At 42.2% G+C, this 57,671-nt stretch carries 54 protein-coding genes; 38 read left to right on the forward strand and 16 right to left on the reverse strand.

Translation table 11 applies throughout. The annotated features are described in order from the left end of the window. The coding region (locus F3J02_RS17560) for a YadA-like family protein (protein ID WP_171526175.1) at positions 1 to 2,516 on the forward strand (2,516 nt) is incomplete at its 5' end. 63 nt (positions 2,517 to 2,579) lie between these two features. Beyond that, on the forward strand, positions 2,580 to 3,380 hold the full coding sequence (gene tpgA, locus F3J02_RS17565) for a trimeric autotransporter adhesin/peptidogylcan-associated protein TpgA (protein WP_167251359.1): 801 nt from the start codon (positions 2,580 to 2,582) through the stop codon (positions 3,378 to 3,380). Between the two features lie 182 nt (positions 3,381 to 3,562). Here tpgA and pcaU read toward each other — a convergent pair whose 3' ends face one another. Next, complete coding sequence (gene pcaU / locus F3J02_RS17570) at positions 3,563 to 4,387, reverse strand: IclR family transcriptional regulator PcaU (RefSeq protein WP_005312897.1); 825 nt, start codon at positions 4,385 to 4,387, stop codon at positions 3,563 to 3,565. Between the two features lie 249 nt (positions 4,388 to 4,636). On the opposite strand from pcaU, the gene F3J02_RS17575 reads away from it, so the two are divergent. The 17 genes from F3J02_RS17575 to F3J02_RS17655 all read left to right on the forward strand — a co-directional run bounded on the left by F3J02_RS17575 (position 4,637) and on the right by F3J02_RS17655 (position 22,998). Then, positions 4,637 to 5,320, forward strand: a complete 684-nt coding sequence (locus tag F3J02_RS17575; protein ID WP_167251361.1) for a 3-oxoacid CoA-transferase subunit A — start codon at positions 4,637 to 4,639, stop codon at positions 5,318 to 5,320. A 2-nt stretch (positions 5,321 to 5,322) separates the two neighbouring features. Beyond that, positions 5,323 to 5,976, forward strand: a complete 654-nt coding sequence (locus tag F3J02_RS17580; RefSeq protein ID WP_167251363.1) for a 3-oxoacid CoA-transferase subunit B — start codon at positions 5,323 to 5,325, stop codon at positions 5,974 to 5,976. 267 nt (positions 5,977 to 6,243) lie between these two features. Then, a complete protein-coding gene (pcaF, locus tag F3J02_RS17585; RefSeq protein WP_167251365.1) occupies positions 6,244 to 7,452 on the forward strand; it encodes a 3-oxoadipyl-CoA thiolase in 1,209 nt (402 codons plus the stop codon). 8 nt (positions 7,453 to 7,460) lie between these two features. Further along, positions 7,461 to 8,810: a 3-carboxy-cis,cis-muconate cycloisomerase gene (pcaB, locus tag F3J02_RS17590; RefSeq protein ID WP_167251367.1), complete on the forward strand. Its 1,350-nt coding sequence runs from the start codon at positions 7,461 to 7,463 to the stop codon at positions 8,808 to 8,810. Positions 8,811 to 8,814: 4 nt separating this feature from the next. Next, a complete protein-coding gene (gene pcaD / locus F3J02_RS17595; RefSeq protein WP_167251369.1) occupies positions 8,815 to 9,600 on the forward strand; it encodes a 3-oxoadipate enol-lactonase in 786 nt (261 codons plus the stop codon). Positions 9,601 to 9,641: 41 nt separating this feature from the next. Beyond that, positions 9,642 to 10,994 (forward strand): MFS transporter, encoded by a 1,353-nt coding sequence (locus tag F3J02_RS17600; RefSeq protein WP_065342297.1) that lies wholly within the window; start codon positions 9,642 to 9,644, stop codon positions 10,992 to 10,994. A gap of 32 nt (positions 10,995 to 11,026) precedes the next feature. Continuing rightward, positions 11,027 to 11,440 carry a 4-carboxymuconolactone decarboxylase gene (gene pcaC, locus F3J02_RS17605; protein WP_004772813.1) on the forward strand — a complete coding sequence of 138 codons (414 nt, stop codon included), beginning with the start codon at positions 11,027 to 11,029 and terminating at the stop codon, positions 11,438 to 11,440. A gap of 10 nt (positions 11,441 to 11,450) precedes the next feature. Further along, on the forward strand, positions 11,451 to 12,176 hold the full coding sequence (pcaH, locus tag F3J02_RS17610) for a protocatechuate 3,4-dioxygenase subunit beta (RefSeq protein WP_167251371.1): 726 nt from the start codon (positions 11,451 to 11,453) through the stop codon (positions 12,174 to 12,176). Between the two features lie 12 nt (positions 12,177 to 12,188). Then, positions 12,189 to 12,818 carry a protocatechuate 3,4-dioxygenase subunit alpha gene (pcaG, locus tag F3J02_RS17615; RefSeq protein WP_167251373.1) on the forward strand — a complete coding sequence of 210 codons (630 nt, stop codon included), beginning with the start codon at positions 12,189 to 12,191 and terminating at the stop codon, positions 12,816 to 12,818. 167 nt (positions 12,819 to 12,985) lie between these two features. Further along, positions 12,986 to 13,825, forward strand: coding sequence for a type I 3-dehydroquinate dehydratase (aroD, locus tag F3J02_RS17620; RefSeq protein WP_167251375.1), 840 nt, complete (start codon positions 12,986 to 12,988; stop codon positions 13,823 to 13,825). Between the two features lie 21 nt (positions 13,826 to 13,846). Then, on the forward strand, positions 13,847 to 15,307 hold the full coding sequence (locus F3J02_RS17625; RefSeq protein WP_167251377.1) for a right-handed parallel beta-helix repeat-containing protein: 1,461 nt from the start codon (positions 13,847 to 13,849) through the stop codon (positions 15,305 to 15,307). Between the two features lie 18 nt (positions 15,308 to 15,325). Further along, positions 15,326 to 16,654, forward strand: a complete 1,329-nt coding sequence (locus F3J02_RS17630; RefSeq protein WP_167251379.1) for a carbohydrate porin — start codon at positions 15,326 to 15,328, stop codon at positions 16,652 to 16,654. A 16-nt stretch (positions 16,655 to 16,670) separates the two neighbouring features. After that, a complete protein-coding gene (locus tag F3J02_RS17635; RefSeq protein WP_167251381.1) occupies positions 16,671 to 19,094 on the forward strand; it encodes a glucose/quinate/shikimate family membrane-bound PQQ-dependent dehydrogenase in 2,424 nt (807 codons plus the stop codon). 177 nt (positions 19,095 to 19,271) lie between these two features. Continuing rightward, a complete protein-coding gene (gene uraD / locus F3J02_RS17640) occupies positions 19,272 to 19,772 on the forward strand; it encodes a 2-oxo-4-hydroxy-4-carboxy-5-ureidoimidazoline decarboxylase (protein WP_167251383.1) in 501 nt (166 codons plus the stop codon). Continuing rightward, positions 19,772 to 20,107: a hydroxyisourate hydrolase gene (gene uraH, locus F3J02_RS17645; protein WP_159883068.1), complete on the forward strand. Its 336-nt coding sequence runs from the start codon at positions 19,772 to 19,774 to the stop codon at positions 20,105 to 20,107. Before uraD ends, uraH begins: the two co-directional genes overlap by 1 nt. A gap of 46 nt (positions 20,108 to 20,153) precedes the next feature. Further along, positions 20,154 to 21,527 (forward strand): nucleobase:cation symporter-2 family protein, encoded by a 1,374-nt coding sequence (locus tag F3J02_RS17650; RefSeq protein WP_167251385.1) that lies wholly within the window; start codon positions 20,154 to 20,156, stop codon positions 21,525 to 21,527. A gap of 175 nt (positions 21,528 to 21,702) precedes the next feature. Beyond that, positions 21,703 to 22,998 carry an OprD family porin gene (locus F3J02_RS17655; RefSeq protein WP_167251387.1) on the forward strand — a complete coding sequence of 432 codons (1,296 nt, stop codon included), beginning with the start codon at positions 21,703 to 21,705 and terminating at the stop codon, positions 22,996 to 22,998. 111 nt (positions 22,999 to 23,109) lie between these two features. Here F3J02_RS17655 and hpxO read toward each other — a convergent pair whose 3' ends face one another. Together hpxO and F3J02_RS17665 are read right to left on the reverse strand one after the other, a co-directional pair. Then, the gene (hpxO, locus tag F3J02_RS17660; RefSeq protein WP_167251389.1) at positions 23,110 to 24,267 is read right to left on the reverse strand and encodes an FAD-dependent urate hydroxylase HpxO; all 1,158 of its coding nucleotides are present in this window, start codon (positions 24,265 to 24,267) and stop codon (positions 23,110 to 23,112) included. A gap of 444 nt (positions 24,268 to 24,711) precedes the next feature. After that, positions 24,712 to 25,425, reverse strand: coding sequence for a FadR/GntR family transcriptional regulator (locus tag F3J02_RS17665; protein ID WP_167251391.1), 714 nt, complete (start codon positions 25,423 to 25,425; stop codon positions 24,712 to 24,714). A gap of 164 nt (positions 25,426 to 25,589) precedes the next feature. Between F3J02_RS17665 and alc the strand changes: the two genes are divergently transcribed. The 3 genes from alc to F3J02_RS17680 all read left to right on the forward strand — a co-directional run bounded on the left by alc (position 25,590) and on the right by F3J02_RS17680 (position 27,880). Beyond that, positions 25,590 to 26,594 carry an allantoicase gene (gene alc, locus F3J02_RS17670; protein WP_167251393.1) on the forward strand — a complete coding sequence of 335 codons (1,005 nt, stop codon included), beginning with the start codon at positions 25,590 to 25,592 and terminating at the stop codon, positions 26,592 to 26,594. Between the two features lie 65 nt (positions 26,595 to 26,659). Continuing rightward, positions 26,660 to 27,166 (forward strand): ureidoglycolate lyase, encoded by a 507-nt coding sequence (locus F3J02_RS17675; protein WP_167251395.1) that lies wholly within the window; start codon positions 26,660 to 26,662, stop codon positions 27,164 to 27,166. A gap of 129 nt (positions 27,167 to 27,295) precedes the next feature. Then, positions 27,296 to 27,880, forward strand: coding sequence for a hypothetical protein (locus F3J02_RS17680; RefSeq protein ID WP_167251397.1), 585 nt, complete (start codon positions 27,296 to 27,298; stop codon positions 27,878 to 27,880). A 96-nt stretch (positions 27,881 to 27,976) separates the two neighbouring features. On the opposite strand, the gene F3J02_RS17685 is transcribed toward F3J02_RS17680, so the two are convergent. Further along, positions 27,977 to 28,990, reverse strand: coding sequence for an isopenicillin N synthase family dioxygenase (locus F3J02_RS17685; protein WP_167251399.1), 1,014 nt, complete (start codon positions 28,988 to 28,990; stop codon positions 27,977 to 27,979). A gap of 667 nt (positions 28,991 to 29,657) precedes the next feature. Here F3J02_RS17685 and F3J02_RS17690 point away from each other — a divergent pair. From F3J02_RS17690 to F3J02_RS17705, 4 genes are all read left to right on the forward strand, one after another. Further along, the gene (locus F3J02_RS17690) at positions 29,658 to 30,650 is read left to right on the forward strand and encodes an ABC transporter substrate-binding protein (protein WP_167251401.1); all 993 of its coding nucleotides are present in this window, start codon (positions 29,658 to 29,660) and stop codon (positions 30,648 to 30,650) included. A 64-nt stretch (positions 30,651 to 30,714) separates the two neighbouring features. Beyond that, positions 30,715 to 31,536: an ABC transporter ATP-binding protein gene (locus tag F3J02_RS17695; RefSeq protein ID WP_167251403.1), complete on the forward strand. Its 822-nt coding sequence runs from the start codon at positions 30,715 to 30,717 to the stop codon at positions 31,534 to 31,536. Then, positions 31,529 to 32,323, forward strand: coding sequence for an ABC transporter permease (locus F3J02_RS17700; protein WP_004806223.1), 795 nt, complete (start codon positions 31,529 to 31,531; stop codon positions 32,321 to 32,323). Before F3J02_RS17695 ends, F3J02_RS17700 begins: the two co-directional genes overlap by 8 nt. Beyond that, positions 32,320 to 33,774: an amidohydrolase family protein gene (locus F3J02_RS17705; RefSeq protein ID WP_167251405.1), complete on the forward strand. Its 1,455-nt coding sequence runs from the start codon at positions 32,320 to 32,322 to the stop codon at positions 33,772 to 33,774. The genes F3J02_RS17700 and F3J02_RS17705 overlap by 4 nt, the downstream gene beginning before the upstream one ends. An 81-nt stretch (positions 33,775 to 33,855) precedes the next feature. On the opposite strand, the gene F3J02_RS18515 is transcribed toward F3J02_RS17705, so the two are convergent. From F3J02_RS18515 to F3J02_RS17730, 6 genes are all read right to left on the reverse strand, one after another. Further along, positions 33,856 to 34,086 carry a hypothetical protein gene (locus tag F3J02_RS18515; RefSeq protein ID WP_216076289.1) on the reverse strand — a complete coding sequence of 77 codons (231 nt, stop codon included), beginning with the start codon at positions 34,084 to 34,086 and terminating at the stop codon, positions 33,856 to 33,858. Positions 34,087 to 34,167: 81 nt separating this feature from the next. Continuing rightward, positions 34,168 to 34,296 carry a hypothetical protein gene (locus F3J02_RS18685; RefSeq protein WP_266096177.1) on the reverse strand — a complete coding sequence of 43 codons (129 nt, stop codon included), beginning with the start codon at positions 34,294 to 34,296 and terminating at the stop codon, positions 34,168 to 34,170. Between the two features lie 96 nt (positions 34,297 to 34,392). Then, the gene (locus F3J02_RS17715) at positions 34,393 to 34,842 is read right to left on the reverse strand and encodes a hypothetical protein (RefSeq protein WP_167251407.1); all 450 of its coding nucleotides are present in this window, start codon (positions 34,840 to 34,842) and stop codon (positions 34,393 to 34,395) included. 276 nt (positions 34,843 to 35,118) lie between these two features. Next, a complete protein-coding gene (locus F3J02_RS17720; protein WP_167251409.1) occupies positions 35,119 to 35,679 on the reverse strand; it encodes a dihydrofolate reductase family protein in 561 nt (186 codons plus the stop codon). A 100-nt stretch (positions 35,680 to 35,779) separates the two neighbouring features. Next, the gene (puuE, locus tag F3J02_RS17725) at positions 35,780 to 36,730 is read right to left on the reverse strand and encodes an allantoinase PuuE (RefSeq protein WP_167251411.1); all 951 of its coding nucleotides are present in this window, start codon (positions 36,728 to 36,730) and stop codon (positions 35,780 to 35,782) included. A gap of 128 nt (positions 36,731 to 36,858) precedes the next feature. Next, positions 36,859 to 37,791, reverse strand: coding sequence for a LysR family transcriptional regulator (locus F3J02_RS17730; RefSeq protein WP_167251504.1), 933 nt, complete (start codon positions 37,789 to 37,791; stop codon positions 36,859 to 36,861). 164 nt (positions 37,792 to 37,955) lie between these two features. Between F3J02_RS17730 and F3J02_RS17735 the strand changes: the two genes are divergently transcribed. The 9 genes from F3J02_RS17735 to F3J02_RS17775 all read left to right on the forward strand — a co-directional run bounded on the left by F3J02_RS17735 (position 37,956) and on the right by F3J02_RS17775 (position 49,020). Next, positions 37,956 to 39,011 (forward strand): aromatic ring-hydroxylating oxygenase subunit alpha, encoded by a 1,056-nt coding sequence (locus F3J02_RS17735; protein WP_167251413.1) that lies wholly within the window; start codon positions 37,956 to 37,958, stop codon positions 39,009 to 39,011. A gap of 148 nt (positions 39,012 to 39,159) precedes the next feature. Further along, positions 39,160 to 39,912 (forward strand): histidine utilization repressor, encoded by a 753-nt coding sequence (gene hutC / locus F3J02_RS17740; RefSeq protein WP_004654214.1) that lies wholly within the window; start codon positions 39,160 to 39,162, stop codon positions 39,910 to 39,912. Next, positions 39,909 to 40,490, forward strand: coding sequence for a HutD family protein (locus F3J02_RS17745; protein ID WP_167251415.1), 582 nt, complete (start codon positions 39,909 to 39,911; stop codon positions 40,488 to 40,490). Before hutC ends, F3J02_RS17745 begins: the two co-directional genes overlap by 4 nt. A gap of 237 nt (positions 40,491 to 40,727) precedes the next feature. After that, complete coding sequence (gene hutU, locus F3J02_RS17750; RefSeq protein WP_004806244.1) at positions 40,728 to 42,404, forward strand: urocanate hydratase; 1,677 nt, start codon at positions 40,728 to 40,730, stop codon at positions 42,402 to 42,404. Positions 42,405 to 42,488: 84 nt separating this feature from the next. Then, positions 42,489 to 44,027 carry a histidine ammonia-lyase gene (gene hutH, locus F3J02_RS17755; protein WP_004806245.1) on the forward strand — a complete coding sequence of 513 codons (1,539 nt, stop codon included), beginning with the start codon at positions 42,489 to 42,491 and terminating at the stop codon, positions 44,025 to 44,027. A 64-nt stretch (positions 44,028 to 44,091) separates the two neighbouring features. Further along, positions 44,092 to 45,504: an amino acid permease gene (locus F3J02_RS17760; protein WP_167251417.1), complete on the forward strand. Its 1,413-nt coding sequence runs from the start codon at positions 44,092 to 44,094 to the stop codon at positions 45,502 to 45,504. Between the two features lie 51 nt (positions 45,505 to 45,555). Then, positions 45,556 to 46,761: an imidazolonepropionase gene (hutI, locus tag F3J02_RS17765; protein ID WP_167251419.1), complete on the forward strand. Its 1,206-nt coding sequence runs from the start codon at positions 45,556 to 45,558 to the stop codon at positions 46,759 to 46,761. A 34-nt stretch (positions 46,762 to 46,795) separates the two neighbouring features. Beyond that, positions 46,796 to 47,716: a formimidoylglutamase gene (gene hutG, locus F3J02_RS17770; protein ID WP_167251421.1), complete on the forward strand. Its 921-nt coding sequence runs from the start codon at positions 46,796 to 46,798 to the stop codon at positions 47,714 to 47,716. Between the two features lie 32 nt (positions 47,717 to 47,748). Next, positions 47,749 to 49,020 carry a Glu/Leu/Phe/Val family dehydrogenase gene (locus tag F3J02_RS17775; RefSeq protein WP_167251423.1) on the forward strand — a complete coding sequence of 424 codons (1,272 nt, stop codon included), beginning with the start codon at positions 47,749 to 47,751 and terminating at the stop codon, positions 49,018 to 49,020. A 64-nt stretch (positions 49,021 to 49,084) separates the two neighbouring features. On the opposite strand, the gene F3J02_RS17780 is transcribed toward F3J02_RS17775, so the two are convergent. Together F3J02_RS17780 and F3J02_RS17785 are read right to left on the reverse strand one after the other, a co-directional pair. Then, a complete protein-coding gene (locus F3J02_RS17780) occupies positions 49,085 to 49,912 on the reverse strand; it encodes an SDR family oxidoreductase (protein WP_167251425.1) in 828 nt (275 codons plus the stop codon). A 36-nt stretch (positions 49,913 to 49,948) separates the two neighbouring features. Then, complete coding sequence (locus F3J02_RS17785; RefSeq protein ID WP_167251427.1) at positions 49,949 to 50,665, reverse strand: enoyl-CoA hydratase/isomerase family protein; 717 nt, start codon at positions 50,663 to 50,665, stop codon at positions 49,949 to 49,951. A 118-nt stretch (positions 50,666 to 50,783) separates the two neighbouring features. On the opposite strand from F3J02_RS17785, the gene F3J02_RS17790 reads away from it, so the two are divergent. Next, positions 50,784 to 51,848 carry a helix-turn-helix transcriptional regulator gene (locus F3J02_RS17790; RefSeq protein ID WP_167251429.1) on the forward strand — a complete coding sequence of 355 codons (1,065 nt, stop codon included), beginning with the start codon at positions 50,784 to 50,786 and terminating at the stop codon, positions 51,846 to 51,848. A 286-nt stretch (positions 51,849 to 52,134) separates the two neighbouring features. On the opposite strand, the gene F3J02_RS17795 is transcribed toward F3J02_RS17790, so the two are convergent. The 4 genes from F3J02_RS17795 to F3J02_RS17805 are packed head-to-tail and all read right to left on the reverse strand — an operon-like array spanning position 52,135 to position 56,189. Further along, positions 52,135 to 53,550, reverse strand: a complete 1,416-nt coding sequence (locus F3J02_RS17795; protein WP_167251431.1) for a PLP-dependent aminotransferase family protein — start codon at positions 53,548 to 53,550, stop codon at positions 52,135 to 52,137. 60 nt (positions 53,551 to 53,610) lie between these two features. Continuing rightward, positions 53,611 to 53,733, reverse strand: coding sequence for a hypothetical protein (locus tag F3J02_RS18690; protein ID WP_266096178.1), 123 nt, complete (start codon positions 53,731 to 53,733; stop codon positions 53,611 to 53,613). 13 nt (positions 53,734 to 53,746) lie between these two features. After that, positions 53,747 to 54,751 carry a cytochrome d ubiquinol oxidase subunit II gene (gene cydB, locus F3J02_RS17800; RefSeq protein ID WP_167251433.1) on the reverse strand — a complete coding sequence of 335 codons (1,005 nt, stop codon included), beginning with the start codon at positions 54,749 to 54,751 and terminating at the stop codon, positions 53,747 to 53,749. After that, the gene (locus F3J02_RS17805) at positions 54,744 to 56,189 is read right to left on the reverse strand and encodes a cytochrome ubiquinol oxidase subunit I (RefSeq protein WP_167251435.1); all 1,446 of its coding nucleotides are present in this window, start codon (positions 56,187 to 56,189) and stop codon (positions 54,744 to 54,746) included. Before F3J02_RS17805 ends, cydB begins: the two co-directional genes overlap by 8 nt. A gap of 353 nt (positions 56,190 to 56,542) precedes the next feature. Between F3J02_RS17805 and F3J02_RS17810 the strand changes: the two genes are divergently transcribed. After that, a complete protein-coding gene (locus F3J02_RS17810; RefSeq protein WP_167251506.1) occupies positions 56,543 to 57,367 on the forward strand; it encodes a hypothetical protein in 825 nt (274 codons plus the stop codon). A 44-nt stretch (positions 57,368 to 57,411) separates the two neighbouring features. Continuing rightward, positions 57,412 to 57,585: a cbb3-type cytochrome oxidase assembly protein gene (locus F3J02_RS17815; RefSeq protein ID WP_167251438.1), complete on the forward strand. Its 174-nt coding sequence runs from the start codon at positions 57,412 to 57,414 to the stop codon at positions 57,583 to 57,585. Positions 57,586 to 57,671 lie beyond the last annotated feature (86 nt).

Raw genomic sequence — 57,671 nt, forward strand, 5'->3', positions numbered from 1 at the left:
GAATCAGTGCGGGCAATCAAAAGATCACCAATGTTGCCAAAGGTGATGTGAATGCGACATCAACCGATGCGGTGAATGGCAGTCAATTGAATGAAGTTCAGCAAATTGCCAATAAGGGTTGGAATCTAACCACCAATAACAATGCGGCAAGTAAGAGCAATGTTGCACCTGACGGCACTGTAGATATCTCCAATGCAGACAACAACCTTGTGATTAGCAATCAAGGCAATAATGTTGATATTCGTCTCGCCAATCAGGTCACGATTGGTTCAGGGACAGGCAGTAACCCTGTAACGGTGAATGGTGTAACAGGTCGAATCAATGGTTTGACCAACACCACATGGGACCCGAACGCAACTTATAATAATAAACAGGCGGCGACTGAGGAGCAGTTAAAATCAGTGAGTGATGTTGCACAGAATGCCAACAAGGGCTGGAATGTAAAATCAGACAGTAACCTAGCCGCAACGCAAGTGAAGCCAACGGATACGGTAGATATTGGCTTAGCCACAGGTGAAAGCAATCTTAAATCGACTGCGGTGAATGATGGTAAAGGCACGACTACAATTGACTTTAGCTTAAGCCGAGACCTGAATATTGATACGGTCACTGCGGGGACAGGAACAAATAAAACCGTGTTGCGTCAGGCGGGTGTGAATATTGAAAATGGAACGACTCAAACGCAGCTTGAAGCAGGTAAAGTGGTTGTTAAAAATACAGCGAATACTCTGACTTTAGATGCAGGCAAAGGCACACTTGAAGGTCTAAGCAATAAAGATATTAGTAGTGCCGACTTCGCCACTCAAGGTCGTGCAGCGACAGAGGAGCAATTGAAACAAATCCAGACGGGTTTGACGGATACTGGTTTTGGTTTAACTGCGGCAGATGGTAATTCAGTACAGAAGAAACTGGGACAAACGGTCGATGTAGTTGGTGCCGATAGCAATATCACCACCAAGGTGGATCAAGGTAAGCTTGCCATAGAGTTATCCAAAGACTTAGCAGTGAATAGCGTCAACGCAGCAGGCACATTGATCAATAGCAATGGTCTCAGCTTTGTAGATGGCAGTGGTAATGCGATCGCAAACAGCCCAAGTATCAGCAAGAATGGAATTAGTGCGGGCAATCAAAAGATCACCAATGTGGCCAAAGGTGATGTGAATGCGACTTCGACTGAGGCAGTGAATGGTAGTCAATTATTTGCAGTTGGCGATGGAGTGAAAAACATCATTGGTGGCACAACTACTTATGATCCAAATACAGGCACATTTATCAATAACAATATTGGGAACACTGGTGAAAGTACCATCCATGATGCGATTAAATCAGTCAATAATACTGTGCAAACAGTGAGTAAAGGTTGGAACTTAACCACCAATGGGCAAAACTCAAGCCAAGTAAAACCAACAGATACCGTTGATTTTGCAAATAAAGATGGAAATATCAAAGTCAATAATACGGGGAATAACGTCACAGTTGATTTGGCGAAAGATATTAAAGTCGATAGTGTCCAAGCTGGAAATACCATGCTTAATAATAATGGTCTAACCATTAAAGATGGGCCAAGTGTCACTCAGAACGGAATTGATGCGGGTAATAAAAAAATCACCAACGTTGCAGAGGGTAGCATTGCTAAAAATAGTAAAGATGCTGTGAATGGCAGTCAATTGCATGACATGTTGGGGGATGGGGCTTTTGTTGGTGGTGATGGAAATACCATTACCAATATTGGCGGGACAGGTGCGACCAATATCAATGATGCGATTAGTTCAATTAACCAAAAAGCGGGACAGCATTCTACAGTCGTTGCAGGTCAGAATATGACGGTCACACAAACTACAAATAGTTCAGGTGGTAAAGAGTTCAAAGTTGCAACAAATGATGATGTCACTTTTAAAACAGTCACTTCTCAGAAAGTAACTGCGGATAATGTAACAGTAGGTGATGTTCAGATTACTAAAGCAGGGATTAATGCAGGTAATAAAGTCATTAGCAATGTTGCAGATGGAGCAGTCAATAGCACCTCAAAAGAAGCAGTGAATGGCTCGCAATTGAATACATCGAACCAATATATTACCAAATCACTTGGTGGTGGTGCGAAGTATGAAAATGGCAAATTTACTGAACCGACCTACAATGTAAATAATGGTTCTTATAACAACGTGGGAGATGCGCTAGGTGCATTGAATCAAGCCAATATTAATATGGGTAATCAAATTAATAACTTGGGTGATCGAATCGAGCAAGTCTTCTATGAAACCAATGGGCGTATCGACAATTTAGAGGAAAAAATGTCTGCTGGTATCGCTGCAAATGCGGCATTAGAACAAGCCCCATATGTAGCTGGTAAAGTCACCTTAGCCGTTGGTGCTGGTTATTATAATAATCAGAATGCTGTTGGTGTGACCTTAAGAAAAACAGCAGATAATGGTCGTTGGTCACTCACTAGTGGTGCTGCACTTGGCAGTCAAGGTGGGGCATTGGTTCGTGTTGGCGTAAGCACAGTGCTTGATTAAAATAATGAAAAAAGGGAGAGCTGGGCTCTCCCAACATAAATTTATAATAATTTGGAGTAAGAAATGAGAAAAAATACATTATTGATGATCAGCGTGTTGGTGATAGGGTTTTCTTCATTCCACGTACAAGCCGATGATATGAAACAGGTTCAGCAGGGTGAAGTTACTTTCCCTAATGTAGATAAAAGCTATCTAAAGCAAGTGAAGCGCTATGAATATGACAGCGTTGCTCGTTTAGATACAGGTTTAACCAAAGATCAAATCCGTCATTTATTGGGAAATCCACAATTTAGTGAAGGGATTTTTGCGGTTAAAACATGGAATTATGTACTTGATATCCGTATTCCCAAAACACAAAAATATCAACGTTGTCAGCTAAGAGTTGATTTTGATAAACAATATATTGCGGAAAAACTTTTCTGGAAAGGAGAAGCATGTGAAGGTTTGATTGCGTGGGGGGAGAATAATCAATTACCTGAAAAACCTGTCGTTGCTCCAGTATCTGCAACGAAGGCAGCCAGTATATTCTTTGCTTTTGATCGCTTTGATGAAACAGCGATTGAGACGGGTACAACCTCGATTGCTGAGATTGCTCAAAGAATAAAAGCAGAAAGTTCAAATACACCGATTATTGTCGCAGGCTTTACCGATCCTTTGGGTAAGTTCGCCTACAACTATCGTTTATCTTCACAACGTGCCAATACGGTTGCAAAGTTATTGGTTGCTCAAGGTATTGATGAAAATCGTATTCAAATACAGGCCAATAGCAAAACCGATGTATATCAGCAATGTACAGGTGATCAGCATAATCAACAATTGATCGGCTGTCTTGCACCCAATCGACGTGTCAATGTGAGTTGGTAATCATTGGTCTGATTAAAGCAATCAGCTCGACTCCTGTTTACACACAGAGACACAAAACATAATGATCGTTAAAAACTTTAATGTTCATTTAAGCAAGGGTGGTTAATTTAAAGATACGGACATAAGCCGTAGCAGCAATACACCTTTCGCCACATTTCCAGATGTGGCTTTTTTTTGTCTGATTAAATGATTTGGCGTAAATCGCGAGCTGTTTCTTGTAGCAAAGGTAAAATATGGGCAATTAAATAATCCTTGGTGGTACGCATGGTTGGAGACACGATATTTAAGGCCGCAACAACGGCTGCATTGGAATCATAAATCGGTACAGCCACAGCATGCACTCCTAATTCATGTTCTTCACAGGAATAACACCAATCTTGTTCTTTAATTTCATGCAGTAATTCTAAAAATAAATCAGTTTCGGTATGGGTATATTTGGTTAGACGTTTTAACGGGTATTTTTCTAACCATCGCTTTTGTTGTTCAGGTGTTAAATGTGCCAGCAGAATTTTGCCAGCAGAGGTGGCATGGGCAGGGAGTCGATTACCTAAATGTAAGCCATAAGGATTGACCCGATCGGTCTGTTGGTGAGCTGCACTACGGGCAATGGTAATCGCTTCATAACCATCTAAAACCATCACCGAATAAATCAACGAGGTTTGATTGGTTAAAAGATTTAATAAAGGCTGACATATTTTTGGAAGTGTGGAACCATCCAGATAAGCCCCAGAAAATTTAAGAATCTTGGGTGATAGATAATAATAATGCCCATCAAAATCTAAATAGCCTAAGTATTCTAAAGTGAGTAAATGGCGTCGTGCAGCCGCGCGGGTCATGCCCGTTTTTTCAGCGGCGGTACTCATATTTAAGCGATGCCGTTCGGGGCCAAAGCATTCCAAAATTGCTAAGCCTTTCGCGATTCCTGCAATAAAGTCTTCATGCCGAATGGTCTTTTTATTTTCGTTATGATGAATCAAACGGGGATTCTTTTCCTGATCATTTTCCATAATTTAGACATCCTTGCTAAAACGGGTTCTTTATAAAAACATTCTAAGCGAAAGATGACTATTTTACTTGGATAATGTTCGATGATCGAACATAAAAAATAATCATCGAACAAAATGCACTTCAAAGTCTAGAAGTGAGCGCAGAATTTATCAAGAATGAATAGAAGAAATCCGAACAAAGCACTCGACTTAATTTCATCGGCTTTCAGGATGAAAATACGAGTGATGCATCGTACAGGAAGTAGGCAGATGATTGATAAAAGTACCCTCACATTGACTGAGGCACTGTCACAGATCAAGGATGGCGCAACCATCATGATTGGTGGCTTTGGCACCGCAGGACAACCCGCTGAACTGATTGACGGATTGATCGAACTTGGCATCAAAGACCTTGTCATCGTCAATAATAATGCAGGCAATGGCGATTATGGCTTGGCCAAGCTGCTTAAAACAGGTGCAGTACGCAAAATTATCTGTTCCTTCCCGCGTCAGTCGGATTCATGGGTTTTCGATGAACTCTATCGTGCTGGCAAGATTGAATTGGAACTGGTACCACAAGGCAATTTGGCTTGTCGTATTCAAGCTGCTGGTATGGGCCTCGGTGCAGTCTTTACTCCAACTGGCTTTGGTACTTTATTGGCAGAAGGCAAAGAAACCCGTCATATCGAGGGTAAAGACTATGTGCTTGAATATCCGATCAAAGCGGACTTCGCTTTAATCAAAGCTCATCAGGGCGATCGCTGGGGCAATCTGGTTTATAACAAATCTGCACGTAATTTTGGCCCAATCATGGCCATGGCTGCGGATGTCACTATTGCTCAAGTCTCTGAACTGGTCGAACTGGGTCAGCTTGATCCTGAACACATCATTACCCCTGGGATTTTTGTACAGCATGTGGTCGCTGTCGATGCAGCCAATGGTACAGGAGCATAAACATGAGCTATCAAAAATTAAGCCGTGACCAAATTGCTGAACGTGTGGCGCAAGATATTCCCGATGGTGCTTATGTCAATTTAGGCATTGGCCTACCAACCAAGATTTCCAATTATCTTCCTGCCGATAAAGATGTGTTCTTACATTCTGAAAATGGCTTGCTGGCATTCGGTCCACCGCCTGCCAAAGGTGAAGAAGATCCTGAACTGATCAATGCAGGTAAAGAGTATGTGACCATGCTGACTGGTGGCAGCTTTTTCCATCATGGTGATTCCTTTGCCATGATGCGTGGCGGGCATTTGGATATTGCGGTATTGGGTGCTTTCCAAGTGGCAGCCAATGGTGATCTGGCCAATTGGCATACCGGTGCAGCAGATGCGATTCCTGCGGTGGGTGGTGCGATGGATTTAGCGGTAGGTGCCAAGAAAGTATTTATCACCACCGATCACAACACCAAGCAAGGTGAACCCAAGATTGTTGAAACGCTTTCATATCCAGCAACAGGGTTGAAATGTGTCGATCGTATTTATACCGACCTGTGTGTGATTGATGTGACCACAGAAGGTTTAAAAGTGATTGAGAAAGTGGATGGTCTGAGCTTTGATGAGTTACAGGCATTGACGGGTGCTCAATTGATTGATGCGACACCAGCTTAAGGATTGAAATCCCCCTAAATCCCCCTTTGTTAAGGGGGACTTCATCTAAACAATAGAGTGAGGTCTCCCTCCTTTTAAAAGGGAGGAGTTCCCCTCTTTGTAAAGAGGGGCTAGGGGAGATTTTAAAGGATAAAAATTAACAAAAATCCTTTGTTACTCAGACACAACCTCCCTGTTGTGCTGAGTAACGAGGCGGCATCCGTGCCGCTGCCGCGAAATATCGACGGAGAATGGCTGAAAGGCCCGAAGTAAAGGACAAGATTTAAAATGAAAAACGCTTATATCATCGATGCCATCCGTACCCCATTCGGTCGTTATGCCGGTGGTCTTGCACCTGTACGTGCTGATGATTTGGGAGCAATTCCAATTCAAGCCTTGATGCAACGCAATCCAAAAGTAGATTGGCAACAAGTGGATGATGTGATCTATGGCTGTGCCAATCAGGCAGGTGAAGACAATCGCAATGTTGGACGTATGTCAGCACTATTGGCAGGTTTACCTTATCAAGTGCCTGCTACCACAGTGAACCGTTTATGTGGTTCATCTTTAGATGCCATTGCGATGGCGGCACGTGCGATTAAAGCCAATGAAGCTGATTTGATTATTGCAGGTGGTGTTGAAAGCATGAGCCGTGCGCCCTATGTGATGGGTAAATCAGATAGCGCGTTTGGCCGTAGTCAAAAGATTGAAGACACCACCATGGGCTGGCGTTTTATCAATCCAAAACTCAAAGAGCTGTATGGTGTGGATACCATGCCACAAACCGCGGAAAACGTGGCGGAACAATTCAACATTAATCGTGCCGATCAAGATCAATTTGCGCTTAACAGCCAACAACGTACGGCAACTGCACAAGCCAATGGCTTCTTTAAAAATGAAATCGTGCCTGTCAGCATTCCACAGCGTAAGGGTGATGCAGTTGTGGTGGATACCGATGAGCATCCACGTGCCTCAACGACGTTAGATGCACTGAGCAAACTCAAAGGTGTGGTCAAAGCGGATGGTACGGTGACCGCAGGTAATGCTTCTGGGATTAATGATGGTGCAGCAGCGTTGCTAATCGCTTCTGATGAAGCGGTAGAAAAATACCAGCTCAAGCCACGGGCCAAAATTATTGCGGCAACCACAGTGGGTATTGAACCCTGCATTATGGGTTTTGCACCTGCACCTGCGATCAAGAAACTACTTAAACAAGCCAATCTCTCTTTAGCGCAGATGGATGTGATTGAGTTAAACGAGGCTTTTGCCGCACAAGCTTTGGCAGTTACTCGTGATTTAGGTTTGGCAGATGATGATGCCCGCATCAATCCGAATGGTGGTGCAATTGCCTTGGGTCATCCTTTAGGTGCTTCAGGTGCGCGTCTAGTCACCACCGCATTGAATCAACTTGAACAGATCAAAGGTCAATATGCCTTGTGTTCGATGTGTATTGGTGTTGGTCAAGGCATTGCACTGATTATTGAACGTGTTGAGTGAGGTCTGCTATGAGCCAGTTATACGCCAGCTTATTTTACCAGCCTAAAGTCACTGCCATTTTTAGTGATCAAGCTTTATTGAGTTATATGATTCAAGCCGAAGTGACTTTAGCCAAAGCTCAGGCACAGGTTAATGTGATTCCTAGCTCAGCCGCAAGCATCATTGAACAGGTCGGACACAATGCTGTAGCACAAATCGATATAGATACGTTGGCTACAGCAGCAGGAATGGCAGGTAATGTGGCGATTCCATTAGTAAAACAATTCACCGCTTTGGTGAAACAGCATGATGAAGACGCTTCACGCTATGTGCATTGGGGTGCGACCAGTCAAGACATCATTGATACAGCAACGATTTTGCAGTGTCGTGATGCCTTAACATTGATTGAACAGCAAGTGCAACAGGCCTATCGAATTTCCTTAAAGCAAGCTCAGCAATATCGTGATCAAGTCATGATTGGACGGACGTGGTTACAACAAGCTTTGCCGATTACTTTGGGACATAAGTTTGCACGTTGGGCGGCAGCTTTGAAACGTGATCTTGATCGTCTACAGGCAATGAAAACTCGCGTATTGACTGCACAGCTCGGTGGTGCAGTAGGTTCATTGGCGTCTTTACAAGATCAAGGTGCAGCGGTGGTTGAAGCTTTTGCAGCACAACTCAAGTTAACAGCGCCTGAATGTACATGGCATGGTGAACGCGACCGTATGGTTGAGCTTGCCAGTACGCTTGCTTTGATTGTTGGAAATGTTGGCAAGATGGCAAAAGACTGGTCATTACTGATGCAAACCGAAATCGCAGAAGTTTTTGAACCAGCAGCAAAAGGGCGTGGTGGTTCATCGACCATGCCGCATAAGCGTAATCCTGTGGCAGCAGCTTCAATTCTTGCCGCAGCCAATCGTGTACCTGCCTTAATGGCGAGCGTCTATCAAAGTATGGTGCAAGAGCATGAACGTGCTTTGGGCGCTTGGCATGCAGAATGGCTGGCAATCCCAGAAATTTTTCAGTTATGTGCAGGTGCTTTAGAACGTAGTTGCGATGTGCTTGAGCACATGCAAGTTAATGCAGACGCGATGCAACGTAATCTTGAATGTACACAGGGTTTAATCATGGCAGAAGCTGTGATGATGGCACTTGCGCCCAAGATTGGTCGTTTAGATGCACACCATTTGGTTGAGCAAGCATGTCAGCAAGCAGTTGCTCAACAGCAGCATTTAAAAACTATCTTGTCAGTGATGCATGAAGTTAGCACTCATTTTAATGATCAGGCATTGGATGAATTGTTCATGCCAGCATCTTACCTTGGCAATATTCAAGCCCAAATTGATGCCGTACTACAAGCAGCACAAGGAGAGTAAGTGCATGATAACGCATATCAATAATCGTCAAGGACATCCACTTGCAGTTCAAGTGCAAGGGCTAAAAGATGCGCCAGTCATCATGTTCTCCAACTCTTTGGGAACCGATCATGGCATGTGGCAGGCACAAGTTGCAGCTTTGGCTGATCATTATCAAATTATTAGCTATGACACACGTGGGCATGGTGCAAGCGCAGTCATTGCCAATAGCACCCTGCAAAATCTGGCAGAAGATGTGGTTGATATCCTAGATGCCTTAGCCATTGAAAAAGTTCATTTCTGTGGCATTTCAATGGGCGGGATTACCGCATTGGCTTTAGCGATCTATCATGCCGAACGTTTTAACAGTATTAGCGTGGCGAACTCAGCTGCAAAAATTGGTACTGCCGAAGCGTGGAATACCCGTGCAGAGAGTGTTGAACAAAACGGTTTGGCTGAAATTGTAAAGACCACGCATACACGTTGGTTTAGTGAACATTTTGATTATGCGCATGATGTTTTAGCGCAAAAGACCATTCAAAGTCTTGCAGTGACACCTGCACAAGGTTATGCCAATGCATGTCGTGCTTTAGCTGATGCAGATGTTCGAGATCAACTGCATCAAATTCAGATTCCAACGTTAATTATTGCAGGGCAGTACGATCCTGTCACAACGGTTCAAGATGCAGAGTTTATGCATCAACTCATTACAACCAGTCAGCTTGAAATCTTGGCAGCGTCGCATCTATCCAATATTGAACAGCCACAAGTGTTCAATCAGACATTGTCCAAGTTTATTCAAAACATATAACCATAAGGGTTAGAAAGGAATTCGCCTACAAGGAGGCAACTATGGCACAGGAATTTGCTGCCCAAAAAAACAGTATGGATGCACAGGCACTGATTAATGAGGCACCTGTGAGCAAGTATCAATGGATGATCGCAATTATTTGTTTTCTCATTGTATTTGTCGATGGAATCGATACTGCAGCAATGGGTTTTATTGCACCTGCTTTGGCTCAGGATTGGGGCATTGATCGCTCACAACTCGGACCAGTAATGAGTGCTGCACTCGGTGGCATGATCATTGGAGCATTGGTTTCAGGACCAACAGCAGATCGGTTTGGACGAAAAATTGTTTTAACCATCTCCATGTTGATTTTTGGTGGTTTTACCTTGGCTTCGGCTTATGCGCCAGACCTAAACAGTTTGGTGGTATTGCGCTTTTTAACGGGTATTGGTTTAGGCGCAGCGATGCCAAATGCAACCACCTTGTTTTCAGAATATTGCCCGCAACGAAGTCGCTCTTTATTGGTGACTTGTATGTTCTGTGGTTACAACTTAGGTATGGCTACTGGTGGTTTTATCAGTAGTTGGCTGATTCCGACTTATGGTTGGCATAGTCTGTTTTTGTTGGGTGGATGGACACCATTAATTTTGATGGTGTTGGTGATTTTCTTATTACCTGAGTCTTATCGCTTCCTGATCGTGAAAGGTCAAGACCCTGCAAAAGTCCGCAAAATTTTAAGTCATATTGCACCTGAAAAAGTTCAAACAGTTGAGCATTTTCATATTCCAGAAGAACAGTCTGCTGTTGCAGAAAAGAAAAATGTGTTTGGCATGCTGTTCTCCAAACAATATGCCAAAGGCACAGTTTTATTATGGTCGACCTATTTTATGGGGTTGGTGGTGATTTATTTGCTGACCAGTTGGTTACCAACCTTGATGCGTGAAACGGGTGCAACCATGGAGCGTGCAGCGTTTATCGGCGGATTGTTCCAGTTTGGTGGTGTACTCAGTGCCTTGTTCATTGGTTGGGCAATGGATCGCTTTAATCCAAATCGCATCATTTCGGGCTTCTATTTTATTGCTGGTTTATTTGCAGTTGCTGTTGGGCAAAGCTTGAGCAATCCAACTTTATTGGCTGTTTTGGTGCTTTGTGCAGGGATTGCCATTAATGGTGCGCAATCGTCTATGCCAGCCTTAAGTGCGCGCTTCTATCCAACCCAATGTCGTGCAACTGGTATTGCATGGATGACAGGAATTGGTCGTTTTGGTGCCGTGTTCGGTGCATGGATTGGTGCCGTGTTATTGGGCAATGACTGGTCATTTACCGCCATTCTCAGTTTATTGATGATTCCTGCTACGGCAGCGGCCATCGCAATTTTTGTTAAATCGCTAGTTGCTCATACCGATGCAACCTAAGGCTCATATTTTCAAGATGAGGAGCAACGTTCATGAATGATGAACAACGTTATCAACAAGGACTGAAAGTCCGTACCGAAGTGTTGGGTGAAAAACATGTCGGCCGCTCTTTAGCGAACCTCAATGATTTCAATCAGGATTTCCAGAACTTTATTAGTCGTTTTGCTTGGGGCGAAGTGTGGTCACGTGAAGGCTTGCCACGTCATACTCGTAGTTTGGTCACCATTGCCATCTTATTGGCGTTGGGGCGAGAAGATGAACTCAGAATGCATTTGCGTGCTTGCTTCAACAATGGTGTCACCAAGGACGAGCTGAAAGAACTGATTTTGCATAGTTCTTTATATGCAGGTTTGCCAGCAGCTAATGCAGCCATGCATATGGCCGAAGAAGTTTTTAAAGAACTTGGCATTGACGTGCAGCCCGTTGCAGCACAACCACAGGATTAAGGAGACAGGCATGTTAAAGCATACATTAGGTGCATACCCACAACGTAATACCGATGATCATCCGCCAGCATATACACCTGGTTATAAGACCAGTGTATTACGCTCGCCAAAGAATGCATTGATCTCAATTAATGAAACTTTGACTGAAGTCACTTCACCGCATTTTTCACCAAATATTTTTGGCCCTAAAGATAATGACCTGATCCTGAACTATGCCAAAGAAGGTCTACCTGTGGGTGAACGTATCATTGTGCATGGTTATGTGCGTGATCAGTTTGGCCGACCTGTGAAAAATGCTTTATTAGAAGTGTGGCAGGCCAATGCATCAGGTCGTTATCGTCATCCAAATGACAAATTTATTGGTGCGATGGATCCTAACTTTGGTGGCTGTGGTCGCACCTTAACCGATGAAAATGGTTTCTATATTTTCCGTACCATCAAACCAGGTCCTTATCCGTGGCGTAACCGAATTAATGAATGGCGTCCAGCGCATATTCATTTTTCCTTGATCGCAGATGGTTGGGCACAGCGCTTAATTTCGCAGTTCTATTTTGAAGGCGATACCTTGATTGATACTTGCCCGATTTTAAAAACCATTCCATCTGAAGATCAGCGTCGTGCCTTGATTGCATTGGAAGATAAAAACAATTTCATTGAAGCAGATAGCCGTTGTTATCGCTTTGATATTCATCTTCGTGGTCGTCGTGCGACTTATTTTGAAAATGATTTGACTTAAGGGAGACCAACAATGAATGCATGGAATTTTCAGGAATTGAAGGAAACCCCATCACAAACGGGTGGTCCTTATGTTCATATTGGCTTATTACCGCAACAAGCCAATATCGAAGTGTTTGAGCATAATTTCAATCACCAGTTAGTCAATGAGCAAACGCAAGGGCAACGGATTCGTCTGGAAGGTCAAGTGTTTGACGGACTGGGTTTGCCACTAAGAGATGTATTGCTGGAAATCTGGCAAGCAGATGCCAATGGGGTTTATCCAAGTCAGGCTGACACGCAGGGCAAAACAGCCGATCCACATTTTCTGGGCTGGGGCCGTACAGGAGCCAATTTTGAAACAGGCTTCTGGAGTTTTAATACGGTAAAACCAGGCGCTGTTGCAGGCCGTAAAGGTTCAATTCAAGCACCGCATATTGCTGTCGCAGTGTTTGCCCGCGGTATCAATATTGGTTTGCATACCCGTATTTATTTTGAAGATGAAGTGGATGCCAATGCCAACGATCCTGTTTTAAACAGTATTGAATGGGCAGTACGTCGTCAGACTTTAATCGCCAAACGCAGTGAAGTGGATGATGAAGTGGTTTATCGCTTTGACATTCGTATTCAGGGCGATGATGAAACGGTGTTCTTTGATATTTAGACATTCCTTTAAATATCTTCCTTTCAAATATGGACTGATTATGGAATCACTTAGATCCTGAAATTGAAAATACTCCTCACTTTTGATGGGTGAGGAGAGATTAAAAATGAGATGAGAACTCGGCAAGACTTCGTAGAGTTGCAAAAAATTTATTAAGGACGATACAAATGAAAATGAAAACACTGGCAGCGTTAATGCTGCTGGTCACCCCTTTATTTACGGTTCAAATGACCCAAGCTCAAGTGAATTTGTCAAATTCAGTTGAATTAGCTGAACTGGCAAAGTTGCCTGTCAAAACCATTGTACCAATCACAGCCAAAACCAAAGAGCAGGCAATTGCTCAGGCAAAAGTGATTGCAGCGAATGCCGATGCAGATCTCGCGGAGTTTCGGATTGATTTACTGAGCTTTGCCAGTGATACAACGCAAGTGATTGCCTTGGGACATGAATTAAAACAGATTCTAGGTACTAAGCCGATGATTGCCACCATTCGTACTCATAACGAAGGTGGGCAATTGACCATTAGCGATGCAAATTATGGCAAGACCTATCAAGCGTATTTACAGCAGCCATTTATGGACATGCTCGATGTGGAAATGTTCCGTGATCAGCACATTGTGAAGAATACCGTCAAATTGGCACATGCGAAAAAAGTGCTGATTGTGATGTCGAATCATGATTTTCAAAAAACACCATCTGAGGCCGAAATCATCAAGCGCTTACTTAAACAGGATGAGTTAGGCGCCGATATTCTTAAAATTGCAGTGATGCCGCAAAGCAAACAGGATGTATTCACCTTAATGAATGCGACTTTAAAAGTGAGTCAGCAATCTAAAAAGCCATTACTCACCATGTCCATGGGGAAACTCGGGACGATTTCTCGAATTGCCACAGCAAATATGGGTGGCAGCTTTAGTTTTGGCATGATTGGTGAAGCATCAGCGCCAGGGCAGATTGATGTAACTCAACTAAAACAGTTTTTAAAAACGGTTCAACCAACACAATAATTTAAAAAGGATTTTTTAAACATGAAATCAATTTATGTACGTTTAAGTACTTTAGCCATCGCTATGGCAGTTTCGGGTTGGGCAGCAGCAGAAACTTATATCGTAGATCGTTATCAAGATGATACGGATAAAGGCGCTTTACGTTGGGCAATTCAGCAAGCCAATAGTAAACCGACAGAAGCCAGTGAGATCCTCATTCAAGCGGTAGGCAAAGCACCTTATGCAATTAAGGTGAATAGTCCATTACCTGAAATTAAAGCACCTGTAAAAATCATTGGGACGCAATGGGCGAAAACAGGTGAATTTATTGCGGTCGATGGATCAAATTATATTAAAGGCACTGGGGTTGAAGCTTGCCCAGGTGCAGTCGAAGGACAATTCGGGACCAATGTTCGGACTACGACTTTGCCGGGCATCGTATTACGCGACATCAATGGGGTCACCATCCAAGGCTTGGAAATTCGTCATTTCTGTATTGGGATCTTGATGAACCGTGCCAGCAATAACTTGATTCAAAACAACCGCATTATGCATAACTACGGTGGTGCAGGGGTGATGTTGACAGGTGATGATGGCAAGGGCAATCCAACAGCGACCACCACCAATAACAACAAAGTATTGAACAACTATTTTCAGGACAATGGTGATGGTCTTGAGCTGACTCGTGGTGCAGCATTTAACTTGGTCGCCAATAACCATTTTATTTCAACGGCAGCAAATCCTGAACCTTCACAAGGGATTGAAATCTTGTGGGGCAATGACAATGCAGTTGTCGGCAATAAATTTGAAAACTATTCAGATGGCTTACAGATCAACTGGGGCAAGCGAAACTACATTGCCTATAACGAACTGACCAATAATTCCAATGGTTTTAACCTGACCGGTGATGGCAATATTTTTGACAGCAATAAAGTACATGGCAACCGGGTGGGAATCGCGATCCGTTCTGAAAAAGATGCCAATGCCCACATTACCCTGACCAAAAACTTAATCTGGAATAACGGCAAAGACATTAAACGTTGTGAGGCAGGTGGAAGTTGTGTACCGAATCAACGCGTCGGCGCGATTATCTTTGATATTCCAGGATTAGAGCATGCACATTTTGTAGGTTCACGTGGTCATGGCGTCAAAATTGATCCTGCCAACTTGCAAAAAACCTGCAACACATCCGATGAGCAAGGTTGTAATGCTCAACCGAACCAGAATATTCAGGCACCGAAATTAACCTTGTCTAAAGGACAAATTACCGCTGAGGTCAAAGCGCAACCGAATCAGCGTTATCAGGTCGAGTTTTTTGGCAACACATCGGCAAATTCAAATGAAGCCGAGTTTTATTTAGGTTCAGCGGTTGCTGCAACCAATGCACAAGGAACGGCAACGCTGACTTGGAAACCAACAACCCAAGTGGCTTCAGTGACCGCAACGCTCACTGACCGTGTAGGTGCAACTTCTGAACTCAGTTCAGCTGTAAAACTGAAATAAACGGCAAGGAGGCCGAATATGAAGTCGAATGCATTATTGCTCAAAATGAGCTGTCTGGCAGTGGCGGTATGCGCTGCTCAATCTAGTTTTGCTGATCAGCCATGGTCACAGGATCGCCAATGGTTACTCGGTGATTGGAATGGTCAGCGTCAGCAACTGGAAAAAGAAGGCTATAAATTTACGGGCTCGATCATGAGTCAAGCTGCGACCAATCTGGATGGTGGCTATAACGATGACAATGCTTTTAAAAATGCTGCACAACTATCGCTAGGTGCCAATTTCGATTTAGAGAAAATTGCAGGCTGGAAAGATACCAGTGCCAGCCTTTTAATCACCAAACGTGATGGTAATGCCTTAACCTTGGATCGAATTAAAGATCCTCGTTCTAGTGCACTCGGCAATTCACAGGAAATCTATGGTCGCGGCAAAATCTGGCGTTTAAGTCAGGCATGGGTGAAAAAAGGCTTTGTTGATAACACAGTGCAGTTCAAGATTGGCCGTATGGGCATGTCAGAAGATTTTAATGGCTCACAATGTGAATTCCAGAATTTATTATTGTGTGGCGGACAGCTTGGGAAGTCGATTGGTTCAATCTGGTATAACTTACCTGTTGGATTATGGGGTGCCAATGTTAAGTATCAATTCGCACCTGAATGGACGTTAGGTGTTGGTGTCTATGAAGTCAATCCAGACAATATTAAAACGGATCGCAATCGTGATGGTTTTAATCTGGATATGGATCACGTCAAAGGGGCAACAATTCCTGTCGAACTAGCATGGCGACCAGAACTTGCAGCCTTTAATGGCTTATCTGGCGAATATAAAGTCGGGGCACTCTATTCAACAGCCGAAGCCAATGATATTGCGACAGTGGGCAAGGTACATAATGGTAAACATAGTTTCTGGCTCAATGCACAACAACAACTCAGCCAGAAAGGTGACGATCCAAAACGTGGCTTGTATGTCAGTTTTAATGCGGTAGTAAATGATAAAGCCACTACAGCAGTCAACAGTACCCAGCAACTGGCACTTTGGTACAAAGGACCTTTTGATCGTCGTCCAAATGACTCAATTGGTTTTGGTATTGCCAATTATCTGGTCAATGATCGCTATAAAGATCGTCAAATTGCACTTAATGAAACTCGCGGTTATGAGCAATACGATGCGCTTGCTACAGATTATGTACCCGTCCAGCGTGATGAACTCAATATCGAATTGAACTATAGCTATCAGTGGTCACCTGCGGTCATGTTAAGACCGAACCTGCAATATATCCATCAACCTGCGGGTGTTAAAGAAGTGGATGATGCATGGGTTGCAGGCCTGAGCATGCGCGTGAATTTCTAATACTGGAGGATGAGCGATGACTGAATCTTCAAGCTCACATACCATACTCAAAATATGGTGCTTTATTTTAGCGTTGGTTTTATTGCTTACAGGTCTGTTTTTTACAGTCGGTGGCTTTCAACTCGCAGCGCTGGGTGGATCATGGTATTTCATGATTTCAGGTGTACTTACGCTCATCTCAGCTGTTTTTATTTTTAAGAAAAAAGCATTGGGTGTCTGGTTATTCAGTCTGGTTTTTGCAGGAACGATCTTCTGGTCATTGATTGATGCAGGTTGGGAGTTCTGGCCTTTATTTTCAAGACTGATGTTCCCAGCAGGCTTATTTGCCGCGCTGATGTTTACTTTACCTGCCATCCGTCGTTATCAATATCAACCGAGTGCAGATTTACCTGCTTATGGTTTGGGAATATTGACGGTTATTGGCATGGCAATCGGTTTTTATCAAATGTTTCAGCCACATCCAACGGTTGCGGCCTCTGGACAGGCATTGCCTTTGGTTCCTGTAAAAACCGATATGAAGCAGAGCAACTGGCAGCATTATGGTCAGGATGCAGGTGGAAGTCGTTTTGCTGCATTGGATCAGATCACACGCGATAATGTACATCAATTAAAAGAGGTTTGGCGTTTCCGTACGGGTGATTTCACCACAGGTTCGGGAAATGGTGCAGAAGATCAAATGACACCATTACAAGTAGGCAATAAGATTTTCCTATGTACCCCGCATAACAACATTTTCGCGTTGCAAGCGGATTCAGGTAAACAACTTTGGAAAGCGGAAGTCAACTCCAAGTCGGATGCATGGGAGCGTTGTCGAGGAGTTGCTTATTTTGATTCTACCCAAGCTTTAGTTCAGCCAACTTTGGCTGGAGCAACTCCTGTCAAAGCGGTGGAAAACAACACCTCATGTCTGCGTCGCGTTTATACTAATACACCTGATGGTCGCTTAATTGCCGTTAATGCAGATACAGGCGAACGTTGTAAAGATTTTGGTGTGGAAGGTACGGTTGACCTATTGAAAGGCTTAGGTGAGGGCACAACCGCACCACGTTTCGAGGTGACATCTGCGCCAACCATTGCGGGTACGGTAATTGTGGTGGGTAGTCGTATCGCGGATAACTTTGCCGGAGATATGCCTGGTGGGGTGATTCGTGCATACGATGTCATTACGGGTGAATTGCGTTGGGCCTTTGATCCACGCAATACTGATCCAAACTATGTATTGAAGGATGGAGAAACCTATAAACGTAGTTCAGCAAACTCTTGGGCAGCCATGTCTTATGATCCACAAATGAACACGGTATTCTTGCCAATGGGCAGCTCATCTGTGGATGTGTGGGGTGGTAATCGTCAACCTTTAGACCATAAATATAATTCTTCTGTTCTGGCTTTAGATGCAACTACAGGTAAGGAAAAGTGGGTCTATCAAACGGTTCATAATGACCTTTGGGATTTTGATTTGCCAATGCAACCCAGCTTGGTGGATTTCCCAATGCAAGATGGCAGCAATAAACCCGCTGTGGTGATTGGAACCAAATCTGGTCAGTTCTTTGTATTGGATCGTGTAACGGGTCAACCACTTACTAAAGTGATTGAACAGCCCGTTAAACCTGCCGATATTAAAGGTGAGCAATACAGCCCAACTCAACCACGTTCGGTGGAAATGCCACAGATTGGCAATCAAACCTTAACTGAGTCGGATATGTGGGGCGCAACGCCATTTGACCAGTTGATGTGCCGTATCAACTTCAAATCAATGCGTTATGAAGGCTTGTTTACTGCACCGGGCACTGATAAATCCTTAAGTTTTCCGGGTTCTTTAGGAGGCATGAACTGGGGCAGCATTGCCTTTGATCCAAGTCATCAATATATGTTCGTCAATGATATGCGTTTAGGACTGTGGATTCAGTTGATTGAACAAACGCCAGAAGACTTGGCTGTTCAAGCCAATGGCGGAGAGAAAGTCAATACTGGCATGGGCGCCGTACCGATGAAAGGTACGCCTTATAAAGTCAACAAAGATCGTTTCTGGTCGAAGTTGAATATTCCATGCCAAAAACCACCCTATGGCACCATGACGGCTATTGATATGAAAACCCGTCAAATTGCTTGGCAGGTGCCAATGGGAACCGTGCAAGATACTGGCCCAATGGGTATCAAAATGGGGCTTAAAGCGCCGATTGGAATGCCAACCATTGGTGGACCAATGGCAACACAAGGTGGGGTGGTATTCTTTGCTGCAACTCAGGATTATTACTTGCGTGCATTGGATTCATCTTCGGGTAAAGAGCTTTGGAAATCACGTTTACCTGTGGGCAGCCAAGCGACGCCAATCAGCTACGTGTCACCGAAATCCGGTAAGCAATATGTATTGATTACCGCGGGCGGTGCACGTCAGTCGCCTGACCATGGTGATTATGTGATTGCATATAGCTTGAACTAAACCCTTTTTAAACTATAAAAAAACGGCAATCCTCAGTGATTGCCGTTTTTTATTTCAATCTGAGTCTTATAACTTGTTGATGATGTTTGTGGTCTAAGCACAAGAATTGGCATATTCATTGCTTAATTTATGCTATCTGGTCTGACCAGTCAGACAATGCAATAAATTGGAGCAGCGATGCAACTCGAAACATTCAATCAGTTGAACTCTGTAGAGGCAAGCCAAGTCTTACAGAACTGTGTGCATATCCCAACTTGGATGTCTGAACTGCTACAGCAAAGGCCTTATCAGTTTAAACAACAGCTATACCAAGCTGCACTCGCGCAAGCCCAAACGTGGCAATGGTCTGAAATTTATTCAGCCTTGGCGCAACATCCGCGCATTGGTGAGAAAAAAGCGGCAGCAGTTTTATCTGAAAAAGAACAGCAATTTTCACAGCGTGAGCAAGGGCAAATTCAAACTGATGCGGTACTGCAACTGGCACTCTATCAGGGCAATTTAGATTATGAGCACAAATTTGGGCATATTTTTCTAATACGTGCTGCTGGTCGCTCAGGGCAACAGATCTTGTCTGAGTTGCAACGACGTTTAGAAAATACAGTAGAGCAGGAGCAAGTCGAAGTGAAGCAGCAATTGAGTGAAATTGCATTACTTCGTTTGCAACAGGAGATTCAATAATGGCAGGTATTAGTACACATATTTTAAATGCCTCATTGGGGCAGCCAGCTCGTCAGGTATTGGTGAAATTACGTCAGGAAATCAATCATCAATATATTTTGCTGGATGAGCAATTCACTGATGCAGATGGCCGTATTCCTGCATTCAAAATCGAATCATTTATCCAAGCCAATTATCAATTGATTTTTGAGGTGGGGGAGTATTTTCAAACTTTACATGTCGAAAGTTTTTATCCACGTGTGTGTATTGATTTTAAGGTTGCTGATATTCAACAGCACTATCACGTGCCGTTATTAATTAGTCCTTTTTCCTACTCAACTTATCGCGGCAGCTAAAACTTAACAATGTGGACATCATGAACTTAATTTGAGGAATTAACCCATGCAGCAAGACAATATACGTTCAGAATCAAATACAAATACATCCGCAGAACATCAATATTTAGGCATGAATAAAAATCTGATGTATGGATTACAGCATGTCTTGACCATGTATGGGGGCATTATCGCACCACCTTTAATTATCGGGGCAGCAGCAGGATTGCAAGCTTCAGAAATTGGATTGTTGGTTGCGGCTGCATTATTTGTTGGAGGAATTGCTACGGTCTTGCAAACCATCGGTTTCAAGCATTTTGGCGCAAAACTGCCGATTGTACAGGGGGTTTCATTTGCAGGTGTTGCCACCATTCTCGCGATTGTCAGTACTGGTGGAGGACTGGCATCTGCTTTTGGTGCGGTGATTGTGGCGTCCTTAATTGGCTTATTGCTCACACCATTCTTTGCAAAAATCATTCGGTTTTTTCCGCCAGTGGTGACGGGTTGTGTGATTACCATGATTGGTATTTCATTGATGCCTGTGGCAATCCGTTGGATTATGGGTGGCAATCCGAAAGCAGAAAACTGGGGTGATCCAGCCAATGTGGGTTTGGCAGTGATGACGTTGGCGATTGTGATTATCTTTAGTATGTTGCGTAGTCAGATGCTCCGTCGTTTGGCAATTCTAGTCGCGATTGTATTGGGAACCATCCTTGCCTATTTCGCAGGCTTTGCTGATTTCTCTAAAGTTACGTCAGGTTCCATATTTGCCTTACCCAGCTTTTTTCACTTCGGTTCTCCTGTATTTGAGTTTTCTGCCATTCTTTCGATGGTGATTGTAACCTTAGTCATCATGACGGAAACCACTGCCGATATTATTGCGATTGGTGAAATTGTTGGAACCAAAGTTGATTCCAAACGTATTGGCGATGGTTTGCGCGCGGATATGTTATCGAGTGCTATTTCACCCATTTTTGGGTCATTTATGCAAACTGCTTTTGCCCAAAATGTGGGGTTGGTTGCAATTACGGGGATTAAGAGTCGTTTTGTGGTGGCAACCGCAGGTGGGATCTTAATCGTGTTGGGACTATTACCGATTGTGGGGCGCTTGGTTGCTTCAATCCCAATGCCAGTATTAGGTGGGGCAGGCATTGTATTGTTTGGTACTGTCGCTGCAAGTGGTATCCGTACTTTAGCTAAAGTGGATTATAACGACCATAAAAACTTGATTATCGTAGCGACTTCACTGGCAATTGGCATGATCCCAATTGTGAATCAGGAGTTTTATGCACAATTTCCAGTCTGGGTAAAAACCTTGTTGCATTCAGGGATTAGCTCAGCCTGTATCACCGCGATTTTACTCAACATCATTTTCAATCATTTGCCATTTAACAAGAAATCTGTGGATGTTGCGACTTTGCCATTAAATTCAGGGCATTGACCAATATCGAATTAGGTGCGGATTTCTAAAAAACCATTTTTTTAATCAACAAAAATTTAAAAGTCGCTTATTCATTTTTGAATAGGTCTAGGGGAGTTTTTGGCTGTAAAAAAGCCAAAAACAGGATTTTAAAGACCTAAAGCGATTTTTAGATCTAACTTTCGGGGAAATACTCATGAGAAATCTTAAATTAAATGCAGTGATCTTAAGTATTGCGATGACTGCCACAATGCAAGCATGGGCGGCAGATACCAGCTTAAATGGGCTGTTTAATTTGCAACAAGACTGTCAGACTCGCAATGATTCAGTTGCGGCTATGTCGACAGTATTGAGTTGCGGCAGTGTGCATGGAGCAGTGAAATCAGCCTATTATTCTTTGAATAATGGCTATTTTGTCAATAATTTAAATCAAGATACAGCTGTGATTGGGGGCTATATCAAATATGAGACCGCTCCTTTTTATGGAGTACAGGCAGCTGTTGGTTATGATATTCAGCGTCGTTTAGACGAGAAGAACAAAAATGATGAAGTTTCCGAGTTAAAAGAAGATCGAGATGGTTTAGCCGAAGCTTATCTGACATGGAAAAATGATTTGGCTCGGGTGACTGTGGGTAATCAGCGTTTAAATTTACCTTTTATGGGAGACTACGCAGACCGCCGTGTATTGATGTTTTTATATCAAGCCTCAGATGTGCAGATCGGCAACCAATATGATTTCCTACGTTTGACTAAGGTTAATAAATATAAAAGTTATGCTGAAGATGAGTTTACTAAAAGCTCACGCCAAAATTCAAAAGTTGAAACGGATGGCGTTTGGTCAATTGGTGTAGGGAAACGTTTTGAGTTAGACACTAATAAAAGCCTCAAGACACAACTCTGGTATCAAGACTATGATGACTATCTACGCTTAATTTATACCCAAGCGGATCTTAGATTTTCACAACTGAAGTACGCTCCTGAGTTTTCACTACAATATATGTCTGGTAAAGATCAGAGTAAAGCATTTGCTGGTGAGATCAACAGTCAGATCTGGGGTGTACAGGCGGCTTTTAAAGTATTGCCTACTGCCAGTTTGAAGGTCGCCTACAACTATATTAAGCCAGACCAGAACAGCTATTTAAATGGTGCACTATTAATGCCGTATGCTAGTCAAACCTCATCTGGTGAAATCTTTGCACAACCCTTTTTTACCAGTACCCAGGATTTAGGTGCGGGCAATGCTTTGATGTTGTCCTTGGAGGGGAAAATATCTGATCAAGTCATTGCAGGCGCACGCTATTCATATATGGATTTAAAAGAGGCCGAGAGTGTCGCTAGTCGTAATCAATCAGAATATATGCTATTCGGTATTTATAATTTCACAGGTGCTTTAAAAGGTTTCAGTGTCAGTAATTTTGCTGGGATTCAGACTTCGCCACGCTATGACAAGAATTTTTTACAAAACCGTTTTGCGTTGAGTTATAAGTTTTAATTGATTGGGCCATTGTAGCTGATGCATACCTCACAAGAGGTGTGCATTTTTTTTATGTTCAAAAAGCTAAAAAAAGCCCCCTTGTTCGGGGGGAGTTAAAAAGATAAATACTTAATCCAGTGGATTACCAATAATATTGCTAATAATCCCTTGCATGATATGTGAGCCTTGTTCCTGATATAGTGATTGATACCATTCTTGGGTCACTTCTGGATCTTTCATATGAGTGACATCGCAACGCTTACGTGCTCGAAGTACCATTTCTTTGGTTCGATCATTCCGTTTGTTTTGGTAGCGTGTTAAGGCATCATCTAAACCGAAGGTATTGATTTGCAGGGCACGGGCAAGATAAATCGCATCTTCCATGGCTTGGCAGCCACCTTGCCCAATATCCGGTGTGGTGCTGTGTGCTGCATCACCTAATAATACGACTCGTCCTCGGTAGAAATCCATAAAAGGTTCAATATCGTGGATTTCAACACGATTGGTTTTTTGCTCATCTAAGCAATTAATCAACTTTTGTACGGGTTCACACCAGCCACTAAAATAGGTTTTTAGATCCTGTTTATAACGCTCGCGGTGGTTTGCAAGTCCCGCCGCTAGAGGTACATCAAAGAAGAAATAAAAACGATTTTGGGCAACGGGCATTAGCGATACCCGTTTTCCTTCGCCAATATAAGTGGTCCATTGCAAAGCAGGGGCAATCTCTTCATCGATTTCAACAAGCCCATTCCAATTGACATAACCTGCATAACGACGTTCAACTTGATAGCCGAGCACAAATTGTCGAGTGAGTGAGTGTGTACCATCTGCACCAATCAATAGATCGGCTGTAATTTGAGAACCATCCTGAAAATGAATCGTGACATCATCTTGATGAGTTTCAATCTCAGTCATTTTCATACCGAGTTTGATATCTTCCAAACCAAATTGCTGCATGAGTAACTGTTGCAAATCTGCTCGTGCAATAGGGTAGGCACGTTGTCCAACTTCTTTATATAACGGTGTTAAACTAAATTGGGTCATGGTTTGTTGGCTTAGTCCATCCATATAAGCCAAAGATTCCATTTGCCCACCTAAAGCCTGAATTTGATCGGTTAATCCCAGATAATTGAGGCACTTGACCCCATTTGACCAAAGTGAAATCGCTGCTCCAACAGGTAATATTTCGGCTGCCTGTTCGTAAATCGTGACCTGATGACCAAATTTTTTTAAAGCGATACCAGCAGTTAAACCGCCCATACCTGCACCTACAATCGCAATATTCATTGTTCAGACCCTAAATATATAAATAAGTTTCTAAACAGTTCTAAGCGAGAAGTGTGCCAATTCTAATAACTGGTTTTACTGGTCATACCAGATATATTGCCTTATTAAAAAGCAGAAATAGAAAGGCTGCATTGATGTGGTTCAAAGCATGGGGCAAAGTGGTGCGTTAATAAAAGTTCAAGTTTTTAGCTAAAACAAATGTAAGATTTTTCTTCAACTAATGTGATTGTGAAAGTTTACCTATGTTTAAAGCACATCATAAATATTTTGCTTCGGTAGAATTTAAAACGATAATTTTTACCTTACTTTTTAAGGATCAAAAGTAACAAAAATCCTTTGTTTATCTGATGGTATTTCCTTGATACCACAGCTAAACAGGCGGCATCCATGCTGCCAGTCACGATACTGAATAGATGCTTATATTCAAATTAAATAAGGGACTTTTTAAACATTCTCATGTCGAGAAAAGTACACACCCGCCCGTTGCGCAGCCCCAATAATATGCGCTTGCATGGCTTTTTCTGCCGCTGCAGCATCTTGTTTAAATAAGGCTTGTAGAATGACTTCATGTTCCTGAATGGTTTTAAATGCCAAATTAGGTTGTAGGAAAGGCAGGATTTGACTCTTTTTGATCCATTCAGTATGCATTTTAAGTGTCTGAATAATCGATTGATTATGGCTTAATAGGATAATGTGCTGATGAAAAGCATAATCAGCTTCAGAAGCTGCTTGCCAATTCTGTTCTTGAATTGCGCTAGTGAGTGCTTGATGATGTTGTTCTAAGATAGATTTATCTTGTGCGGTTAAATATTCGCAGGCGAGTAGTGCACAAAAGCCTTCCAGTACATAACGTAATTGGTAGAAATCCTTGAGTGAAATTCGATGCTCACCATCCCATTGTTCTGCCGCTTGGCTATGCTGTGAAATAACGTAAACACCTTTACCAGCCTTGATTTCTAACAGACCTAAGGCTGCAAGACGGGTTAATGCTTCACGTAAAGAAGCACGGCTGATTCCTAATTGAAGAGCAAGATCACGTTGTGATGGTAAGGCAGAACCGACTGCATAAGTATTTTGTTGAATGCGTTGATGAATTACTTCCACCGCTTGCTCAGTCACCTGAGATGATTTTCCATTGAGCATCGCTTGTGGACTCATCAACAACGCACCTTAAATATAAAAATAAACAGTTTGATTCTACACAAAATTTATCTTTGTGTTGGTGTTCTTGATTGAAAATCGCTATATTTTTGACAACAGGTCAGACCAGTTGGACTGGATCTTGCATAATAGAATAGAAATGAAATTTTCAGGAATGATCAATGACAGTGCATGTTGCTAAAAGCATAGCCTTACCTAACCATTTTCAAAGCCTAACCAATCTTGCGGATGCCAGAATTGGTGCAGGTATCGTGAGTTGTTCCGATGAGTTTTTTGCAGAAGCTGTAAGAATGTTGCAAAGCACACCAGCTCAATTCATCGAAGGAAAATATGATGATCACGGCAAATGGATGGATGGTTGGGAAACACGGCGCAAGCGTGAAGCAGGTTATGACTGGTGTATTGTTCGTTTAGGTGTCACAGGGGTTGTATCAGGGTTTGATATTGATACCTCATTCTTTACAGGCAATTATCCTGCATCTGCTTCTATTGAAGGCTGTTATGCGCCAGATAATCAATTAGAAGATATGACATGGACTGCATTATTAGAAAATACGGTTCTATCTCCAGATCAGCATCATTTCTTTGATTGCTCAGCACAGAAAATCACGCATATTCGGATCAATATTTTCCCTGATGGTGGTATCGCCCGTTTACGAGTGTATGGCCGTGTGGTGCTCGAAAATGTTGATACAACTCAGCAGATGGATTTAATTGGTTTAAAAAATGGTGGGCGTATTGTGGGCTTTAGCGATGCGCATTTTGGCCATCCGAATAATTTGCTTAGTCCTGATCGCGGTTTAAACATGGGTGATGGTTGGGAAACTAAACGTCGCCGTGCGCCAGGTTTTGACTGGTGCATTATTGCTTTGGGACAAACAGGGCAGATTGAAAAAATTGAAGTAGATACTGCCTATTTCAAAGGCAATTATCCTGCATTTTGTTCGATTCAAGCGGCTTATGTTGAAGATGCAACCGACGCGCAGCTTATTCCTCAGAGTATGTTTTGGCCCTTTTTATTGGAACAGCAGCCTTTGACCATGGACAATATTCATGAATATGTTGCAGAAGTGCTTCAACATCAAAAAGTGAATTATATCCGCGTCAATATGATTCCTGATGGTGGGATTAGTCGGATTCGTTTATGGGGAAAAGTGGTTAGGTAATTTCTCATGAGTGAATAGCCTTATTGTGACTCAATAAGGCTGATAAGAAATGAAAGAGAACATCTATGCATGAAAAAAATATTGAAATTCGGCCTTTAACTCAAGATAGCTTTGCGTCCTTTGGCGATGTGATTGAAAAGTGTGGCAAAGACTTTATCCCAATTAATCAGGGGCTCACTGAACGTTATCATGCGCTTTCATTGGCACAGGTTTCAGGAGAGCAGGCTACGGTTGGGATAAGTATTTTTCATAATCTGTTTGCAACATCGGTTCCATTTCAGATTGAGATGCTAGAACGACATCCTTATGGTTCACAGTCCTTTATTCCATTACAGCAACAGAGGTTTATTATCGTTGTGGCGTTGCCATTTGACCAAACACGACCTGATGAGCAGCGGATTCAAGCTTTTATCAGCAATGGGCAACAGGGAATTACCTACCATCAAGGGGTATGGCACCATCCTTTAATTACCTTAGAGGCAAACAGTGATTTTCTCGTGGTTGATCGGATTGGTGGTGGCAGTAATTGTGATATTTATCAGCTAGTGGAGTTTTGTTCTGTCGGAAAGTGATATTCGGGAATTAATAAAATACCAGTTATAGTTTAAACATTTTTTATACAGATTAGTATGCTCTATAATGATTTATTTAAATTAATTTAAGTTATTCTTGCTTTTCGATTTTAAAGTAAAACTGTGAAAATGAAAAAAATTGTATTGTCACTATTGATTGTATTACTTACAGCTTGTTCTAAACCTGAAGATAATCGAAATTCAAATGAAAAATCAACAATCCAAACTCAAGAGAAATCCAGTGAAAAGGTTGATGATTTATTTTTAGGGTATTGGAAAAATAAAGGAACACCAGATTTAAGAAATAAGCTACTTATTGAGATAAGGGCAAATAATGGTGGTTATGATATGTCAGATGCTCTTACTGGAGAGTTTCTTCGAAATCTTAGATCAGAAGGTAATACACTGACATCTGGCGGTGAAACTCCTCTAGTTTTTAGCTTAAGAGAAAATAATTCTGAACTTAAAGTTAATTTTGTAACGTATGAACGTATTTCTAAAGATCAATTCGATGTTTTGAAAAAAGAAAAAGATGAGTATCAAGCTAAATGCGGAAAACTTGAAAGCGAATACCGAGCAGAATTATCAAAAATCCCTCAACCTGATATTGCTGAATTATTTGCATCAGAAGAGGACAAGAAAAAAGTAGCTGATATTAATGCTAAGTATGCAGAAATTCAAAAAGCTAATCCTGAATGTAATATTCTTAAATGATAAAGTTCTTTACAAGGTAAGCTTAATTATTATCGAGCTTAATACTAGTGTTTAAACTAAATTCAGCCAGTATTTTTACTGGCTGAATGGATAAAATCAGTACTTCCCTTTAAAATTCGCACTAATTCTTTGTTTTAAATATTCCTTGGCCGTGATTGCAGGATATTTCTGTTGTGGACTTTCAATCAGTACATCTTCATTGGCTTGACAGAAGAACGCCAGACTATAACGAGCCCCTTGATACTCATTGGCTTCTGGATTTTTGACACGATGGAAATTAGAAGGTAATTGATCATCACTCCAACGCATCAGCATATCGCCAATATTACAGGTGATTACATCATCACGTGGTTCGATACTGGTCCATTGTTGTTGTTCCATATCCTTACCAGGGCAAACTTGCAGACCACCTTGACCTTTACGTTGGAACAATAAGGTCAAACAATCAAAATCGGTATGTGCACCTGCACGCCATAGGCCTAATTGATCTTTTAAAGTAGGATCAATGGCATAGTAGTGCAACATTCTTAAGGTACTTTGATAGCTTTCTTGTTCAGGATCATGGGCAAGGCTAAAGAAATTATCTGTAAAGCCCAGTTTATAGGCAAAACAAGAGAGTATTTTCATACCGACTTGCCAACAGGCATGTTCAAACTGCAGCATAGTATTTTTAAAGTCAGGCAGCTCTTGTTCGGTCGGATAAAGCCCCTCCATTCGTGGGCGGGTAATTTGATAGGATTCTTTTTGGTCTGGGGTACTGGTCGATGGACGAACCTGAGCTTTACTTTCCCAGCCTGCATTTCGATTAAGTGGGTAGCGTGCTTTGACAGGTTCAGGCAGAGAAAAAAACTGTTGTGTCATGTCAAATGCAGTTTGGATTTGCTCAATTGGAATACCATGATGCGAGACTTGAAAAAAGCCAATATCAGTTGCAGCGGCCCAAAGCTGCTCGGCTATTTCATACTTGCGTTGTTCGAAGTCAGATAAATCAATCACCCGAATTTCGCGTTCAAAGGTTTCTTGACCCAAAGCTCCCATACGAGCTTCTTTTTGTAGTTCTTCTAAGCTGTAGTCATTTTCAGCTAATGCAGTCACGTTGGCGTTATTCATATTTTCAACCTCATCTTTTGGATAAACCGTGACCCAATCAAATAGATTGAAAGAGACGGGGTCACATTCAAAAAAGAGCTGCACTTGTTCCATAAGAGAAAGCTTTATAAAAAAGTGAGCTGATTTCTGAGCAATGACCCACACAGCAGTTGATGTAACTGACTATGCTGAACGCTTCTACTCTGACATAAAGTCATAAGCATTTTTTATACCAGTTTATAGATGAATGAAAATGAACGAATACACAGATAAATTCTAAAGTTCACAAATAGTTTCCTTTCTATCAGCGTACAAATGATTCATTTCTGCGCATAAGTTTGTTTTAAAACAGTGCATTTAATATTCGATTTTATTTTTGATTGCGCACAAAATTGAATAATCGATCTAGATGCTTTAGCTAAGAACGAGTAAAAATAAATCTAACCTAGATTTTGCCGATGAAAAATATGATGAAATCAATCTTGGCACAGAGCTTGCTAAATCATTACTGAGTATAAGCGGTCAGTGTGTTGCGAACACACGGGACATTGCTCTACAGCGTTTGCTGTTCCTCTTTTGGGGACAAAGCCAATTGATTTGGTTTTGAGAGAAATGTGTAACTTATACATTGATTGAACCCCTAAAAAGAATAGCAAGATGAATCCATACAGATTTAGGGGTCTTACTTATGAATATTCAGCACTATGTAGGCAAAGGGCGACGTACTGTTATCGCAAGCACGTTATTGGGTTTAGGAATACTTCTTAGTTCAACCAGTGATGCAGCCGATAAACTTGTATTACAAACCACATGGTTTGCACAAGCCGAGCAAGGGGGATATTACCAAGCACTGGCACAAGGAATTTATAAAAAATACGGACTCGATGTCGATATTAAAATTGGTGGGCCACAGGTCAATAATATGACCTTATTATTATCAAAACGTGCCGATATTATTATTAATTATGACCTACAGGTTCTAAAAGGCATCGAAAGCAACTTTCCCATCAAAGCGGTGGCAGCTCCATTCCAGTTTGATCCACAAGGTGTTTTAACCCACAGCGATGTAAAGTCTTTGGCCGATCTCAAAGGTAAAACCATTCTGGTCTCGACCAGTGGGCAAGCAAGCTGGTGGCCTTGGTTAAAAGGCAAATATAAATTAGATGCTGCACAGGCACGCCCTTATACCTTCAATATGCAGCCATTCTTAGCAGGCAAAAATGTCGTCCAGCAAGCCTATGCCACCTCAGAAGTCTTTCAGGCGAAAAAAGCAGAGCCATCGAGCAATTTCTTTCTATTTGCTGATGCTGGTTATCCTGCTTATGGCGGCATTTTAGTCACACGTAATGATGTCATTCAAAACAAACCTGATGTGCTGCGCCGTTTTGTCCAAGCGTCGATGGAGGGATGGAAAAACTATTTGGCTGATCCACGCTTGGGCAATAGCATCATTAAAAAAGAAAACCCGAATATGAATGATGAATTGCTGACTTTTGCGGTCGGGCAAATGCGAAAATTGAAATTGATTGATGGTGGTGATGCCAAGACCCAAGGCATTGGTGTTATGACGGATGCGCGTTGGAAAGCAACGCGAGATTTTATGGTGAACGCAGGCTTACTCAAAGCTCAAACCAATTGGAAAACCGCTTATACCACGCAGTTTGTTAAAGCTAGCAAATAATCATAGCTCTAAATCATGGTTGAAGGGTTAACAAAATAGCGCATTCGCACGAAGGGGAAACCACATGAATTCTGCTTTATCAATTGAGATACCAATACAAGAATCTTCGAACTTTATTACACCAATGATCATGGCCAGAGGGGTTGAAAAAACCTATCCCAATGGCACCAATGCCTTACAACGACTGGATTTAAATATTGCACGCGGTGAGATTATTTCATTACTGGGACCATCAGGTTGCGGTAAAAGTACCTTGCTGAAAATGTTTGCCGATCTGGAACAACCTTCTGCTGGGTTAGTACGCTGGAATGGTAAAGCTGATATTCAATCACAATGCAAAATGGCCATGGTGTTTCAGGAAGCCACGCTGATGCCGTGGGCCAATATCGAGGACAATGTACGCTTACCTTTGGATTTGCAGCATATTGCCAAATCAACCAGTACGCCCAAAGTCCAAGCTGCTTTAAAAGCCGTTGGTTTAGAAAAATTTAGCACAGCTTATCCACGTGAACTTTCGGGTGGCATGCAAATGCGTGCCTCTTTAGCCAGAGCCTTAGTGACAGAACCTGATCTATTGTTGATGGATGAACCTTTTGGCGCATTGGATGAGTTTAGCCGCCATAAACTGGATAGTGATATTCGTCAATTATGGTCAGAACGAGATCTCACAGTGGTGTTCGTGACCCATAGTATTTATGAGGCGGTGTATCTGTCTTCACGGGTCATTGTGATGGGTGCGCGACCAGGGCGTGTGGTGGCGGATCTGAAGATTAAAGGACCATACCAACGTGATGAGTCTTTCCGAAGCTCAGACATCTTTATTCAACAATGTTCGCATCTATCGCAATTATTGGTTGAAGCGAGTGGAGGGCATGCTCATGATTAAACCATTGCTACAACATCCAACGGTACAACGTATTGCCGCGCCATTGGGACTCGGTTTGATCTTTCTGCTGTTTTGGCAACTGAGTTTTCAACAACTGGAAGTCCCTGTGTATGTCGTGCCGAAGCCCAGTGATATTGTCATGGCGCTGATTAATCAGTCCAGTGTGTTATTCGGTAGTTTATGGGTGACTTTAAAAATCACCTTATTGGCTTTTGTCTGCGCCGTAATGATTGGCACATTGATCGCTTTTGTATTTGTACAAAGTCGCGTGCTCGAAGCCTGTTTTATGCCGTATGCCATTTTGTTTCAGGTCACACCGATTGTTGCAATCGCACCCTTAGTCATCATCTGGATTCAAAATACCACTTTGGCGTTGGTGGTGTGTGCCATGTTAGTCGCAGTCTTTCCAATACTGACCAATACCACCTTGGGTCTGCGTAGTGTTAATAAAGGTTTGCTTAACCTTTTTCAAATCAATAAAGCCAGTCGTTGGCAGATTTTGATGCGTTTACGTGTGCCGAATGCTTTGCCTTATTTCTTTGGTGGCTTACGGATTTCCTGTGGCTTGGCGCTGATTGGTGCTGTGGTTTCTGAGTTCGTTGCAGGCGCGGGTGGCACCAGTGCGGGCTTGGCTTATCAAATCTTACAAGCAGGTTTTCAGTTGGATTTACCTTTGATGTTTGCTGCATTATTCCTAATTACCTGCACGGGTTTGGGCTTATTTGTCGTGATGTCTTTATTAAGCCAGTTCTTTTTAAGTAAATGGCATGAGAGTGAGCAAGTATGAGTTCAGTACCTTTAAATAATAGCTATTTAATTCAAAATGCCCATGCCATTTTGACAGGTTTAACTGGAGATGCAGCACGTTGTTCATGCACTGATATCCGCATCCTATCAGGTAAAATTACTGAAATAGGGCGGTTAAGTGCTCAGCCGAATGAACAGGTGATTAATGCCAAAGATTGTGTGATTTACCCAGCATGGGTAAATACCCATCACCATTTATTTCAGTCTTTATTAAAGGGTGAGCCACAAGGTTTGAATCAAAACTTGACCTCGTGGCTTGCCAGTACACCATATCGGTTTCGTGGTGCATTTGATGAACACACTTTTAGGATTGCAGTACGTATTGGCTTAATTGAATTATTACGTTCAGGTTGTGCAACGGTGGCAGATCATCATTATTTATATTGGCCACAGATGCCTTTTGATGGTGCTGCAATTTTATTTGATGAAGCTGAAAAATTGGGTATGCGCTTTGTGCTGTGTCGTGGCGGTGCAACTTTAACGCGTGGTTTGGAAAGTGAGTTACCTCAAGCCTTGCATCCTGAGAAATTTGAAGATTATATGGTGGATATTGAGCGTTTGGTGCAGCACTATCATCAGCCAGATTCAGATGCATTCCGAAAAATCGTGATGGCACCGACTTCAACCTTGCATTCGACCACAGCGCAGCAATTACGCGAAAGTGCCAGAATCGCTAGACAATTGGGGATTCGGATGCATAGTCATTTATCCGAAACAGTGGATTATCTGGATGCAGCTAGAGCCAAGTTTGGTATGACCCCAGTCCAGTTTTGTGCCGAGCAGGATTGGATTGGTAATGATGTCTGGTTTGCTCATCTGGTGAAATTACTACCCGAAGAAATTCGGTTGTTGGGTCAAACTCAAACAGGTATTGCGCATTGTCCTCAGAGTAATGCTCGTTTGGGTAGTGGCATTGCCGATCTTGTTGCTTTGGAACAGGCAGGCATGACCATTTCGATTGGGGTAGATGGTGCGGGTTCCAATGAAGCTGCAGATATGTTGTCTGAGACTCATGCGGCTTGGCTATTACAACGTGCCAGAAAGGGGATGTTGGCGACACCACAATATCAAGGTGGACAATTTGAAGGTGGTGCAGATGCTGCCAGTATTGAGGATGTGATCCGTTGGGGAACAGTGGGTGGAGCCAAGATTTTAGGGCTTGATCAAGTCGGCACAATTGAAGTCGGGCAACAGGCTGACTTGGTCATTTATCAGTTAGATGATCCTCGTTATTTTGGCTTGCATGATATGGCGATTGGACCTGTGGCAAGTGGTGGACGAGCGCATATCAAGGCCATGTTTATAGCAGGGAAAATGGTGATGGAAAATGATCAGCTTCCTGATCTGGATATGATGGAGTTGGCTTGGCAAGCTAAGCAAGCGGTGAAGTTGTTACAACAGCGGAGTATGGATATGGCGAAAATAGCCTAAGCTAAAAGAATGGATTACCTCATGACGGTGGATAGCGCTCTTTCTTAAATAGTGACTATCCAAGAGTTAAAATGAGCGTGTTTATATTCTAGCTAAAAATTCGGTTGCATTTCCGCCTTCACATTTCCAATCTACAAATACACCAATAAGTGAGCAATTTGTACAGAGACAGCCTATGTAATACCAGCGGACATCATTTGATCCATCATAAAGTGCAACTGCAGATTCCAGCTCAAATTTTTGATTGTCACAAATACAAAGATGTTCTTCTAGCTTGGCATTCTCAATATATTCAGCACTATCTCCCATCATATGTGAATGGTTACATTGAGTACAGATCCGTTTAGCAACTCCTTCATTTTCGTCACTTTCTAAACAGAAAATATGGCTTCCTCATCGACAGAAACTTGATGCAAATTCTTTTGCTTCATAACCATTTAGGCGACTAAAACGAGTCATTTCTAAGCGCAAGTCGTCTCGATTTTGACCATACCAATATTTTCCTTTTTGATATAAGGACACGAAACACCTCTAGTTCATTATTAAAAAACATTATTTTTTATCTGTTAAGCTTTATTTTTTTCAGAGAGTTCTTGATTACTATTTTATTGCTACCTTTCAGCTAATGTATTGGGGTCGACCATCCATGACCCACTTACGATACCTTTCATCAATATGGCTTGCCAATTTGTCGTAATTTTCCCAGGTATCAGCGACTCTATACACGTTGTGAGTATCTACTGAAAAGCTAAGCAAGTAGTCATCAATATATCGACTATCATTATTTAATCCTTCGTAATATGCCAAAGCAAAAGCATTACCTTCTTCGGTAAAATCATTGTCAGTGAGCTTTTCATCAAGTTCATCAATTAGAAAATGTGCTCCTGTAATTTGTCTTGTCTTTAAATGCTCAATGGCATCTTGTGAATCTTCCATTAATTCTTCACTAGCAAAGTTGTGAAAAAGCATCCATGTTAAAAACATTCCAATATGGGTTGCTCCTGCCTCTTGTGGAAGATCAGTAGGGAAGTCACCACCATAATGCCAAGAAGCATCATCGTATTTCATGATTTATATCTCCAAAAACTACATCATTACTCACCATTCAAATAATGACACTGATTTAAATTTTAGTTTTATTGTAGTTAGTTCTTTTTCATTTGAAAATTAAGCGAGGTCTATATAAACGCGTCTTGTCGATTTGCAACTAAATTATAAAATTGCATCAGCTAAAAGATTGGAGAACTCTTCCGAATAACCCATTTTATTTAACAGAATGGGCTATTTAGATTGAGTTGAGTGTTTTACCAGTTTTTACAGGTTAGATAAGGCATTCACATTTGGCTAATTTTGTTTACAATCAAAGGTATAGTGTAATTCGACCATACCTTCACCCATTTGATGAACAGAGATTAATTTAAGTGCTGGTGCTAATACGCTTCGAGGAAATAGTGCTTTTCCTTTCCCAAGGGTGACTGAACCAATTTGTATAATGAGTTCATCAAGTAAATTGGCATCATAGAACTGGCCCGCTAATTCGCCACCACCTACAATCCAAATATTCTTATCCCCAATGATGGATTGTATTTCAGCGTAAACAGGAGTGATGTCTCCTTGTACAAAATGGATATTTGCACTTTCAATCAAGGGTAGTTCACGACTGGAAAATACCCAAGTTGGTTGGGTATAGGGCCAAGGGGAACCTGTTTCGGCAGCAACTTGCTCTGCGTTATTCAATATCCATTCATAAGTTGCCGATCCCATCACCAAAGCACCAACATTTGCAATAAAAGAGGGATAACTTGAGTTATCTAGTTCGCCTAATGCAAATAACCATTCTAAAGAATCGTCTTCGGTCGCAATAAATCCATCTAGTGTACTCGCTGCAAAATACTGTACTTTCATCCTGATCATCTCCTTATTCTAAAGGAGTAGCTTAAAGCTTATTTTCTTTGGATAAATTGTTTAAATCGGATGTACGACACATTATGACGCTTTAATGAACCTAAGCTTGAAAAGGATGATGTGTATACCAATGCTCCGCAATCTGCTGACGGGTGCAAATCCAGACCCGATCATGATTTTGTACATAGTCTAGGAAACGTTGTAATGCCTTAAAGCGGGCAGGACGTCCTAAAATTCGACAATGCATGCCAATCGAAAGCATCTTGGGTGAGGTTGCTCCCTCTGCATAGAGGACATCAAAAGCATCTTTTAAATATTCAAAAAAATCTTCACTACGATTAAAACCCGTAGGAGAAGCAAATTTCATATCATTGGTATCAAGTGTATAGGGAATAATTAAATGTGGACGACTTGCACCCGCTGCATTGCGGAGTGTTGTCCAAAAAGGTAAGTCATCACCGTAATAATCGCTGTCATATTGCACCTGATCATATTCCGCCAATAATTGACGGGTATTGGGGCTATCTCGGCCTGTGTACCAACCTGTCGGCATTTCACCAAACAAATCTTTAAGAATGTGCATGGCTTCAGCCATATGCTGCTTTTCTGTTTCAAGATCCATATTTTGATAATGAATCCAGCGCAAGCCATGCGAGACTACATCATAGTTATTGTTTTTGATCGCTTCGACCACCAATGGATTCCGTTGCAACGCCATCGCTACAGCAAAAATGGTCATGGGTAATTTGCGTTTGGCAAATTCCTGCTGAATGCGCCAGAAACCGACCCGTGAGCCATATTCATAAATCGAGTCCATTGAAAGATGTCGTGCAGGATAACTTTCTGCACCACTGATTTCAGACAAAAACTGTTCCGACCCTTCATCACCATGAAGAATATTTTTTTCACCACCTTCTTCATAATTCAGCACAAACTGCACCGCGATTTTTGCTTGATTGGGCCATTGGGCATGTGGCGGTTGATCGGCATAACCGACCATATCGCGTGGATAATCTGCTGTTAAATGAGTGTCTGTATTGGACCAAACCATAGCAATGCCTGAATCGTGAAAAAGGTGAATCTTCACATCAACTTACCCGATTAAAACTTTGGGTGTCAAATGCTATATTGATTTAAATCAATGGTTTGTGTGTTTTATTTTGGTGCGAAAATATAGTTTTATTGATGGATATTCATTAGCATGCGCGATTTTAGTGCCTCCATCTCTGCAATGATTTGATTCATCATGATTTGCGCAATCCGAGAAAGTTGTCGTTTTGGTGCAACACAAAGTGCAACTGTAATCGGGTGTAGGCCATGGTCATTGATCGCTCTAAATTCAAATTCAGCATTTTCAATATAAGGGGCTGCATCCAGATAACTCATGATGCTGATGCCTAGGTTTTGCCTGAGCAATGAAATCATCATATGGATATCATTGCATTCGATGGTATGGCGTGGGTGAAAGTCCTGTTTTTTATATAAGGCGGTGACATGGTCATGAATAACCAAAGGCTCGGCAGGAATAATATGATTGAATTCCAGCGTATCGGAGAAGTAGATTTTTTCTTTATCGGCTAAAGGGTGCTGTTTAGGAATCACGAAACCTAAGGGCATTTCAATAAAGGCGCTGATCTGCAATTGATGCTGATGTTTGGGATTCAGAATCAAGCCAAAGTCGAGTTCAGCATTGATCACCAAATCAGCGATGCGATCACTGTCCAAGACACGAACCTTAAAATTAATCCATGGATATTGCTGAACTATAGACTGCATCACGGCACTGACAAAGCTTTCACTGAGTGCTGCAATCATCCCAAAATCAATCGAACCGCGTTGTATACCTTGGATTTCATTTAAGCGTTTTTGCGTGATTTGAAACTCTTTTTGCCAGTTGCGTAGATCGGCATAAAGTAATTCACCAGCCAAAGTCAGCTTGAGTCCACTGGGCAAACGTTCAAATAAAGCCACACCGAGTTCTTCTTCTGCCAAAACGATCTGCCGATGTACCGCTGAGACAGAAATAAACAGTTGGTCGGCCGCTTTTCTTAAACTGCCTGTTTTGGCAACGGCAATAAAATAATCGGCAAAACGTGAAAATGGCAGCGCTATTGCAAACTCACTTGAGATAAAGCAGGTTGTAATACAAAAGCAATTTTAGTGCCTAGGCTGTTCTAATTTTTAGAATGATGCATATAAATCATTCTAATAGACGAGAATATTGATCTATTTCACACTGTTCATGAAGAGAAAAACCTTAAAAATGAGCACAGGATATGAACGCAATTCCATTCATCAATCTTCCAAATAAGCCATGTCATAGCCAATTTGATGATCAGGATTGGCAGATTCTTGCACAACATTGGTATCCCGTGGCACGTATCGAAGATGTGAGCAGCAAGCCGCAGCAAGTGACCTTATTGGATATGAACCTGGCTTTGTATAAGACCGAAACAGGGCAGATTCATTTAGCTCGGGATATTTGCCCGCATCGTGGTGTGCCTTTGAGTAAAGGCTGGGTTGAGGGGGATACTTTGATTTGTCCTTATCATGGACTTCATTTTAATGAAGATGGCAAATGCACAAAAATCCCAGCTCAACCTGATTTAAATAAAATCTCAGAGCGCTTTTCGCTGACCAAGTTTCCTGTGGTTTTAAAATATGGTTTGGTCTGGACCAGTATTTTGGGCAGAGATGAAAGTTTGGCAAACTTCCCTGTATTAGACACATGGGCACACGAGGAGCATCAAGCGATTTTGCCACCGTCTGTGGATATTGCAGGGTCAAGCGGTCGTCAATTGGAAGGTTTTATTGATGTGGCACACTTTGCTTGGGTGCATCATCAGGCCTTTGCCGATCGAGATAATCCTGTGGTACCTAAATATTCGACTGAACGTACCGATTATGGCTTGCATACAAACTACACCAGTAATGTCAGTAACTATCCGCATGGCATGCAGCATTTAGCACCTGATGATTTTGTGTGGGAGCGGATCTTTGATGTTTATCCACCATTTTCAGCAGTGTTAACCATTCACTTTCCGAATGACGGGGTGCTCAAGATTTTAAATGCCTGTTGTCCCATCTCGCATAATAAAACTCGCTTATTTGTACCGTTAACCCGTAATTTCGATACCACAGGGGATTTACAGGCCGTTTATGATTTTAATGCGCAGATTTTTGCCGAAGATCAAGAGATGGTAGAGGCACAAAAGCCAGAAGAGTTACCTTTAGATATTAGTATGGAAGCACATTTTGAAGCAGACCGTTCTTCGACTATGTATCGTCGTATCTTGGCTGAATGGGGTTTAAGCAAAAGATATACGGTATAGCTTGAATAAATTTTGGATATTTGAGTGCTTAAAAATATGAGCTTTGTATTCTATTTGGCTTAAAATATTTATTTGTATAGGCTTGTATATACAATTGCGTTAAATTCAATATACAATGACTTATAGTATTTAGTATGAGTTTTAGCCAATGTCAAGAGCGACAAAGCAAAACGATTTAGATTTGTCCTTAGAAGAAGATAGTCCAGTTCCTTTGTATTTGCGTGTGAAACAGATGATTTCACAAAAGATTTATGAAGGAACATGGACCGTCAATAAAAAAATCCCATCAGAAAGTGAATTGGTCAATTTACTCGGCTGTAGCCGCATGACCGTGAATCGTGCCTTGCGGGAGCTCACCAGTGAAGGTTTGTTGGTGCGTATCCAAGGTGTCGGTTCTTTTGTTGCTGAGGGACAAGGGCGTACTGCTTTGTTTCATGTCAATAATATTGCCGAAGAAATCATTGCTCGAAATCATAAACATCATGCCGAAGTCTTGGTGCTGGAACAGATTCAGGCCAATGCTGAACAAAGTATGTTGATGCAGATTCGTGAAGGGCAAAAACTATTTCACTCGATCATTGTGCATTATGAAAATGATGTGCCGGTGCAGATCGAAGATCGTCTAGTCGATCCGATGTTGATTCCAGATTATTTGGCACAAGACTTTAAAAGCATTACACCGAATGCATATTTAATGTCGAAAGCACCTGTGACTGAAGGTGAACATGTGGTGACCGCAATTCTTGCATCCGCACAGGAATGTAAATGGCTGAAAATTAACAAGACTGAACCCTGTTTATTGATTCGTCGCAGAACTTGGTCGAATAAACAACTGATTTCCAGTGCACGTCTGATCTATCCAGGCAGTCGTTATTATCTGGAAGGTAAGTTTACCCAATGATTCAACATTTAGACACAGCCGACTATAAACAGATGCTGTGGAAGAATGGTGCAGGTTATACCATTGAGCTTGCCCGAAGTAACGGTGACAGTTTGGATGCGTTTGATTGGCGTATCTCTATGGCGGATGTGAAAACTTCGGGTGATTTTTCCAAGTTTAATGGCATGCAGCGTATCCTCACGGTATTGGAAGGTGCTGGCATCGTATTGAATATTGACGATGATTCCGAGCATCTGAAAACTTTACAATCTGCTCAATTCAGTGGCGATAGCACGACCAGTTGTAGATTAATCGATGGGCCGATTCGGGACTTTAATCTGATTTATAATCCTGAAAAATGGCGATCCCGCTATCAATGGCTTTTTGAGTCAGCAAGCACTGAGATTTTCAGTTCAGTTGATCTGATTTTTATTTTTAATCAGAGTGTAGAACCATTAGAAATTGAAGTAGATCGGCAGGTTTTTCGTTTAGCGCACCATGAGAGTCTTAAAATAGAGCAGCAAAAAGCATTGAAAAAACTGGTTTTAAAATCACAGCATTTAAAGCTAGCTTGTCTGATCGAACTCACAAAAATCTAATTTTTTGCAAATTTTACAAAACACATACAACCTGTGGTTGTATGTGTTTTTTATTACCGATAAAAAATAAATCCATTTATTTCATTAGCTTGTAATTTATTTTCATAAAAGGATTGAAAAGCATCTTTTCAATATAAAAGTTTTGTGTAGTATATGGATGTATATACAAGTTAATACATTGCTATACAGTAAAGCAGGTTAATTTGCTGATTCAAACTCAATGGAAGGAGTCCGATTGTGACAACAACGACAACAAAATTTCGTGATGTAGAAATTCGCGCACCACGTGGTACAAAGCTCAATGCAAAAAGCTGGTTAACAGAAGCGCCTTTACGCATGCTGATGAACAATCTTGACCCTGATGTTGCAGAGAATCCAAAAGAGCTTGTTGTTTACGGTGGCATCGGTCGTGCTGCACGTAACTGGGAATGTTTTGACAAGATCGTTGAAACGCTTAAAAACTTAGAAACTGATGAAACCTTGTTGGTTCAATCTGGTAAGCCAGTGGGTGTGTTCAAAACCCATAAAGACGCACCGCGTGTTTTGATTGCAAACTCGAATCTTGTTCCACATTGGGGAACTTGGGAGCATTTCAATGAATTGGATGCGAAAGGTTTGGCAATGTATGGTCAGATGACGGCAGGTTCTTGGATTTATATTGGTAGCCAAGGCATTGTACAAGGTACCTATGAAACGTTTGTAGAAGCAGGTCGTCAACACTATAACGGTGATTTGACAGGTCGTTGGGTGCTGACTGCTGGTTTAGGCGGTATGGGCGGTGCACAACCTTTGGCTGCAACATTGGCAGGCGCATGCTCACTCAATATCGAATGCCAACAAAGCAGTATCGATTTCCGTTTACGTACCCGTTATGTCGATGAGCAAGCTACTGATTTAGATGATGCTTTGGCACGTATCGAAAAATATACCAAAGAAGGCAAAGCCGTTTCGATTGCACTACATGGCAATGCCGCTGAAATTTTACCTGAATTAGTCCGTCGCGGTGTACATCCAGATATGGTCACTGACCAAACCAGCGCACATGATCCATTGAATGGTTATTTGCCAATTGGCTGGACATGGGAAGAGTATCGTCAGCGCGCTAAAACTGAGCCAGAAGTTGTTGTTAAAGCGGCTAAACAATCGATGGCACAGCATGTTCAAGCCATGTTGGATTTCCAAAAAATGGGTGTTCCAACTTTTGACTATGGCAACAACATCCGTCAAATGGCACAAGATGAAGGCGTAGCAAATGCCTTTGATTTCCCAGGCTTTGTTCCAGCTTATATCCGTCCATTGTTCTGTCGTGGTGTTGGTCCATTCCGTTGGGCTGCACTTTCAGGTGATCCAGAAGATATCTATAAGACAGATGCCAAAGTAAAAGAACTCATTCCAGATGATGAACATTTACACCGTTGGTTAGATATGGCGCGTGAACGTATCAGCTTCCAAGGTTTACCAGCGCGTATTTGCTGGGTTGGTTTAGGTTTACGTGCAAAACTCGGTTTGGCATTTAATGAAATGGTGCGTAGTGGTGAACTTTCAGCACCAATCGTAATTGGTCGTGACCATCTGGATTCAGGTTCAGTGTCTAGTCCAAACCGTGAAACAGAATCAATGAAAGATGGTTCAGATGCCGTATCTGACTGGCCATTATTAAATGCCTTGCTCAATACTGCAGGCGGTGCGACTTGGGTATCACTACATCATGGTGGTGGTGTAGGCATGGGCTTTTCACAACATTCGGGTGTGGTGATTGTATGTGATGGTACAGATGAAGCAGCAGCACGTATTGCACGTGTACTGACCAATGACCCTGCAACAGGGGTGATGCGCCATGCCGATGCGGGTTATGACATTGCGATTGATTGTGCTAAAGAGCAAGGCTTGAACTTGCCGATGATCACACAATAAACAGACATGGACATTACGATGCTTTTTGCAATTGTGCATTGAGCATCGTAAGAGAACAATAGAGTGCAAAACAGGACGCCAATAATGGAACTTCTAATTCAACCCGGCAAACTTAGCTTAGCAGATCTGCGCCACGCTTATTTAAATCCAATCAAAGTGAAACTCGATGACAGCGCTTCTGCTGGCATCAATGCGAGTGTTGCTTGTGTCGAACAAATCGTCAATGAAGGCCGTACTGCTTACGGTATCAATACGGGTTTTGGTTTACTTGCATCAACTAAAATTGCACCAGAAGACTTAGAGCAATTACAGCGTTCTTTGGTGCTGTCACACGCTGCTGGCGTGGGTGAGCCGCTTGATGATGCAATGGTGCGTCTGATTATGTTGCTTAAAGCAAATAGTTTGGCACGTGGCTTTTCAGGTATTCGCCGTAAAGTGATTGATGCCATTCTGGCGTTGATCAATGCAGAAGTTTATCCGCATATTCCATTAAAAGGTTCTGTTGGTGCCTCAGGTGACTTGGCACCACTGGCACATATGTCTTTGGTGTTATTGGGCGAAAGCAAAGCTCGTTATAAAGGTGAATGGTTACCTGCGGTTGAAGCACTTAAAATCGCGGGTCTAGAGCCAATTTCTTTAGCTGCGAAAGAAGGTTTAGCACTTTTAAACGGGACACAAGTTTCTACAGCATACGCATTACGTGGTTTGTTTGAAGCAGAAGATTTATTTGCTGCTGCAACGGTGTGTGGTGGTTTAAGTGTTGAGGCAATGCTGGGTTCACGCGCACCATTCGATGCACGTATTCATGAAGTTCGCGGTCAACGTGGTCAAATTGATGTTGCTGCTGCATATCGTGATTTATTGACTGAATCGAGTGAAATTTCTCATTCACATGAGGACTGTAGCAAGGTTCAAGACCCATACTCGCTTCGTTGTCAACCTCAGGTGATGGGTGCTTGCTTGACTCAAATCCGTCAAGCTGCAGAAGTATTGGCAATTGAATCAAATGCGGTATCTGATAACCCATTGGTCTTTGCCGCAGAAGGTGATGTGATTTCAGGTGGTAACTTCCACGCTGAACCAGTGGCTATGGCTGCGGACAACCTTGCATTGGCGATTGCTGAAATTGGTTCACTGTCAGAACGCCGTATTTCGATGATGATGGATCGTCATATGTCACAGCTGCCACCATTCTTGGTTGCCAATGGTGGAGTCAATTCAGGTTTTATGATTGCTCAAGTAACAGCCGCTGCGTTAGCAAGTGACAATAAAGCACTTGCACATCCTGCCAGTGTTGATAGTTTACCGACCTCTGCAAATCAGGAAGACCATGTTTCCATGGCGCCGAATGCGGGCAAACGTTTGTGGTATATGGCTGACAACGTTCGCGGCATTCTTGCAGTTGAGTGGTTAGGGGCATGTCAGGGTCTTGATTTCCGTGAAGGTTTGAAGAGTTCTCCAAAACTTGAGCGTGCGCGTAAAGTGCTGCGTGACCAAGTGCCTTATTACAGTGAAGATCGTTTCTTTGCACCAGATATTGAGCAAGCGAGTGAATTGCTTGCAAGTGGCTGCTTGAACGAATTACTCATTCCACAGCTATTACCGAGTTTGTCTGAAGTGTGATCAATAAATCGGTCACATGGAGTGGCCGAATCTAACTAAATTTCCTCAAGGATTGGAGATTATAATGTCACAACACTCCACATTACAGCGGGGGTTAAACACCCGCCACATTCGTTTTTTGGCATTGGGTTCAGCCATTGGGACAGGACTCTTTTACGGTTCGGCAACAGCCATCAAAATGGCAGGTCCATCCGTTTTAATCGCATATATCGTTGCAGGGATTGCAATTTATATCGTGATGCGCGCATTGGGTGAGATGGCTGTACATAACCCAGTATCGGGTTCATTCAGTCACTATGCCTCACAATATATTGGACCACTTGCAGGTTTTACCACAGGGTGGACCTACGTTTTTGAAATGATCATTGTTGCTTTGGCAGATGTCACCGCCTTCGGGATCTATATGGGCTTCTGGTACCCCGATGTGCCACGCTGGATCTGGATTCTGTCACTGATCATGTTCCTTGGGGCAATTAACCTGATTCATGTCAAAGTCTTTGGCGAACTTGAATTCTGGCTTTCAATTGTCAAAGTGACTGCGATCGTTGCGATGATTGTCGGTGGTTTAGGCCTAATGTTCTATGGTTTCCATGCGGATCATAGTGGTTTTACCACAGGCATTCAAAACTTATGGATTCACGATGGCTTTATGCCAAATGGTATTGCTGGTTTAGTTGCCTGTTTATCTGTAGTGGTATTTGCCTTTGGTGGAATTGAGATCATTGGGATCACTGCAGGTGAATCAAAAGACCCAAAAACCTCGATTCCTAAGGCGATTAATGCAGTACCAGTACGTATCCTGCTGTTCTATGTAATGACGATTTTTGTACTGATGTCGATTTTCCCTTGGAATCAGATTGGTAGCCAAGGTAGCCCATTTGTACAGATCTTTGAAAATCTTGGGATTGGATCAGCAGCTACTGTTTTAAATATTGTAGTGATCACCGCAGCTGTATCTGCCATCAATAGTGATGTGTTTGGTGCAGGACGTATGTTGTATGGTATGTCGAGTCGTGGACAAGCACCGCAAGTGTTCCAAAAAATCTCCAAAAATGGTGTGCCTTGGATGACGGTTGTGGTGATGGCAGGGGTGTTATTGATTGGCGTATTGCTGAACTATCTGATTCCTGAAAATGTATTCATTATCATTGCTTCAATTGCGACCTTTGCCACAGTTTGGGTGTGGCTGATGATTTTACTGTCTCAAGTTGCGATGCGTCGTAAGTTATCTAAAGCAGAAATCAAAGCCTTGGATTTCCCAGTCATTGGCTGGCCATATGCACCTGCATTTGCAATTGCATTCATGCTGTTTATCTTGGCAATGATGGGGTATTTCCCAGACTCACGACCTGCGATTTATGTTGGTGCAACCTGGTTAGTTCTACTTTGGATTGCTTATACCATTTGGGTAAAACCTAAGCAAGACACGGTAAAAGAGAACTCAAGCTTGCAACAAAATATCGAAATGGAAAGCTAATGATCAAACTGCTCAGGTGTCATCCCACCTGAGCGGTGAGAGGAACTATGAATGAAAAAGCTCTGGAAAAACTGTCATATCGCCACCATGCAAAATGGGCAATATTCCAGTATTGAACATGCTGCAATGGTCACTGTAGGGCAGCATATCCACTGGATTGGGACATTTGAAGATCTTCCTGCCGATGCTTATTCGGAAACCATCGATTTGAATGGCGCATGGGTCACACCGGGTTTAATTGATTGTCATACCCATAGTGTGTTTGGTGGCAACCGTAGTGTTGAGTTTGAAAAGCGTTTACAAGGTGTCAGCTATGCTGAAATCGCAGCCAGTGGTGGCGGGATTGCCAGTACGGTTCGTGCCACGCGTGAAGCCAGTGAACAAGAGTTGCTCGCATCAGCATTGAAACGAGTTCGCTGCCTGCTTAAAGATGGTGTCACCACCATTGAGATTAAGTCAGGTTACGGTCTGGACTATGCCAATGAGCGGAAAATGCTGCGTGTGATTCGTCAGATTGCAGATACTTTGCCGATGACGGTTCGCAGTACCTGCTTAGCAGCACATGCTTTGCCTCCAGAATATCAAGATCAAAGTGATGCTTATATCGAGCATATCTGCAATGACATGCTGCCAAAACTGCATCAAGAGGGTTTGGTTGATGCGGTCGATGCATTCTGTGAGTATTTGGCATTTTCGCCAGCTCAAGTCGAACGTCTATTTAAAACAGCTCAATCTTTAAACCTTCCGATCAAGCTACATGCTGAGCAGTTATCTGCATTGGGTGGATCGAGTTTGGCTGCACGTTATCATGCCTTATCGGCAGATCATTTAGAGTTTATGACTGAGGATGATGTCAAGGCGATGGCAGCGGCTGGAACGGTGGCGGTGTTATTACCGGGCGCATTCTATTTCTTGAGAGAAACCAAATATCCACCTTTAGACAGTTTGCATCAACATGGCGTACGCATTGCGCTATCTAGTGACTTAAATCCAGGCACATCACCAGCCTTATCTTTACGCTTAATGATGAATATGGGCAGTACCTTATTCCGTCTGACGCCTGAACAGACTTTGGCGGGTGTAACGACGCATGCGGCACATGCACTGGGTCTGCAAGAGACACATGGCACTTTAGAGACAGGTAAAGTTGCAGATTTTATTGCGTGGGATATTGAGCATCCATCCGAGATCGTTTACTGGTTGGGTGGTGATTTACCAAAGCGGATTATTCAGCATGGCAATGAAATCTCAATCTAACAGCGAAGCTCATTTTTAAAGGACGCTAGACATAATGAATCATTCATTTACATGGCAAGGACGTAAAGATGGTGAGGGTGCTGAACACTTAAGGATTCACCAAGTCATTAATACCACGCCAAGAGCTGATTATGCCCTCATTGGTTTTAGCTCAGATGAGGGTGTTAAGCGCAATAAAGGGCGGTTGGGTGCAGCCGATGCACCTGACAGCATTCGTGCGCAATTGGCCAATTTACCTGTGCATCAACCAGTCACCATTGCAGATATTGGCACAGTGGTATGTGATGGCTCAAAACTGGAACAAGCACAGGCTGAATTGGCTGAACAGGTTGAAAGAAGCCTCAAACAGGGCATGAAGCCGATTGTGTTAGGCGGTGGCCATGAAGTGGCTTTTGGCAGCTTCTCAGGTCTGTTTCAATATCTGCAAAATCATGAGCCGAATAAAAAGATCGGCATTATCAATTTCGATGCACATTTCGACCTACGTGAAGCTGAACAGGTGACTTCTGGCACACCTTTTTTAAATGCAGCAAAACTGTCTGAACAGCATCAACAAGAGTTTCATTATTTGTGCATTGGCGTAGCGAAACATTCAAATACTAAGGTTTTATTTGAAACCGCAGATCGGCTGAATTGTACTTATATTTACGATTATGAGTTGCAGCAACAAAATGTTGAAACTTTAATCGAAAAACTGACAGCTTTTATCGGAAAAGTTGACTATTTGTATATTACAGTTGATCTTGATGTATTTAGTGCTAGCATTGCGCCAGGTGTAAGCGCACCTGCGGTTAAAGGGATTGATTTATCCGTCTTTGACCCATTACTAGAGGCCATTAAGGAAACCGGAAAGATTAAAGTTTTTGATGTGGCGGAATGTAATCCACGGTTTGATTTGGATAGTAGAACTGCCAAATTAGCCGCTTATATAATTTTTAACTACATATTTGATTGATGGATCATGTGAATTCATCAAAAGGTTAAAACATGTCTAATTTATCTTATGTCTCTCAAAATGACGGTCCATGGGCAACTTATCTTGAACAGATCGAGCGTGTTGCTCCATATCTAGATGGTTTAGAAGACTATGTGGACACATTGAAGCGCCCAAAACGTGCTTTGATTGTCGACGTGCCAATTGTTATGGACGATGGCACAATTCGTCATTTTGAAGGTTATCGTGTACAACACAACTTGTCACGTGGTCCGGGTAAAGGCGGTATTCGCTATCACCCAGATGTAGATTTAAATGAAGTAATGGCACTTTCAGCATGGATGACAATTAAAACTGCGGTGGTAAATTTACCATTTGGCGGTGCAAAAGGTGGCATCCGTGTTGACCCGCGTCAACTTTCACCACGTGAATTAGAGCGTTTAACACGTCGTTATACCAGTGAAATCAGCCATATCATTGGCCCACAAAAAGATATTCCTGCACCAGACGTGGGGACCAATCCAAACGTAATGGGTTGGATCATGGATACCTATTCATCTGGTCAAGGCCATACAGTGACTGGTGTTGTAACAGGTAAGCCTGTACATCTTGGTGGCTCTCTTGGTCGTATCAAAGCGACGGGTCGTGGTGTATTTATCACAGGTCAACAAGTTGCTGAAAAAATCAAATTACCTTTAGAAGGCGCGAAAATCGCGGTTCAAGGTTTTGGTAACGTCGGTAGCGAAGCTGCATATTTGTTTGCAGACTCGAAATCGATTGTCGTGACGATTCAAGATCACACAGGTACGATTTTCAATCCTGAAGGTATCGATCTTGCTGCATTAAAAACACACATGGAAACTCACCAAGGTGTGGGTGGCTTTGCTGGTGCACAAGTGATCAGTGATGAAGAGTTCTGGAATGTAGAGATGGACATTTTGATCCCTGCTGCATTGGAAAGCCAAATCACAGTTGAACGTGCTCAAAAATTAACTGCGAAGTTAGTGCTTGAAGGCGCGAACGGCCCAACATTCCCTGAAGCGGATGATGTTTTGGTTCAACGTGGTATTACTGTTGTTCCAGATGTAATCTGTAACGCAGGTGGTGTAACCGTATCTTACTTCGAATGGGTTCAAGATATGTCGAGCTATTTCTGGTCTGAAGAAGAAATTAATGAAAGACTAGATAAGTTGATGATTCAAGCCATTAACGATGTATGGCATAAATCAAGCGAAAAAGAATGTACTTTACGTACAGCAGCCTTCATTTTGGGTTGTGAGCGTATCTTAAAAGCACGTAAAGAGCGTGGTATTTTCCCAGGCTAATTTTAGCAGTGCTTTTGAAACGACCTTAAGACGCATGTTTTAAGGTCGTTTTTTTATTGTTGAATCAATCCAGAAAGAAATCTTTTTGTAGCTGGGTGTTGCCACTAACACAGGCATACTGAGCGAAATCAGTGATCCCGATACGCCCCAACGCTTGTTCATCGGTGAGGCTTTGTCCCGTCAGTTCACCTTTGACCGTAGTGTAAATCGCAAATGCCGCATCTGCCATAATTTCTGGCTTTCGGCTGAGTTGTTGCGTATTTTCCTCACCTAAATTTTTCGAAACCGCTGCTGTGGCGATATAAGTTTCAGGCCATAAGGTATTACAGGAAATACCATAGTGACGAAATTCTTCTGCCATACCTAGCGTCAGGATCGTCATACCATACTTAGACAAGGCATAGGGCGAGAGCATCCCCAACCATTTTGGTGACATATTTACTGGTGGAGATAAGCTTAAAATATGCGGATCTTTTGCTTGTTTGAGATAAGGTAAGGCTGCCTGCGCGCAAATAAAGGTTGCACGGTGGTTAATGGTTTGGATCAGGTCATATTGTTTTAATGAGGTGGCTTCGACTCCTGTGAGCGCAATTGCCCCCGCATTATTAATCAGTACATCAATACCACCAAAGTTCTTGGCTGCTTGTTGCATGGCAGCATGGATCTGCTGTTCATCTCGTACATCTAAAAGTAAGGGCTGTGCTTTGCCGCCAGCAGCTTCAATCTCTTCGGCGACACTATAAATTGTGCCTGTTAATTTGGCTGTTTCCACTTCGGTTTTTGCCGCAATGACAACATTTGCCCCAGCTTGAGCAGCTTTCAGCGCAATGGTTCTGCCAATTCCTCGGCTGCCACCAGTAATAAAGATGGTTTTTCCTTGCATATTACTCATCTCGATGTCCTATATTTAATTTTTATTAATATGTCGTTAAATCATAAAAGGATGTGCAAATTTTTCTGGATTGTAGAGTTGTCGTTGTTTAGCAATCTCAACAATGCGATGGCGCAACTGACGCTTGATCACGGCATAGGTTAGACGATGCTTTTGTGACATCTCTTCAGCAAACTTAAAGACTTCAGCATTTAATGATTCGGCTGGATGAATCTGATGTACCACATGTGCGTCTAAGCACTCGATCCCAGTCATGGATTTGCCTGTTAATGACATTTCCCAAATCGCATGTTGATTGGGAAGGAGTTGCACAATTTCTGCGATACAGTCGGTAAAAGGAATGGTCAGTTTGACTTCGGGAAAGCAAAAACGTCCTTTGTCTGCCCGCATCAAGCGGAAGTCGCATGTCGATGCCAAGATTGCACCGCCTGCATAAGCATTGCCATTAATTTCCGCAATGACAGGGAGATTAAGCAAGGCCAAGCGCAGCAGCATATTTTCCAGTTGCGTGGTAAAGGTTTTTTTATCTTGCATGGATTGCTGCATTAACCATGCGAGGTCTAAGCCATTGCAAAAAGTCTTGGGGTGGTCGCTTCGAATGACTAGGCAAGCATTGTGCGGATGACGTTCGATTTCATCAAAGATCTCGATATATTCATTTAGCACATCTTGATTTAAGACATTGTCCTGATCGCCATTGGTTAATGTCAAAACATAAATGGACTGCTGTTGATCAAGCGTCATGGTGGTCATTGAAACGCTTCCTTGTTGTGCCGTTGTTTATTATGAAAGCTATTATTTCGCATAAAATACTCGCACAATAGGTGTGACTATGCCATATTGATGATCATTTTAGGACAGTGGATGTGCGATGCGAGATCCTTTTGGATTGTTTCAGGAAACCATTTCGGTTTCTTATGCACATCTACTATTAGAAATTGTGCGTGATTATGCGATTGATACTGAAACAGTTTTATCTGGCACAGGATTAGTGCTGGCAGAAATGAAACAAGCCGATGCCAAAATGAGTGCACATCAATGGTCAAAACTGGTGGTGAATGCTTTAAGGCTGACGGATAATCCACGGCTTGGGATTGAATATGGTTTTAAATTACGGCCCACTTCACATGGAGCCTTAGGTTTTGCATTTCTGAGCTGTACTGATGTTGAAACTGCATTAAGGCTGTGCCAGCAGTATTTCTGTACACGAATCCAGAACTTTACCCCTGAATCGTACATTGAAGAAGACTTTGTCTATGTCTATTTGGATGGTGTACATCCTGTTAAATTTGGCAATGAACAGCAATCTGATCAATTACGGCACTTTATGATTGAAAGTTTGCTATTTGGCGCAATTCATTTTTTAGCTTTGTTTTCTGAAAAAATTGTTGAACGTTGTGAGGTCTTTGTCGATTGGGCTGATGCACAAAATTATAAAAGTATCGATCTCTCCCAAATCAAGATTCATTTCAATCAGCAACGCAATGGCCTGCGCTTTCCCAAGCAATATCTGCATTGTAAAAATCCAAATGCTGATCAAGTCGCATTCCAGCAGGCATTATTGTATTGCGAAAATGACAAATTAAAATTGCTCAAAGAATCGGCGCGTGACCTGCAGAAAAGTATTCGTTCTGAGTTGTTATATAAAGCTGGCAATACTTATCCGACATTAGCGTTGATTGCACAGCGGTTGAATATGTCTGAACGAACCGTCAAGCGACATTTGCAGGCACAAGGAACGACGTTCTTACAGATTTTGGCTGAGGTTCGTTTTAGTCAAGCCAAAAAGTTACTGCAACAACCACAATATACTATTCAGGATGTTGCAGCTCTGGTGGGGTATGAAGAAGCCACTAATTTTATTCGCGCTTTTAAAAAGATGTTTGGGGAAACACCGAGTCAGTATCGGAAAAGCTATTTGGTCACAATGAATTGATGTTATTTTCAGTACTGTTAAAAGTTAAAAAAATAATAAGTGAGTTGAATGGAGTCTTGTCGAGTCCTCATCTTGTTTCAGTATAAACCTGCGGTTCGCCCTACTTTTGTTTAGGCAAAAGTAGGCAAAATCATTGTCATCCCGTAAGGTATCACTTCTGATACCACATTCGTAGCATAGCTACTCGTCTTGCGCTCAGACAAAGCGTTGCTTTGTTTATCTTCGCTCAGGTTGTGGATGACGTTTCCGCGTATCAAAATTTAAGCATAATTCAAAGTAATCAGTTTCATTCATCTAACATTGAATGCTGAATCGTTTTAATAAAAAGTTCTAACGAATGCTGAATCTGTTCGGTCCATTCAAAGGAACAATTCATACGAATAAAATGTTGGTGTGAGGGCAGCACGTTAAATAAGGGGCTTGGGGCAACGCCTACCTGTTGTTGAATCAGCTGTTCATAGACTTGCATACTGCTAACTTTGTCTGGCAACTGAATCCAGAGAAAATAGCCACTTGGATAGTTATATACCTTACAGTCTTTCGGTAGATGTTGTTTGAGATATTGAAAGAATTGTTTTTTATTCTTTTCCAAAGCCCGTCTTAGCGTTCTTAGATGCTTTTCATAATGATGATGGGAGAGAAACTCAACCAGTGCATTCTGGATCAGTGCATTGGCTGAAATGGTACTCATCAATTGCAAATGCTGAATATGTTCGGAAAATTTGCCAGCATAGACCCATCCCATACGGAACCCTGAACCCAAGGTTTTGGAAAAAGAAGAGCAGTGCAACACCAGATTCTGCTGATCGAAATACTTCATGGGTAGCGGCTTTTGATTGCCATAAAACAGTTCTTCGTAAACATCATCTTCGATCAAATGAATTTGATGTTCATGCAATAGTTTGGCAATTTTATATTTGATCTCATCGCTGACGGTAAAGCCAATCGGATTATGTGCGTTCAACATAAACCAGCACACTTTGATCGGATAGTTTTTAATGACTTGTTCAAAAGCTTCAATATCAAAGCCATGTTGTGGATGTTCTGGGAGGGTAATCACCTTGAGCCCCAAACGTTCAGCTGCCTGCCATGCGCCATAGAAGATGGTTTGCTGCAATAAAATATAGTCACCTGGTTGAGTAATTGCTTGCAGGGAAAGATTCAAAGCTTCTAAACCACCTGATGTAATGACAATGTCATCTGCATCGGTTGGAATCCCTTGCATACAATAGCGTTGCGCGATGAGTTTTCTGAGTGCTAAATTCCCAGGTGGTAGGTTGGTGGTCTGATCATAACTATGACGATTACGGGAAAGTTGCCCCATGATCTGAATCAATTTGGGCGGATAGAGTAACTGACTATCTGGAAATGCAGAACCTAGTGGGCTGACCTGTTTGGATTGGATCGACTTGAGGTATTTAAACACCAATGAGTTAATTTCAATTTTGGGGTTTAAAGAGACCACCGAATAGGCCTGTGGAATCTGGATATTATTTTGCTCAGCGACAAAATAACCTGACTTTTCTTTGGAATAAATCAATCCTTGCGCTTCCAGTTCTTGGTAAGCGTTCATCACGGTAATTAAGCTAAACCCTGAGCGCTGCACTTGCTCACGCAAAGAAGGCAGTTTGCTGTGTGGCTGCCATGATCCATTTTCAATGAGAAGTTTCAGGTTGTGCGCTAATTGTTCTGATTTATACATAAAGTAAAGTGAATCCATCGTGATGGAACAGCTTGGTATGCAAGCTGCTCCATCTCTTTTTTAATAAGCAAACATCAATAGCAGTCTAAAGAGACCTGCAATGATGGTGAGTGCAAAAAAACCAACTAACCATAAGATTATAAACCATTGCGTTTGGCTTAAATGCAGAGATTTAATTTTCATGCAAAGCTGCTCCTTAGTGATAACCCGTATCTCCAACCCGTACTTTATCTCTAAACACCCAGTACGACAGGATGGTATAGGTGATAATGATCGGGATCAGAATTACCGCACCAACCAATGCAAATTTCTGACTAGAATGTGGTGCTGCTGCTTCCCAAATGGTGACCGATGGCGGAATGATATTCGGCCAGAGGCTGATCACAAATCCAGTAAAGGCCAAGAACACGAGTGCCAAGGTATAGATAAAAGGTTTAAAGTCCTGACGCGCTTTACATGCTTTTAAAATCAAGAATGTAAATAGCAGTACCAAAACAGGTACAGGGCTAAAATACAGTAAATTTGGCAAAGCAAACCAACGCGCTGCAATTTCAGGATGGGTCAGTGGGGTATACAGGCTGACTCCTGCAAAGACCACAAACAAAACAATGATCAGTTTAGGCATCAGCCCATACATTTGATCTTGTAGTTCATGGTCTGTTTTCATAATCAGCCAGCCACAACCAAGCGCTGCATACATGGCAACCACACCCAGCCCGGTAAATAAGGCGAAAGGAGTGAACCAATCTAAACCTGAACCAGAGAAAATCCCATTGGTGGTTTGAATCCCTTGAATATAAGCGCCTAAAATCACACCTTGCAGGAAGCTGGAAAGAATCGAACCCCAGATAAAGGCTTGATCCCATAAATGCTTGGTGCGATTGGCCTTAAAACGAAACTCAAATGCAACACCACGGAAAATCAGTGCAATCACCATTAAGGTAATCGGCATATATAAAGCTGAAAGGACAGTTGAATAGACCAATGGGAAGGCCGCAAACAAACCTGCACCACCGAGCACCATCCATGTTTCATTGCCATCCCAGACAGGCGCGACGGTATTCATCATCACATCACGTTCTTCACGGCTTTTGATGAAAGGAAACAGAATTCCGATCCCGAGGTCGAAGCCATCCAAAATGACATAGATCAGGACACCGAGACCAATAATACCGACCCAAATCAGAGATAAATCAATCATGGTGCTTCTCCTTATTTGGGTCTTGCTGATCAATGCTTTCATCAACGGCACTCAAAGGACGCATTGGTGTTTTGAAATGCCCATGACCTGCTGGCTCAAGATCAATCGCTTCAATAAACTCAGGACCTTTTTTCAGTAGTTTCAGCATGTAGTAAATACCGCTACCAAACACGATGGCATAGACCACCACAAAAATGATCAAACTGATACCGACCTGATCGGCAGTCACCGTATGCGACAAACCATCTTTGGTGCGCATTACTCCATAAATCACCCAAGGTTGACGGCCCACTTCGGTCGTCACCCATCCCGCCAGTAAGGCGATATAGCCTGTAGGTCCCATGACAAAAGCGAATTTATGAAACCAAGATGAACCATAAAGCTTGCCTTTTTTACGCAACCATAACGCAACGAAAGAGAGCAACACCATTAACATGCCAAGCCCGACCATGACACGGAAACTCCAAAACACAATGGTTGAGTTTGGTCGGTCTTCTGGGGTGAAGTCTTTTAAGCCTTTGACTGTACCATCCATAGAATGAGTCAAAATCAGACTGCCTAGATTTGGAATCGCAATCGCATATTTGGTACGTTCTTCTTGCATGTCTGGAATGCCAAATAAGTACAGTGGCATCCCTTCATCATAATTGGTCTCCCAATGACCTTCCATTGCGGCCAGTTTTGCGGGCTGATGTTTCAATGTATTCAAACCATGATTATCGCCAATCACTACTTGCAAGCAGGAAGTGACCAGCACCATCCACAGACCCATTGAAAATGATTTTTTGATCAGTTCATCACGACGGCCTTTGATCAGATGCCATGCTGCAGTACCCACCACCAGTAAGGAAGACACTAAAAATGCAGCAGCGGCCATATGGGCAAAGCGATAAGGGAAGGAGGGATTAAATACGATCGCCCACCAATCGGTTGGAATAATGATGCCATTCTCGATCGTAAAACCTTGCGGTGTCTGCATCCAACTGTTGGAGGAGAGAATCCAGAACATGGAAATACAGGTGCCGATGGCAACCATCAAAGTGGCAAAGAAATGGGCTTTGGGGCTAACTCGTCCCCAACCAAACAGCATGATGCCCAAGAAGCCCGCTTCTAAGAAGAAAGCACTCAATACTTCATAAGTGAGCAAAGGGCCAGTCACGCTTCCCGCAATACGGGAAAATTCACTCCAGTTGGTACCAAACTGGTAGCTCATCACCACGCCAGATACCACACCCATCCCAAAGGCAACCGCAAAGATTTTGATCCAGAATTTGAATAAATCTTTATAAATGGGGTTTTGAGTACGCAGCCATTTCCATTCCAACATGGCAAGAAAACAGGCGAGACCAATCGAGGTGGCGGGAAAGATAATGTGAAATGAAACAGTAAACGCAAACTGTATTCGGGCTAATTCTAAAGCAGTGAGACCGAGATCCATATATCCTCTCCTATAACAGACTAAAAGCAGTCGCTAGGAAAATGTGAAAGAACGGACTTAAATGTTTGAAAATAAGCAGAACCTGAAAAAGCTGTGGTTTAGATATTTAAAGCGATTTAAGTTTTATTCATCATCCAATCTTCTGTTGTATATGAGTAGGTACAATTTCTTTTTGTTTTTTTATAACAGATGGGGTGTGCATAAATGATCTGTTATATTTTTTTAGCGAAACTCTGTAGCTATTCAGTTGTTTGTACCTGATTCAAAATAGCATCAAGCAACGATGCAGTGTGTTAAATATTGATCAAGCATTGTAAGTCGTTTGAATGACACTAATTCGGACTGAATGGCGTATGACTATGTTTATCACCCAAGAACTTAATGCGTTGACTCAGCTTTTTCAAAGCAAAGTCCCTTCGCAAGCAGTACAACAACAGCTAGGTCTTGAATATGTAAATCTTGAAGCAACCTTATTAAGAGGCAAGGTACTCAGAGATTTTTCTAAGGAGAAGGTCGCTTATATTGCTCAAGCTGAAATAGTGGAAAATGATAATAATCTCGCCTATTTATTTGCACCATTTATGATTGCCAATTTAAATCAGCCAGTGATTTATACCACGCCAGTCTCATCCTCTGTGCTTAAGATATTGAATCAATACTATCAAGCCGATAAAAGCGTCAATCTCAAAATTGAAGATGTGATTCATAGCCTCAAGCTCTATCTCGAGCTGGTCGATTATGCAAACGCAGAGCAAGACTTTCTGTTTCGCTGTTTAGTCAAGGCACTGTGTCGGACGGATGTCTTTCATATCTTCTTGGTCACGCATTTGTCTTTAGATCAGCAACAGATTCTGATCCTAGAAGATTATTTCGATGTAAAAATTGATGTGATTCAGGCTGATCGTAGGCCAAGCATACTCAATGATGAATTGATTAATACGCGTAAACTACTATTTAAAAACAAAGATGAGTCACACAAAACTTTGTGTACTTTGTTTTCCAGTCTCAATGCAAACCTGATTGCGAAGATTGGTCAGTTTAGTCCAGCCCAAGCGGCTCATTTAATCGAGGATATGTTCTATTCCGAGCATATTTTTGAAAAGCTATCAGTCTATGCCGAATACATGCAGACCCGTATTCAAAATGGCGCCAGTTTTAAGGCTTTATCCACCATGTAGATTGTCATGAATTAAATTTTAGTCTTTGAATAGGAGTAGAGCTTATGTCTCAGGAGCAATCAAAATTCCCATATCTTGCCGTTGGAATCAGTATTTTATTAGGTTGTTTATTTTTAGTCTTTTTCTTTTTGGCTGTGAGCAATCAACCTGATTATATGCCTTCGCAACAGAAGCAAAATGCTGCTCATGTACAATCATCAGTGCAATCGAATAAGTAAGTTATATTTTTAATCTGAAGTATAGTTTTTCTCTCTTACTGGTGATTCGAGCACTCGCCAGTAAGTTTTTTTTAATGCGAAAAATT

It is taken from the genome of Acinetobacter sp. Tr-809 (assembly GCF_011753255.1).
In the GTDB taxonomy this organism is placed as follows: domain Bacteria; phylum Pseudomonadota; class Gammaproteobacteria; order Pseudomonadales; family Moraxellaceae; genus Acinetobacter.

Coding starts and splice junctions, on each gene's coding strand:
- pcaU (WP_005312897.1), bottom strand. CDS start 4,387: ATGGAAAATGATCAGGAAAAGAATCCCCGTTTGATTCATCATAACGAA.
- F3J02_RS17655 (WP_167251387.1), top strand. CDS start 21,703: ATGAGAAATCTTAAATTAAATGCAGTGATCTTAAGTATTGCGATGACT.
- F3J02_RS17760 (WP_167251417.1), top strand. CDS start 44,092: ATGTCACAACACTCCACATTACAGCGGGGGTTAAACACCCGCCACATT.
- alc (WP_167251393.1), top strand. CDS start 25,590: ATGACAGTGCATGTTGCTAAAAGCATAGCCTTACCTAACCATTTTCAA.
- hpxO (WP_167251389.1), bottom strand. CDS start 24,267: ATGAATATTGCGATTGTAGGTGCAGGTATGGGCGGTTTAACTGCTGGT.
- F3J02_RS17600 (WP_065342297.1), top strand. CDS start 9,642: ATGGCACAGGAATTTGCTGCCCAAAAAAACAGTATGGATGCACAGGCA.
- F3J02_RS17775 (WP_167251423.1), top strand. CDS start 47,749: ATGTCTAATTTATCTTATGTCTCTCAAAATGACGGTCCATGGGCAACT.
- F3J02_RS17785 (WP_167251427.1), bottom strand. CDS start 50,665: ATGACCACCATGACGCTTGATCAACAGCAGTCCATTTATGTTTTGACA.
- F3J02_RS17780 (WP_167251425.1), bottom strand. CDS start 49,912: ATGAGTAATATGCAAGGAAAAACCATCTTTATTACTGGTGGCAGCCGA.
- hutG (WP_167251421.1), top strand. CDS start 46,796: ATGAATCATTCATTTACATGGCAAGGACGTAAAGATGGTGAGGGTGCT.
- F3J02_RS18690 (WP_266096178.1), bottom strand. CDS start 53,733: ATGAAAATTAAATCTCTGCATTTAAGCCAAACGCAATGGTTTATAATC.
- F3J02_RS17575 (WP_167251361.1), top strand. CDS start 4,637: ATGATTGATAAAAGTACCCTCACATTGACTGAGGCACTGTCACAGATC.
- F3J02_RS17685 (WP_167251399.1), bottom strand. CDS start 28,990: ATGAATAACGCCAACGTGACTGCATTAGCTGAAAATGACTACAGCTTA.
- F3J02_RS17690 (WP_167251401.1), top strand. CDS start 29,658: ATGAATATTCAGCACTATGTAGGCAAAGGGCGACGTACTGTTATCGCA.
- cydB (WP_167251433.1), bottom strand. CDS start 54,751: ATGATTGATTTATCTCTGATTTGGGTCGGTATTATTGGTCTCGGTGTC.
- F3J02_RS17635 (WP_167251381.1), top strand. CDS start 16,671: ATGACTGAATCTTCAAGCTCACATACCATACTCAAAATATGGTGCTTT.
- pcaC (WP_004772813.1), top strand. CDS start 11,027: ATGAATGATGAACAACGTTATCAACAAGGACTGAAAGTCCGTACCGAA.
- pcaG (WP_167251373.1), top strand. CDS start 12,189: ATGAATGCATGGAATTTTCAGGAATTGAAGGAAACCCCATCACAAACG.
- F3J02_RS17580 (WP_167251363.1), top strand. CDS start 5,323: ATGAGCTATCAAAAATTAAGCCGTGACCAAATTGCTGAACGTGTGGCG.
- F3J02_RS17715 (WP_167251407.1), bottom strand. CDS start 34,842: ATGAAATACGATGATGCTTCTTGGCATTATGGTGGTGACTTCCCTACT.
- pcaB (WP_167251367.1), top strand. CDS start 7,461: ATGAGCCAGTTATACGCCAGCTTATTTTACCAGCCTAAAGTCACTGCC.
- uraD (WP_167251383.1), top strand. CDS start 19,272: ATGCAACTCGAAACATTCAATCAGTTGAACTCTGTAGAGGCAAGCCAA.
- F3J02_RS17815 (WP_167251438.1), top strand. CDS start 57,412: ATGTCTCAGGAGCAATCAAAATTCCCATATCTTGCCGTTGGAATCAGT.
- F3J02_RS17665 (WP_167251391.1), bottom strand. CDS start 25,425: ATGAGTCCACAAGCGATGCTCAATGGAAAATCATCTCAGGTGACTGAG.
- F3J02_RS17795 (WP_167251431.1), bottom strand. CDS start 53,550: ATGTATAAATCAGAACAATTAGCGCACAACCTGAAACTTCTCATTGAA.
- puuE (WP_167251411.1), bottom strand. CDS start 36,730: ATGGTTTGGTCCAATACAGACACTCATTTAACAGCAGATTATCCACGC.
- F3J02_RS17805 (WP_167251435.1), bottom strand. CDS start 56,189: ATGGATCTCGGTCTCACTGCTTTAGAATTAGCCCGAATACAGTTTGCG.
- F3J02_RS17810 (WP_167251506.1), top strand. CDS start 56,543: ATGACTATGTTTATCACCCAAGAACTTAATGCGTTGACTCAGCTTTTT.
- aroD (WP_167251375.1), top strand. CDS start 12,986: ATGAAAATGAAAACACTGGCAGCGTTAATGCTGCTGGTCACCCCTTTA.
- F3J02_RS17705 (WP_167251405.1), top strand. CDS start 32,320: ATGAGTTCAGTACCTTTAAATAATAGCTATTTAATTCAAAATGCCCAT.
- tpgA (WP_167251359.1), top strand. CDS start 2,580: ATGAGAAAAAATACATTATTGATGATCAGCGTGTTGGTGATAGGGTTT.
- uraH (WP_159883068.1), top strand. CDS start 19,772: ATGGCAGGTATTAGTACACATATTTTAAATGCCTCATTGGGGCAGCCA.
- pcaF (WP_167251365.1), top strand. CDS start 6,244: ATGAAAAACGCTTATATCATCGATGCCATCCGTACCCCATTCGGTCGT.
- pcaD (WP_167251369.1), top strand. CDS start 8,815: ATGATAACGCATATCAATAATCGTCAAGGACATCCACTTGCAGTTCAA.
- hutH (WP_004806245.1), top strand. CDS start 42,489: ATGGAACTTCTAATTCAACCCGGCAAACTTAGCTTAGCAGATCTGCGC.
- F3J02_RS17695 (WP_167251403.1), top strand. CDS start 30,715: ATGAATTCTGCTTTATCAATTGAGATACCAATACAAGAATCTTCGAAC.
- F3J02_RS17735 (WP_167251413.1), top strand. CDS start 37,956: ATGAACGCAATTCCATTCATCAATCTTCCAAATAAGCCATGTCATAGC.
- F3J02_RS17625 (WP_167251377.1), top strand. CDS start 13,847: ATGAAATCAATTTATGTACGTTTAAGTACTTTAGCCATCGCTATGGCA.
- F3J02_RS17790 (WP_167251429.1), top strand. CDS start 50,784: ATGCGAGATCCTTTTGGATTGTTTCAGGAAACCATTTCGGTTTCTTAT.
- F3J02_RS18515 (WP_216076289.1), bottom strand. CDS start 34,086: ATGATGGGAGATAGTGCTGAATATATTGAGAATGCCAAGCTAGAAGAA.
- F3J02_RS17720 (WP_167251409.1), bottom strand. CDS start 35,679: ATGAAAGTACAGTATTTTGCAGCGAGTACACTAGATGGATTTATTGCG.
- F3J02_RS17630 (WP_167251379.1), top strand. CDS start 15,326: ATGAAGTCGAATGCATTATTGCTCAAAATGAGCTGTCTGGCAGTGGCG.
- F3J02_RS17650 (WP_167251385.1), top strand. CDS start 20,154: ATGCAGCAAGACAATATACGTTCAGAATCAAATACAAATACATCCGCA.
- F3J02_RS17675 (WP_167251395.1), top strand. CDS start 26,660: ATGCATGAAAAAAATATTGAAATTCGGCCTTTAACTCAAGATAGCTTT.
- F3J02_RS17680 (WP_167251397.1), top strand. CDS start 27,296: ATGAAAAAAATTGTATTGTCACTATTGATTGTATTACTTACAGCTTGT.
- hutC (WP_004654214.1), top strand. CDS start 39,160: ATGTCAAGAGCGACAAAGCAAAACGATTTAGATTTGTCCTTAGAAGAA.
- pcaH (WP_167251371.1), top strand. CDS start 11,451: ATGTTAAAGCATACATTAGGTGCATACCCACAACGTAATACCGATGAT.
- F3J02_RS17700 (WP_004806223.1), top strand. CDS start 31,529: ATGATTAAACCATTGCTACAACATCCAACGGTACAACGTATTGCCGCG.
- hutI (WP_167251419.1), top strand. CDS start 45,556: ATGAAAAAGCTCTGGAAAAACTGTCATATCGCCACCATGCAAAATGGG.
- F3J02_RS17745 (WP_167251415.1), top strand. CDS start 39,909: ATGATTCAACATTTAGACACAGCCGACTATAAACAGATGCTGTGGAAG.